A 57,671-nucleotide genomic window follows, 5' to 3' on the forward strand; every position below is an offset into this window, starting at 1 on the left:
TCCCCAACCCCTATGTTCTATGTTCTTTGCTCTATGTTCTTACTTCATTGCTCTGCGCCTCTGCGTTAAATTTTGACTTTTGATTTCTGACTTTTGCCTTCATCCTTCATCCCTCATCCTTCATCCTTTACTTCTCCCCCATTGCGCTGAGTACTGGTTGGCGAGGGTGGACTAGCGATTGATTGAATTGGGCAAGGCTTGCCAGCATACTTGAGTGCTAGAATGATTGATAGTGTTGATTCAGTGGGGATCAAGCTGTGCAACGCAAGCTTGGGGTTGGGCTTTTGGGCATTTTGCTGTGGCTGGGTGGTTTGGCGCTGTTGGGCGGCCTTTTTGGCTGGAATTTGGATTGGCTCAAGGAATGGCAATGGCTGGCTGAGCAAACTGGCTGGCGTTTTTGGCTTGCCCAAGTGGTTTTTCGTGTGCTCTTGTTTTTGCCATTGCTGCTAGGCTTGCTGTTATTGCTGCATCCTTTATGGCTTGGGCGACGCTTGCTGCCAACATCGAAGGCTAATTCAAGCCTGAGCGCTGTTCCGTTGGCCCATGAAACGCTCAATCGACGACGTTTTGTGATCGAGGCGGGCTTGCTTGGTGGCTTGGTTGGCTATAGCAGCCTGATCGAGCCATTTAACCCTGAAATTGTAGAGCTTGAGTTGCCTATCGCCAATTTGCCAAGCCGCTTCGAGGGCTTTAAGATTGTGCAATTGAGCGATTTGCATGTGTGTGCTTTCACTCCCGCCGATGATGTGGCCCGCGCTGTGGCATTGATTAATCGGCTTGATGCAGATATTGTGACGATTACTGGTGATTTTGTTGATCGTCATGCGAAATTTGCCGATGATGCGACGATTCCGTTGCGCCAATTACAAGCTCGCGAAGGCATTTTTTCGGTGCTTGGCAACCACGATTATTATACTGGCGATATTGAGCGCATGATTTGGGCGATTAAACGGGCCGATTTGGGATTGTTAATCAATCAGCAAACCGTTATTCGGCGTGGAGCTGAGCGCTTAAATTTGGTTGGCTTGGACGACCCCAAGCATAATGCTGGCAATGGTTGGAGCCATGCCAATATTGATTTGGCGCGGGCGTTTGCCAACCTACGTGCTAGCGATCCATGCATCACATTGTTGCATAATCCGATTTTTGCGCCGAGCGTGATTAGTGGCTATGCGCCGCAACTCGTGCTTTCGGGCCACACCCATGGCGGCCAGATTTGGGTGCCGATTTTGACCGAAAGTGCGGTGCGTTCGCGCGATCGCTTTGTGGAAGGCCGCTATCAACTTGCCACCAGCCAGATCTATGTTAATCGTGGTTGGGGCTTTACCGGCCCGCCGCTGCGCTTTGCCAAACGCCCAGAAATTAGTGTGATTCGGTTAGTTGGTAGTCGGGGATCGGGGGTTGGGGATCGGGGATAGTTTCAGGATTAGATTGGATAGTGTAGATCTATGTTGTTGGGATTTAAGCTGATGCGCCAAGTTGGGCGCTGGACAAGTTTGGCCTTGGCAATTGGGCTTGCTGCTGGTTTGGCAAGTGCGCTTTTTTTAGTTAGTTTAGCTTGGGTAACAAGTCTACAGACGAACAATTGGTGGCTTTTGCTCAGTTTGCCGTTGCTTGGTGGCTTGGTGGCCTGGCTTTATCAGCGTTTTGGCCAGAGCGTGGCGGCGGGCAATAACCTGATCATCGAACAATTGCATAACCCAGATTCAGTGGGAATTCCCTTGCGCATGGCTCCGTTGGTATTGCTTGGAACCTTGCTGACCCATCTTGGCGGTGGCTCTGCTGGCCGTGAAGGCACGGCGGTGCAAATGGGCGCAAGTTTGGCGGCCCAGCTTGGCCGCTGCTGGCGCTTGCCACAGCGCGAATGGCGAATTGTTGTGCTGATGGGGATGAGTGCTGGATTTGGGAGTGTGTTTGGAACCCCGATTGCGGGCACGATCTTCGCGATGGAAGTGCTGGCATTTGGGGTTTTGCGCTATGAAGCCTTATTGCCATGTTTGGTAGCGGCCTTAGTTGGCGATGCGGTGGTGCGTTGGCTGAATATTGCGCATAGCCATTATCAGGTTGTCAGCGTGCCCGATATAAGCTCGATTTGGACTTGGTTGATTGGGGCGGGAATCTGCTTTGGGCTTGCCAGCAGGGCTTTTGTAATTTGGACTGAATTGGTGCAGAGCCGCTCGCGGCGTTGGCTGCCAAACCCAATTCTGCGGGCTTTTGCTGGTGGCTTGGTGATTGTGATTATGAGCTGCTTGTTGAATACCCGTGATTACAATGGGCTAAGTTTGCCTTTGCTCGCCCAAGCATTTGAGCCACAAGGCGTTGTGCCATGGGCTTTTGCGCTCAAATTGTTGTTAACTGGTTTGACGTTGGGTGTAGGCTTCAAGGGTGGTGAAGTAACCCCATTGTTTGTGATTGGCGCGACGCTTGGTTCGGCTTTGGCGCAAATCTTTGGCCTGCCGAGCGATCTACTGGCGGCGTTGGGCTTGATTGCGGTGTTTGCTGGGGCAGCGAATACGCCGTTGTCCTGTGTATTGATGGGTATTGAATTATTTGGCTCGCCCTTGCTAGTGCCATTAATGCTGACAACGCTGATTGCCTACACTATTTCGGGCCATGGCGGGATCTATGCGGCGCAACGGGTTGGCTTGGCGAAACGCCACGATTTGGCGCAGCATACTGGCAAACGGCTTGATCGGTTGGATGCTGATTAAATGCGAGAGGCCCGAACTCTAGCCTAGTGTCGGGCCTCATTGTTGCTATTGATTTGCACACATCAATACGTTTAAACTACCACGTCAGTCCTAAAAGCGCTGGGTTTTTCCATTAAACTACGGCCCCAAAGGTTGGCGGAGCTGGCTAGATTCGAACTAGCATCCAGCGGTATATGCATGATAGTGCTTGACTTGATGTTCAACAGCGAATACTGAATCTAGAGCGATAATCTGAATTTGAGTGGCTGTGTCAGCGCCTCTGCCAATTGGGCTACCCAGCCAAAGTTGGTGGCTGGGGGAGGATTCGAACCTCCACTTTCTAACACGGGTTGTGCCGATTCAGCTTGAGCTTTAGCCTCAGCTTGCGCTCTTGCGCAGCAGTATTGTAGGCTAGGTTGGGCGTTTGGGCAATCGTGCTTTAGGCTGATTCACGAAGCGCACGAAGGTTTTTTTAGCCACAGATTGTCACAGATTTATGTGATTATTCCACAGTGCCAATAAACTGTTCTTTTTTTAGCCACGAATTGCACGAATTGCACGAATTATCCATTTCATTTCTTTACGAAGGGGCTGAAACCGCGAAGCTCACGAAGAGCACGAAGCTGGGCTATGGGCTATTGGCTTCATCCCTCATAATTCATCCTTACGTCGTTCTCTGCGCCTCTGCGTTAAATAATTGATCCACGAAGTGCACGAAGGACACGAAGGAGAATTGGCTATGGGCTGTTGGCACAGGATGACCAACCGATCCCCAGCCCCCGACCCCTGATCCCTATTTTTTGATTTTTGCCTTCTGACTTTTGCATTTTGTTGGATATGTTCTATGCTCTATGTTCTATGTTCTTTTCCATACAGCTCAAAGGTGCGTTGTAGCATCGTTTGTAATTCAAATTGCTGCTGAATGCGTTGGCGGGCAGCTTGGCGACAGGCGTTGTTTAATGATTGATCGCTCAGCATGCGCCCGATGGCTTGAGCCAGCGCACTACTTTGGCCAGGCTCAACCAACAAACCTTGCTGACCATCGCTAATTGCCTCGCGCGTGCCATCTGTGCTGCTGGCCACAATCGCCTGCCCACTGGCCATGGCTTCGAGTAAGGCAAACGATAAGCCTTCGTAGAGCGAGGGCAAGACGAAAACATCGAGGGCTGCTAATGCTGCGGGCATAGCACGCTGTTGGCCCACAAAATGAACCTGATCTGGCTTGGGTAAATGCTGGGCAGCTTGCCGTAATTCGCCCTCTAAATCGCCTTCGCCAATCAAGGCTACATGCACATTTGGCTGTTGTTGCCAAATTGCTGGCAAGGCCTCGAACAAAGTTTGGTGGCCTTTTTGGCGACTCAAGCGGCCAACTACGCCTAAAAGTGGCACATCGTGGGGAATTTGCCAAGCCTCACGGGTTGCTGGTTTGCGCGGTTGTGGCTGCCAGCGCTGGCTATCGACAGCATTATAAATTGTGTGCAAGCGCCGTTTGGCAAAGCCAAATTGCTCAAGTAACAGTTGGGCATTGCCTTGAGAAACCGCGATCCCAGCGTGCAAGGTGGCATATTGCCAACGCCGATTGAGCAAACGCAAATGGTGCGAGAGCCAATTAAAGCGTGGAATTGGCGTAACCAATTGGAAGGTGATAATGCGGCGTGGCACGCGGGCCAAGGCTGCACCCAGCACCAATTCTGCGGCCCGACGTGGCGATGGCACGACAAAATGCACAATATCAGGCCGTAATTGGCGAAATAGCTGCGCCGCTTGGTTGACTGCTTTAAACGATAAACCATGCTCATGCACCGCATCTAAGGTGGCGATGCTTGCGCCGTGAGCTTTGGCCCGATCGATCAATGGTTGGGTGGCTGCACGCGGCGGCATCAACAACCCCAGCTCAAAACGCTGTTGATCGGCATGCAGCAACAGCGTTTCTAAATAGCCTTCAGCGCCGCCAAGGCCGGTGCTATCGGTAACAAACCAGAGCCGTTGTTTCACGCAGGCACTCGGTAGATTGCTAAACGGGTTTGTTGAATGCGATAGATTGGCAAGCGATCGGCGAGTTCGTTGACACAGCGGGTTACGCCAACACACTCAGGATGCGCATCGACCCAAGTATAATCATCCCACACGACCACACCGCCAGGTCGCACCAATTTGAGCGCCACTTCGGTATCGGCCTTCACAAAGGGATACGAGTGATCAGCATCAACCAACACCAGATCCATTTGGCCATAATAGGGGCTAAAATCAAATGGCTCTAAACCAAGCCAAAGTTGGCTGATTTTGCTGGCTTCAGGGGTATTGTGAAAATGCTGGCCTGGCGTGAAGGTCAATTCAAACTGATAGCCGTTGCGCCGCAAATATTCGTTGCGGGTCTTAATCTCAAGATCAAGGGTGTAGATTTTGGTTTCGGGGCTGCTATGTTGGGCCATCATGCGCGTGGTTGCGCCCATGTAGGTGCCAAATTCAAAAATCGTTTTGGGTTGGCTAATTTGGGTCACGCCTGCCAGCGACAACAATTCGGCCAAGGGCATTTCCATGGTATCGTCGCGCACAATCGAGGCGACTGGCACTTCGATGCTCGCTTGGCGACCTTCGGGAAACAGCTCAGGCAACGAGCGTTGGGTCAGAGTATATTCGGCATAACGACCATATTGCTCAAACAGGCGTTGGCGCACGGTTTTTTGGTTGCTGGCAACCCGCCAAGCAATGTAGCGCTGCATAATTGGCTTGGGAATAAATGGCCGCACTCGGCTTTTCCACGACATAGCGATTCCTTTTATACTGAATAGAGGCTGGTAATTGCTTGTGATAATTCGGTCAGATCAACGGTAGCCGTGCCAACTTTGCCGACCACAATGCCTGCCGCAATATTGGCCAATTGCATGGCTTGCTCCAAACTGCTGCCACTGGCTAAAGCCAAGGCCAAAATTGCCACAACCGTGTCGCCCGCTCCAGTCACATCGTAGACGTTGCGGGCATGGGTTGGCAAAAAGACTGGCGCATGCTGGTTGCGATACAGCGCCATGCCATCAGCGCTGCGAGTGATAATTAGCGCCGCGTCTTGTAGCAAATCCAATAATTGATCGGCGGCAATTTGCAGTTGTTCAAGGCTTTGTAAGCTGAGGCCAGTCACCACTTGGGTTTCTTGTAAATTGGGCGTAATCACGCTGGCTTGGGCATAGCGTTGATAATTAATCCCCTTGGGATCAACCACCACCGGAATATTATAACGCCGTGCTTGTTGAATCACATATTGACAAACCCGCTCTGTGAGCACGCCCTTGGCATAATCGGAGAGAATGCAGACCTGACAATCAGCGATATGCCGATCAACCCATGCACACAGCGCAGTTTCGCTGGCCGAATCGAGCGCCGTATTGACCTCGCTATCATAACGCAACATCTGTTGGTTATGCGCGATAATCCGCGTTTTGAGCGTGGTTGGACGTTGGGCCTTGATCAAGCCACTGCTTTCGCCAACACCCGCCTGTTCGAGCGCCAATTTGAGCTGTTGCGCTGCAAGATCGTCGCCAATTACGCCACCAAGCAGCACTTCGGCGTTGAGCGCGGCAATGCTGGCGGCCACGTTGCTGGCTCCACCAGGTCGATAGCTGCGCGAACGCACATTGACAATTGGCACTGGCGCTTCAGGCGAAATCCGCGTAACATCGCCCCAAATATATTCATCGAGCATCACATCGCCAACAATTAAGACCCGTTGTTGGCTTAATTTGGCCAGCGTGGCGGTTAATTCATGCACGATGAATCTCCAATTCGATCAACTCATGGGCGGGCCGCGGCTTGATATAATCGACGTTTAAAGGCTGGCCAACCAAGGCCAATTGCGCTTCGACCGCAGCTAGCACTTGTTCTGGCGTAATTTCCTGCATACATTGGCGCTCGATCGGGCAATTCTCCCACAGCCAGCAGGGCGCACAATTTAATGGCGTGTACAAATTGCTGTTGCAGCTATAGCCCGATTGAAATGGTGCTTCACGACCGCCAAAAATAATCACCGAACGGCAATCGACAGCGCGTGCCAAGTGCATTTGAAAGCCGACAAAGCCAATAAATAATTGCGCTGCCTGCAAAATTGCTGCCGATTCGCGAATGCTGGCTTTACCGCGCAGATCAAGCACATGCTCAAGTTTGGGGTCGCTAGGCATACCAAGTTGAACGATGGTAAAGCGTTTGGCTAATTCATTAACCACAATTTGCATGCGGTCTGGATACCATTCTTTGGTAGCGATTGGATAGCGAGCAGCTAGAATTGAGCTTTGCACAGCAATATACGGCTTAGAAATGATGTGTTGTGACCGTTCAGCCTCAGTTAAATGCAGATAAGGCCGCACACCAACTGGATAATCAATTCCTAAAACTGAAGCCATATTAGTAATTAAATGTTGCTGTGGTGGTAAATCACGGCCTTGCTCTTTAATATGGGTTGTATAATTCAGCCGCTTAAACGCCATATTATGCTGTTCAATAATTTTGAAATAGTATGGCATAACTGGAATAATGCCAGCAATATCAGGATTATGGGCGAATAATTCGGGATTATTGGTTTGCATCCACAAGTCAGCTTCGCCATGTTCGCGTAACGCTCGAAAAATCGCCGTACACAACAATTGATCGCCGAGGCCGCCACCAAAACCTAGCACGCGATTAATTGTGGGCTTTTGTAAGTGCAAATTTAAATGCCACCAGCGTGGTGCGAATTTACTTTGCCAATCGTAGCGCAAACGGCGCTGAACCCGCGCTAAAAATGAAATTTGGTTTGGATCTGCCACAACTAGGCCTCAATTTTCTCGCACACCAATTCCCACGAATAAATATCGACATCGGGATTTTCGTGAATAAATTTGGTTTGGCCTAGTTCACGCAACAAGCCTTTGACAAACTCCAGCGAGAAATGGGCATGCTTGTGATGCGGATTGTAGGGTTGGCCTGTTTTTTGGCAATGGACGCGAAAGCGTTGCTCGTCGGGACAGAAAATAACTAAACGCCCGCCGACTTTTAATACCCGCAACCATTCTTTTAATGCAGCTTTGGTGTCATCGAAATCTTCGAGCAAGTGTGACGAATAAATGTAATCGATCACATTATCGGCAAACCAATACAGATTATCTGCATCGCCACCCAATTGCACGGGATATTGACCGACAGCTGTATAGGGTTGGGGCAAATCGACCCGCACGGCACGAGGATTAATTGGGTCGCCGCCAAAACCTAAGTCTAAGCCATAGCCAACACAGAACGGGTCGAGTCGTGCGCGACATTTCGAGGTTTCGCTGGCCCAAGCCCATTTGGTGGTGCGTTTGGCCTGAATTTTGGGCAAAATTGTGTTCATCGCCGAACGCGCAACCTTTTCGACACCCAAGGCGCGGCTGACAGTTTTGAGTGCTGGCAAAGCCCGCAGATAATTTTTCCAAACAATTTGGCGTGTGCGAGCAATATATTTAGTCATGGCGCGAATCCTTGTTACAGGCAGCGTATAGTGCTGCTTCAACCCGATCGATCATAGTGGTCATGCGAAATTCGCGATCAACAATCGCGGTCGCTTGCTGGCGCAGTTTGGCGGCCAAGGCTGGTTGCTGGAATAAGCTGGCGATATGGGCGGCGCAACCAGCTGCATCGTCGCGAGCAAAGACCATACCAGTTTCTTCGTGCTTGATAATTTCAGTCGTGCCGCCAGTATCCGAGCCAACCACGACCAATCCCATGGCCAAGGCCTCGACTACGGTGATGCTAAATGGCTCGTCCCAACGCGATGGGAAAATCAGAATATCGTGGCTGGCGTAAATATCGGGTAGATCTTGGCGCGGTAATTTGCCGCGCCAATCGACGCTTTGGCTGATGCCTAGTTTTTCGGCGTAGCATTGCATCTCGCTGGTATATTCGGCGGAAAGCCCAGCGCCAACAATCGAGAGCGTCGCTTGTTTGAAGCCATGCTTTTGTTGTACCAAGGCAAAGGCTTCGAGCAAGGTTTCCATGCCTTTGTGGCCTGAAATTTGGCCGACGAATAACAGGCGCTGGCCCAGCGGTGCAGAGCGTTCGCGGCGCACAAATAAATCGTAATCAACACCCCAGCGAATCACATTGGTGTTAGGCATGGGGCCGATTGGTTGGGTTTGCTTGAGCAAAAAGTCGCTGGCAAAAATCGCATTGGCATAACTAATTGGCAAATTATTGCGAAAGCCAGTTTTGCGCCCAAGCTTCCAGCCAAGCAGTTTGCGCCCTAGCCAACGCAAGGGATGGCGCGGCATATAGTGCCATGGATCGAAAATGCCAATTCGAATTGGCCAGTGATCGGAGATGAAAAAGACGGTGCGATAGCCCTGATCTTGCAGCATCCGCACTGCCGACATCGAGGCTTGATAGAAGCTCCACACAAACACAATATCGGGTTTTAGCGCTTTGGCAAGGTCTAAAATACGTGGCTGATTGTGCATTTCGCGTTCGTACAAACGGCGTTGGTGGGCTAAAGTGGTTTGGGCCACGGGGTGAATATCAATCGTCAGCGAGCGCTCGACAAAACCTTCGCGCACTTCGCGATCCACGCCGTAGGTGCTGGTGAGCACGGTTACATCGTGGCCTTTGGCGCGCAATCCGGCAACCACATCGCCACAACCAACCTCATAGCCGCCGATATAGTGTGGCGGAAACAAGCTGGTCAATACCAGAATCTTTAATGGTTGCATTAATCGCGATCCTCTTGGGCCGTCTCAGGCCACTGCCAATGTCCGCTCAGCCGTACATTGCCTGCATAATCGAGCCGACTCATTGATGGCGGCGTACTGGGGCCGGGCAAGATTTCGACTTGGGCGCAACCAGGCAGATAATCCAGTGCACTCCCATCACCAGAACGCACCCCAACATCAAGCAAATAGATGCCTGGCTGCAGATTGAGCGTGTCGATGGTGCTGGTGAGTTGGCCATGCTGGCCGCGCTTGATTTGGTAGCGGGGAGCGTTCAAATCGCTATCGACCGTCATCAGGCGTGTGCCTTCGAGCGAGGAAAAGCCGTAGCCAAACGATACGCCATAGACATCTGCATAGGCTTCGTAGTTGAAACTGACGTTGAGCGCTTCGCCATGCAAAATTGGCTCGCCATGATTGAAGGTCAAATCGTTGATTTTGAAGCGTTTGCCATAATCGTAATGGCGCACGGCTTCGCGCAAATCGACGCGCGAGCTACTTGAGGTGACAGTTTCCATCAAATATTCGTTGACGATCGATGCCGATGGGCCATCTTTGAGCACTGTACCTTTATTGAGCCAAATAACGCGTTGACATAAGCTGCGAATTGCTGCCATATTGTGGCTAACAAACAGCACCGTGCGGCCATTCTGGGCAACTTCGCCCATTTTGCCCAAACATTTCTTTTGGAATTGAGCATCACCAACCGCCAACACCTCATCGACGATCAGAATTTCTGGCTCAAGGTGCGCGGCAACCGCAAAAGCTAAGCGCAAATACATGCCGCTGGAATAATGCTTAACCATCGTATCGATAAATTGCTCAACTTCAGCAAACGCCACAATTTCATCGAATTTGCGGTTAATTTCGGCGCGGCTCATGCCCAAAATTGCGCCATTGAGGTACATATTTTCGCGGCCTGTGAGGTCGGGATGAAAGCCCGTGCCAACTTCGAGCAACGTGCCAACTCGCCCACGAATCATGGCTGAGCCAGAGGTTGGCTCGGTGATGCGCGACAGCACTTTTAACAAGGTGCTTTTGCCAGCGCCGTTATGCCCAATAATCCCCACAACCTCGCCTTGATTGACATCAAACGAGACATCGCGCAACGCCCAAAACTCTTTGGTTGCGGTTTGGGTTCCTTGGCCACGCAGTGCCGAACGCAAACGCCGCGCTGGCGCAAGCATGGCATCGGACACAGTTTCGCGAAAGGTTTTCTGAAACGAATTCGCCCCGATGCGAAATTGCTTACTTAAATGCTCGACCTGAATCGCAATCTCGCTCATTGTTACACCATATCTGCAAATTGTTTTTCAACGCGGCGGAAATATAACGCTCCGGTGATCAGCAGGAAAAGGGCAATGCCAACTGATGGCAGCATCGTTGACCAAGTGATTTGGCCAGTGCCAAGCAGCGACCAACGAAAGCCATCGATCACGCCAGCCATGGGATTCAGCCCATACAACCAGCGCCATTCGTTGGGAATTAAGCTGCTGGAGTAGGCCACCGGGCTGCCATATTGCCAAAGCTGAGCCATAAACGGAATGACATAGCGAATATCACGAAACTGCACATTTAATGCAGATAACCATAAACTGACACCTAAACCCGTGATAATCACCAAGAGAATGAAGAGTGGTAGCGCCAGCATGCGGATGGTTGGCGTAATATCAAACCACAGCAGCATGCCAAACATCACCACAAAAGCAATGGCAAAATCGACTAGGCCACCGAGGACGGTCGAAATTGGCACGGTTAAGCGTGGAAAATAGACCTTTTTAATCAGGTTTGCGTTGCCGACCAAGCTATTTGAGCCTTGGCTGAGGGCGTTGGCAAATAGCGCCCACGGCACGAGCGCCGTAATCGAAAAGGCTTCGTAGGCGATGCCATCGGAGGGCAATTTGGCCAGTCTGCCGAAAATCAGCGTAAAGACAATCATCGAAAACACTGGCTGGATAATTGCCCATGCTGCGCCAAGCACTGTCTGTTTATAACGGACTTTGACATCGCGCCAAATCAGAAAAAACAGTAATTCACGGTAGGCCCAAAGTTCGCGCAATTGCAACGAAACCCAGCCATTCGATGCTTCTATGCGCGTGATGGGGGTTGTTTGTAACGTCGTGGAGGCTCTTTGCACTGTTTTTCTCACCACACAATGTTTGTTAACAGACGAAGCCATTATAGCATATCACGCTTGGCTTGGCAGTTTGTTCGGAGTGGGGAACGGTCGTTGGGGGTCGGGGATCGGTTTTGATCCACAAAGCGCACGAAGGAATGGAACCGCGAAGAGCGCGAAGGACGCGAAGGTTCAGTTTTTAGCCACAGATTGCCCAGATTGGTTGGATTAGGTTCCCAATAGCCTAGCGCCCATAGCCAAAAGCCACGCTTCCTCTGCGCCGCTGCGTTAAATAAATTGATCCACGAAGGAACGGAACCGCGAAGCACGTGAAGGACGCGAAGATTGATTTTTGCCACAGATTGCCCAGATTGGTTGGATTAGGTTCCCAATAGCCTAGCGCCCATAGCCAAAAGCCATGGTTTAAACCAAGCCTCTGAATCCTGCCCCTATGTTCTTTATTCTTTGCTCTATGATCTTTGCTCCGCTATGCTAAACTAGGTTTTTTATGCATGAGGTGATTATGAGTTCGATAACATTGCTCAATCCTGCTGGAATGCCAGCTGCCAATGGCTATTCACATGTGGCCGAAGTTCGGGGTGGGCGAACGATTTATTTGGCTGGTCAAGTGGCTTTGAATGTGCAAGGCGAAGTTGTTGGTTTGAACGATCTGGAAGCGCAAACCCGCCAGGTTTTTGCCAATTTGCAGGCTGGTTTGGCAGCGGTTGGCGCAACGTTCGAGCATGTGGTTAAACTTAATTATTATCTGTTGGATATTAGCCAGATTGCAGTTGTGCGGACGATTCGTGATCTGTATGTGAATGTTTCCCAGCCACCAACCAGCACTGCAGTTGAGGTGCGACGGTTTGTACGCGATGAATTTTTGATCGAGATTGATGCAATTGCCGTGATTGACTAGAGAATTGGTTTTGATCCACGAAGGACATGAAGGAAATGAGGCTCTAGGCTTTTGGCTATGGGCTTTTGGAACAATGGTTGTAATTTCAATCAGATTGCCACCCGTCATCAGCCAAAAGCCATACATCCTCTGCGTCGCTGCGTTAAATAAATTGATCCACGAAGGAACGGAACCGCGAAGAGCGCAAAGGACGCGAAGGTTCAGTTTTTAGCCACAGATTGCCCAGATTTGTTGGATTATCGGTCCAATAGCCTAGCGCTCATAGCCAAAAGCCATACATCCTCTGCGTTAGCTGTCGATCCACAAAGAACACGAAGATCGAGAAGGAAATGAGGCTCTAGGCTTTGGATCATGTCAATTCCAATGATGTCCGCAAGCCCATAGCCTAGAGCCTCTGACCACTAACCCCTGACCCACACTGTAACTCAGCTGTAACTACTTGCTGCTATGCTTAAAATCCTTCCTGCCCCATTGCCCACAGTGCAACCCCTAGCGTCAATCAAAGGAGATTGCTCATGAAACGAGGATGGCTGATCGGTTTGCTCTTGCTTGGTCTTTTGGCTGGTTTTTGGAGTCCGCAGGCGGCCAGTGCTGGCCAATGGGTTACAGGTTCGGTTAACACTAGCGCTGGCTCGCGCAACTATAAACTTTGGGTTCCAACCAATTATTCAGCTTCAACGCCAACTGCCTTGGTGGTGATGTTGCATGGTTGTACCCAAACTCCCGATGATTTTGCCCGTGGCACAGAAATGAACAATTTGGCCGATGCTCAGACATTTTTGGTGCTTTACCCCGAGCAACCAACCAGCAGCAATGCCAATCGGTGCTGGCAATGGTGGGACGCGCAGCATCAGGCGCGTGGCGCTGGCGAGCCAAGTCTGATCGCTGCCATGGTTACGACGGTTCAATCAAGCTACAACGTTGATCCAAATCGGCGCTATGTGGCAGGTATTTCCGCTGGCGCTGGTATGAGTGTGATTATGGGCGCAACCTACCCCGATATGTTTTCTGCAATCGGCGTGGTTGGTGGCTTAGAATATAAAGCTGCAACCAGTGTGCTGAATGTTTCGATGGCGATGCAAACTGGTGGGCCGAATCCCGAAGCGCAAGGCTTGGCTGCTTATCAATCGATTGGCACGCGGGCGAATGTGGTGCGCGTAATGGTCGTTCATGGCAGCACCGATGCGGTAGTTGCTCCGATTAATGGCCAGCAAGTGGTGCAACAATGGCTCACGACCAATGATTATCTTGATGATAGCCAGCGCAACAATTCAGTTGATGCCAATGTTGATCAAACTATTGCAGATACCGTGCCCAATGGCCGCAGCTACACCCGTACAATCTATAACAATGCAGCCAATCAGCCAATTATTGAGCATTGGGCGGTCAATGGCATGGGCCATGCATGGTCTGGTGGTAGCACTGCTGGCTCCTATACCGATCCCCAAGGGCCAAAGGCAAGCAATGAATTTTGGCGTTTCTTTAGCCAAACTACGGCTAATCCAACCCCTAGCAATCCGACCGCAACTCCGAACAATCCGACCGCAACTCCAAGTTTGCCAAGCCCAACTCCTGGCACTGGTCAAAGCTTGCAATTTCCATCGTGGGGTTTAGAAGATGGTTTGGTCGCTCAAACCACATTGAGCGGCTATGTGTTAATTCCAAGTATGTATGTTGGCGATAGCGGTAGCACCAGCCTGCGCGGAATCCTCTCGTTTGATACTTCGGCAATTCCCGATGGGGCGACAATTACTGGGGTTAATGTGACCTTGGCCTATGATCAAAGCGCGGTTGGCACGCCGTGGACTGGCCTCGGCGCGTTGGTTGGCGATCTTAATCAAGGTTGTTTGAGTTTTACCTGCTACCTTGAATTAGGTGATTTTGCTGCCACAGCGAGCGCAAGCGGTGCGCTGAGCTTTCAGCAAACCCCCAATGGCTTAAATGGCACAGCCAATGCAGCTGGATTAGCGCCATCAACAAGCAAGGGCGCACGCAAATTCGCTTGCGTTTTGAAAACCTGACCAATGGCAATCCAGGCGCTGATTATTTGCGGATTGCTGGCGGCGAGGCAATGCAGGTCAGCGCTCGGCCTGTGCTAACGGTAACCTTTCAGCCCTAAACCTTATGGGCTGCATCCAAAATTAAGCTAATGTGTGACCCTGCGCCCGATTTCAAGGCGAGGGTCACACGCTGGCATTGGCAATAATTCTATTCGTGCTCAGGTTTGGTACCGGTCGCTTCAACATAGGCATGAATCCGTGGATAGATATAACTATCCGATTCGCTGATATAAATCGTGCGCAAACCATAGACTAAATTATCGGTTTGAATTTGGTTTGCCATCTCTTGGGCTTTGATGGTTGGGTCGATGCTCTGCCAAATGCGCTCGAAATCGGGGAATTGCTTCAAACTCGCAATCTTGGTTTGATACCACGGCTCAAATTGACATGTGCGATTGGCCTGTTGAAAACTATAGACATAGCTGCGCGCGACCCGCTCCCATTGCAAGCCACCTTTATTCAAGAGTTTACGGGCTGAATAATGCTCGTGATCAAACATGAGATGCAAGATATTGCGATGCTGCTCTGGGATACGATCAAAACGTAGCCCCAAAAAGTGCTGAAAAACTGGCTCCATCTGCTGATTAATCGCTAGAACATCCCAAACTTGATTGACCAAAAATGCTGGATAGACCAAAATATCGAGCAAGCTTTGATATTGGGCAATTTGGGCATCAAGTGCAACTCCGCTGAGAATATCGGGATCTTCTGCATAGCCTGCGCTGCGTAACAGATGATTGCGCTCATGGGTCGGGCATTCCAACAAACTGGCAATCCCACGCACAACATGTTCTGCTACCTGATTTTTGGCGCGTTGCTCGAGCAGCCGTTTATAGGTTGGATATTCGGCCCAAATTGCTTGTTGGCTAAAAGGATTGGCCTGTTTTTTTTGTTTATTGTGCCAAAGCTGATCTTCAAAGGCACGCTTGCGTTGAATCCGAATCGTTTCGGCGGCTGCAATAAAGGCTGCGTTGATTTGTCCCGCTCGATCATTGATTTTTGTCATTGCTTCTTTGCCTTTTTCAAGGAGAAAACCCCTTTTTTGATGCTACCAAGCCTTTGAATCGATGTCAAGCTAGCTTGATTTAGCGGAATAAACCCCTAGACAAATATCTAGCCAAATAGTTGCGAAGCCGCTATGCTTGTTAGTAGAAGGTCGCCATATGCATCAGTTTGTGGGAGAGTTGGGCAGATACAGCAGGGTTGGCATATTGGGGTATGCCAACCCTGCTGCTATTTAAGCTAGCTTAATCGCGCCAAGCAGCGTAAGATTGTTGCTACTCACTGCTCATTTGGTACAACTCCTACTTTAATATTCAAAACCCGAATTTCAGCCCTTGAATGCTTGGGTGCTAGGCAAAGTATGCATGAGGTGGCTATGAACGACCATTTTCAGCGGCAGTTTGTTGGCTTTCGTCGGGTGCGAAGTGCATGCTCATTGATGCTTCTTATGGGTTTGCTTTGGCTTAATCCACCTGGTAGTGACTTGGTGAAGCAAGGGTTTGCCCAAAACAACCCTAACTCGCCGCTTTGTAACAATCCGGCGATCGTTAGCAATGCCAATGATTCTGGAGTTGGCTCGTTACGTCAGGCAATTATTGATGTTTGTATTAATGGCAGAATTACATTTGCCAATAATTACCAGATTTATTTGAATACGGCATTACAACTTAGCAAAGACATGACCATCGATGCTGCTGGGCGCTCGATTATTGTAAGTGGTGATAGCAATAACGATGGCTCAGCCAATGTGCGAATTTTTGATATTACTGTAACAACCAGCATCACAATAACCCACATGACGCTTGAACATGGTGTTGGCGGTGATGGTGGTGCTATTCGGAATCGCGGCAATTTGACGATTCGCGATAGCGTATTTCGCAACAATAGAGCTGGCAGTTCTGGTGGGGCAATCTATGCAGATACAGGTACCATCACAATTGAACAATCGACCTTTGATTCAAATACTGCTGGGATTAATGGCGGCGCAATTTGGATCGAACATAACACGACAAACCTGATTAATAGCACAATTGTGAATAATACTGCACCCAATGGCGGCGGCTTTGCCGCTTTTATTGCTACAGCAAATCTAGTCCATACGACATTTTCTGCTAATAGCGGCACGAATGGAGCCGATTTGCGGATCATAAGTAGTAGCGTGAATAGCTCCAATACGATTTTGGCCAATAGTCGTAGCGGCCCAAATTGCGCTGGCGGGTTGGCAATTAATATCAATACCCTGATTGAAGATGGTTCTTGTGGGGCCACGATCACTGGCGACCCGCTGCTGGCAAGCTTGGCAGATTATACTGGTTCAACCCCAACCATGGCCCTGTTGCCCGGTAGCCCAGCGATCGATGCAGGCGATAGTGCTGTTTGTGCGCTAACTGATCAACGCGGAATTGCCCGACCCCACGGTGTGGGCTGCGATCTTGGTGCATTCGAATCGCAGGGTTTTAGCTTAAGTATTCTGGCTGGCAACCATCAAGTGGCCGATTTGGCGAGTGCTTTGCCCTTGGCGTTGCGCATCCAAGCAGTTGCTAATGCTGCCAACGAGCCAGTTGGCGGTGGTGGAGTATTGACCTTGAGCGCGCCATCGAGCGGTGCAAGCCTCAACACGCCGACCCTCACGACAACCTTAGCAATCAACGCTCAAGCAAGCATTCTGCCAATTGCCAACACAATGAGTGGCAGCTATAGCGTTACCGCCAGCCTGCAAGGTGTGGCAAATCCAATTGCATTCAGCTTAAGCAACTGTTTTCCCAATCGCGTGGTAAGCACCAATCATGATGCTGGAGTTGGCTCATTGCGTGAAGCATTGGCCCAAACATGCACTGCTGGAACGGTGAGCTTTGCTGAAAGCATGGTGATTACGCCAAGCAGTCGGTTAGAAATCTTCAAAGGCTTTACGCTTGATACAGAGGATAGATCGATTACGCTTGATGGCTCGCTGCATAGCAATGGCATTTTCTATATCAACGCGACCAAACCTACTATGCTCAAAGGCTTAACCCTGATCAATGGTTCAGGCCAGCGTGGCGCAGCCATTTACAACGAAACCGATTTGTATGTTGATACAAGCGTAATTCAGGCCAATCTTGGGGCTGGCACAAATTCAAACGGAGCTGGAATTTTCAATAATGGGGTTTTAACCGTTACCAACAGTTTGTTGACCGGCAATCGAGCTTCGTCGGGAGCGGCAATTTATACTAATGGTAGTGGCAATCGCACCAATGTCAGCAATAGCACAATTATCAGTAATACTGCTAGTTTTGGGGCTGGGTTTGAATTAAACAATGGGATGCTGATTATTAACAATAGCAGCATTATTGGGAATCAAGCTCTAGAAGGTAGCGGTATTGATACGCTTGCTGGGACGTTAGTAGTTGCAAATAGCACAATTGCCCATAATCAAGCAACCACGCGCGGCGGTGGGGTGTATATTTTCGGCAGCTCAACCAATGCGCGCCTAACCAACACAACGATTGTCTCGAACAGTTCGCCAAGCATTGGTGGCTTGCGCAGCCAAGGTCAATTGCATTTGGTCAATAATTTGATCAGTGACAATGCTGGTGGCGATTGTTTGGCGACGACACTTGGAACCAATAACAATAACTTTGTCGCCGATGCGAGTTGCGCTGCGAGCTTGAGTGGCGAGGCCTATCTGAGCAGGCTGGGCGATTATGGTGGTTCAACTGCAACGATTGCGCTGTTGCCTAGCAGTCCAGCGATTGATGCAGGCGACAGTAGTGCCTGTGCTAGCACGCCAGTTGTAGCCCACGATCAACGGGGTGTTGTGCGCGAGGCTGCCTGCGATCTTGGCGCATTTGAATCGCAAGGTTTTACGCTGGAGTTGGTTCGTGGCGATCAACAAACAACTGTCGTAAATCAGCCATTTGCTCAAGCCTTGACGGTGCAAGTTCAGGCTAATAATCCCAATGAACCGATTCTGGCTGGTGCAATTAGCTTTGTCGCACCATTGAGCGGGGCCAGCACGATTCCAACCCAAACCACACGGTTAATTGATCAGACGGGCTTGGTTAGCGCGACGCTCAACGCGAATGCACTTACTGGCGACTATGTGGTTGCGGCATCAGCGCTTGGGGTTGCCAATCAATTAAGCTTTCATTTGAACAATTGTGCTGGAATGAACATGACCGTAACCAGCACTGCTGATGCTGGCCCAGGCTCGTTGCGCCAAGCACTTGAGGATGTCTGCGATGCTGGCTTGATTCACTTTGATAGCGATACAACCATTCATTTGGCTAGCCCTTTAAGTTTAAACCAACGCGTAACCATTGCTGGTGCTGAACATAATGTTGTAATTAGCGGTGATAGTGACCAGAATGGAACTGCTGATGTGCAACCATTTTTGATTGCCAGCACTGCTAGCGTGACCATTAGCAACCTCATGATTGTTGATGGCACGGCAACCAGCGGTGGCGCGATTCAAAATCAAGGCCAGCTTTGGCTCGAAACTGTACGCTTAGTCGATAATCATTCAAGTGCTATGGTTAATGGTCAAGGTGGTGGTGGCCTCTACAACACTGGTTGGGCCAGCTTACGCAATTGTGTTATCGAGCAGAATACAGCGGCCCGTGGCGCTGGAATTATGGTTGCCAATGGCGGCCATATTCACATCGAGGATTGTATTATTCGCACGAACACTGCCACAACTGCTGGCGGTGGCTTGCTCAATGCCTTGGGTGGCACGATTGAGATTATTGATACAGCAATTTTGAGCAACACCGCCTCAATTGGCGGCGGTTTACGCAACACTGGCGCAACCACAACCATGCAGAATGTGCTGTTGCAAGCCAATCAGGCAACTAATGCTGGTGGCGCAATTCATAGCAACGGCGTATTAACAATTACCCAAAGTTTGCTCTTGGGCAATATTGTTGATGGGGTGCAAGGGCTTGGCGCTGGCGGCGCGATTCAATTAGAGGTTGCGAGCAGCCGAACCACATTAATCAATGTGACCCTCAGCGCCAACCAAGCTAATGGTGGCAGCGATGCTGGTGGCGGGGCAATTATGCACTACGATGGCACGCTCAACCTGATCAACAGCACAATTGCCGATAATCAAACAATTGGTTTGAATGGCGCAGGCATTCGGCAGGTTGCTGGCACGGTCACGCTCGTCAATTCGTTGATTAGCAATAATCGTAGAAATGGCTTAGCCAACGATTTGGCGGGCAACTTCGTTTCTGGCGATTACAATTTGATTGGCGATTTGAGCGCTGCAAGTTTAAGCGGCTCCACTACCAACACATTAACTAACACAGCACCACTGCTCGCTCCATTGGCCAATTATGGCGGCTCGAACGCCAGCTACGCGTTACTGCCCGGTAGTCCTGCAATCGATGCAGCTGGTGCTGCGCAATGCCCGAGCAGCGATCAACGTGGGATTGCGCGCGCTGCAAGCTGCGATATTGGCGCGTTTGAATCACGTGGATTTCAGCTCCATCTGGTGAGTGGCGACCAACAAACGACCCTGACCAACATGCCATTTGCTGCGCCGCTGGTTTTTTCGATCACGGCGAATGCTGCCGAAGAGCCAGTTGGCCCTGGTGGTTTGATTCACTTAACTGCGCCAAACACTGGGGCTAGCATTTCCCCAGCTACGTTAACTATCCCAACCACCAGCAATGGCCTGCAAAGCGTGATGCTCACTGCCAACGCTGTAGCGGGAAGTTATCAAGTTTTGGTTAGTGCGCGCGGCGTAATCAGCCCATTAATTGTTAATTTGAGCCAACGCCAGCAAAGCTATGTTGTTTTGTTGCCGTTTGTGGTTCGTCAATAAGCCGCTGCTGATTGCTCTCAGCCAACGCCCCTCGCCTGCATACCGTGAGCGAGGGGTTTTTCCTGTGCTGAATTGTATGCTTGGTGAGCTATTGTTGCTGCTGACATCAGTTGGTAATCTGCGCAGATAGCATTTTGCTGCGCTGCAAGCTAGGCTTGTAGCAGTTTTTGTATGCAGCAGGAGTTTGGTCTATGGCTCGCCGTTCGTTTATTCCTCATCGACGATTGCAGCGCGCGTGGCGGTTTGATCGCGGCTTGCCCAAGCCGTTGATTGTGCTGTTGGTGCTCGATTTATGTTTGTTGTTGCCAGTGCCATTTTTGTTACCAGCGGTTTTTGGCGAGCGGCCCGTGGTTCAAACCGCGCCCCAAACCCACGTTGAAGCGCCGCAGGCAACGCCGCTTGCTCATGGCGCAGGCATTGGTAGTGCTGGCGAACAGCGCCAATTGCCATTATTAATTGACGCTGTGCGTTTGCAAGATGCGCGTTATGGCGATGCGCAAACAGTGGCGAGTCTGATTGCCACCTATCTGCCAGCATTGGCCGACCAAACCTTTGCGGTTGGCAATGGCATGCAGCAAGATGCTGCGAATATCATCACTGGCCAAGCGCTGCGCTGGAATATCAACCCGTTGATATTGGTCAGTTTGTTGAGCATCAATCACGATATAACGGACACATTTAATGTTGATTATGCGTTTGGCGGCCCTGAAGCTGGCTTTCCGCAACAAGTGCTGTGGGTCACGCTCAGCTTGCGCGAGGGTTTGAGCCAACCGTTAACCAACACCTTTCAACTTAACGATGGCACATGGTGGTCAACCGAGCAGCCCTTGGATTTGGCCAATGTCAGCTTGTTGCGGGTTTTGGCCAAAACGCACGATCAAGCGCAGTTTGAACGTTTGCTTGGGGCTGGCAACGCTGCTTGGGTAGCCAAAGTCACGCCAATTATGGGCGATCCACGCCAGCCAATCTACAATCCGGTTGCTGATCAACCATTTATGTTCACGCCGTTTAATGCAGCCAACCATCCAATTGCCCAATTTGACCATCAATATCCGTTGATCAAGGCCGATGGGACGATGCTGGGCAATGGTTTAAGCTTCGAATTGGGCTACGATGGCCATAATGGCTGGGATTATGATCTGCCTGCTGATAGCCTGATTTTGGCGGTAGCAGCGGGCAAAGTGCTGTTTGCTGGCTGGGTTGATAGCGGTTGTGCAACGCCCGCCGGAGTAGTTGTGATTCAACATCCCAACGGCTATCGCAGTTCGTATTGGCATCTGGCGCGAGTTGATGTGCAAGCAGGCAGCCAAATTGCGCAATCGGCGCTGATTGGCTTGGTGGGCCAAACTGGCTGTAGCGTTAATTATCATCTGCATTTGAGCATTCAGCGCTTGGGTCGCGATGTTGATCCTGCTGGCTGGTGTAGCAATTTGCCTGATCCATGGGCCGCGCATCCTGCTGGAGCGAGCAGCCGCTGGCTATGGCTTGATCAAGTTGATAGTTGCAATCAACCGGCGCTGAGCAGCTTGGCCGATGATAGCGATCCGGCGACCACAACCCGCTATGGCAGCCATTGGCAAGCGGATGCGGCTGGTAATTTCAATGGCTCGCATTGGACAAACAGCGGTGGTCAAAGCCTCTGGCGGCCATGGATTCCTCAAGCAGGCCGCTATCGGGTCTTGATTTTTATTCCGAATACAGCAACTAACGCAGGCACAGCCCATTATCGGGTGGCCCATAGCGATGGCATGAGCGAAATTGTGATTGATCAAGCGAAGCATGCTGGGAGTTGGCTGAGTTTGGGCGAGTTTTGGTTTGAGCCTGGGCAAATTGGCCGCATTGGCCTGAGTGCGATTCCTGGCACAGTCACTTGGGCCGATGCGGTGGCGATCCAGCCGCTTCAGCCCTAGCTAGAGTGGAGTTTCTTTACTCCTCGCCCGCCGTGTGGGAGCGGGGTTGGGGTGAGGAGATCGTTAAGCAACAGCCTTGGCCAAATCGGCTAAAAATGCTTCGGCAGCGTGGTCGCTAATCAAACGTGTATCATAGCTGAGGGTTGCGATTGCCTGTTGGCTGATTTGCAGGGCCTCGCCAACCAACACTTTGCGCACGCCACCAATGTGCAAGGTTGCCGATTGACCGTAGCGAATCGGCGCTGCACTCCACAGATTGACATCACTTTGAATAAAGCTAAACACACAAGGCTGTTGATCTGCGTTAGTGCTTAATGCTCGTTGCAAGCCGCGCAAATTGAGATCGGCGGCAAACGGAATGCTCGTGCTGCCCGCTGGATGCTCTGCAAGAATGTGCAAATTTGCGCGTTCCAGCCGATCTCCATCGACCCAAAGGCTGCGCAACAACGGATGTCGCTGCAACACATGGATTGTTGCCAACAACAGTTGGGCGGTTAGCTCGCTAGGTGCAAAGCGATCGACGCTGATTGGGTGTGAGCAATAGGCTTGAGGAATTGTAGCCGCAGCGATTTGGCGCAATTCAATCTGCTGTTGTTGCTCGTTTGTCCATGCTTGCAGGGTGCTTGGCTGCTGGGCTGATTGCTGGGTTGGTTGCTGGGTTGGTTGCTGAGTTGGTTGCTGGGCTGGTTGCTGGGTTGGTTGGCTTTTTGGCGCTGGAACAATAATTACCTGTTCTGATTGTGCAAACGCATTGCCCATTTGTTCGGCGACACAAAAGCCATCTGCTGGGGCTGCTAGTTGCTCGGTAGGATTGGGCGTGGTTGTAGCATGATCAGGCAAGTAGGCTAAAATATCGCGTTTGCCAACCCGACCATCGGCCAACGTGCCGCTGATCGTGCTTAAATCGAGCTTATGTTGTTCGGCGATCTTGCGCGCTACTGGGGTGACAGCAAGTTGGCGTTTTGACACCGTTTCAACAAATTGTAATAATGGAGTGGTTGCATCGAGGCTGGCTCCCTCATTTACCAATAATGCTGCAATCGTTCCAGCGTGGTTTGCTGGAATCGCCCATTCAGCGTGAGCATCAACAACCAAAGCCACAATTTGGCCTGCTGCAACCACAGCACCTGGTTGAATCAACCAACGAGCTAAGCGAGCACTAGATTGAAACGGTGGTAAGGCCACTGACGATGCCATGAACACTCCTTTGTGATCTACATAATGACAGTTGAGGCAGCCCATTGGCAGGAGCAATCACCAGAGATTCCAATGACTGCGCGCTGAGACGCAAGCTATTGTACCATGGGGATGAATGGTCAAAAACGTTAACGATCTTAACCGTAACGAATTGAGCATTCAGACGGTATACATTGAAAGGGGATGCTCGTTTTGCTCGAGTCTCTCAGCGATCAAGAAATTATCGAACGCGCCAAAGCCTACGATCATGCAGTGCTGCAACACCTTTACGAGGCCTACTCGCCAGCGTTGTTTCGTTATATTTATTATCGCATCGGCGACCATGAAACTGCTGAAGATATTCGCGCCGATGTATTTATCAAGATGCTCGAAGGCCTTGGTTCGTTCAATTATCAAGGTTGGAGCATCGCCTCATGGTTATATCGCATCGCCCATGATCGGGTCGTTGACCATTTACGGCGACAAGGGCGACGCAAACAGGAAACCTTGGTGGATACGGTGGTTGATCCTACCGACGGGCCTGATCAACAATCGTTAGCATCGTTGGATCATGCTGAACTCTATGCGGCGTTACAGCAACTCACCGATGAGCAAGCTGAAGTGATCATACTGCGATTTTTGCAAGATCGGAGTATTCGTGATGTTGCGCAAATCACTGGTCGTAGCGAAGGTGCTATCAAAGCATTACAGCATCGGGCACTTAACGCGCTAGGTCGATTACTTCGACCAGTGGGGGACTAATGAATGATAAGTTGAGCGAGCTGGTGATTGATGCTTGGCAGAATGGGGTTAGCCTCGAAACGCTCTGCCTGCAATATCCACACCATGCCGACGCTATTCGCCAATTGATTAATCCATTAATCAAACTTCAACAGGTCAAAGCGCCAACTCTGCCACCACGGGCGAGTCAAGCGCAGGCCGATTTTCTGCGTTTAGCCCAACACTATCGGGCACAGGCAACCGCAAAGCCAAAGCAACGCCGCTCGCTGCTGACCCAACGTTGGTTGTGGGCAACGGCCACGATCGTCGTCTTGCTCTGTTTGAGTGGCAATCTAGTTTTATCGGCCTCAGCTCGTGCGCTGCCGGGCGATAATCTGTATGGTGTGAAACGCTGGAGCGAATCGCTAAGCCTTGCTTTTACACCGAGCGATCAGCAGTTGTCCGTGCGGATTGAGTTGGTCAATGAACGCCAGCGCGAAATCGCCAGCTTGGTGGCGTTAAATAAGCCGGTGCCAAATGGCTTGCTTGATGAAGTGGTGAATGAAACCCAATCGATCGAGTTAGCACTTGCGCCAACCCATACCAATGATCCCCGCCGCGATCAGTTGCGCCAAGCTAATCAACAACTGCAAACAACGATTGCTATTATTCCAAGTGACAATCTTAGTGATGATCTTAAGCACCATGATTTGATTGAGACGCTTGATCAAAGTAGTCAGCGCATGGTTGCGAGTGCTTCGGTCACCCCAACCCAAATGGTCAAGGTTTTGCTTGAACCAACAATGAGTGCGCAACCAGTTACAGTATTTGAACCAACCGATGGGCCAAATATTGCCAACCCACGTGTGCCGCCCAAGCCCCAAACCCCGACGCTTGAGCCAACCGAGGTCGTTTTGCCAACCTCGACGAGCACCGCATTGCCAACCTTCAAACCAACTAAAGTTCCAGCAGCACCAGTAGTCAAGCCGATTGCGACGGCTACCATCGTGCCAACGATATTACCAACCAGCACAGCGTTGCCAACCGAGCTGCCAACGGCGACTGAGTTGCCACCAGCAACAGCCTTGCCAACCAGTGTGCCAACCAGCACGCCATTGGCAACCGAAATTCCTAGCATTGGGCTGCCTACTGCAACCACAGTTGTTGTGCGTAACCCAACCGTGGTAGTGCCAACCAAAATTCCCGATGAGATTAAGCCCACCGAGGTGCCAACGCCACAACCAACCTCCGCAGTGCCAACCAAAGAGCCGCCAGCCCCAGTGCCAACCAAAGAGCCTGAGGATAGCAAAGGCCAACCGCAACCAATTAGCCATAACTAAACCATCAGAGGTTAGCCTGCAGCGGTCAGGTATCAGCAATGCGTTGTTTGATACTTGGCCACTGTTGCACGAAGTAGAGCAAAGAGCAAAGAGCAAAGAGCATAGAACATAGAGCATAGAGCAAAGAGCATAGAACATAGAGCACGAAGGCTAGAAACCGCGAAGCACGCGAAGAGGAATGTGGCTATTGGCTAGAGGCTTTGGGCTATCGGAACAATGGTTGTTATTGCAATTAATCTCCGCTAGCCATCAGCCCAAAGCCCTTAATGCTCTGCACCGCTGCGTTAAACGCTGATTGCTGCTCCCTTATTTCATCCCTCATCTCTCATCCTTTTCGTTGGCCACAGATTGCACGGATTCCACGAATAATTATCCGATAGCCCAAAGCCCTTAATGCTCTGCACCGCTGCGTTAAACGCTGATTGCTGCTCCCTTATTTCATCCCTCATCCTTCATCCTTCATCCCTCATCCTTCATCCTTCCATGTGACGCACTGCATTCTAAGTCGGCTATAATAGCGCCAATAGATTGCTTGTTGTAGCACAAGGAGATGATCGATGGCGATCACAAAAGTCGGGGTACTTGGCTGTGGCTTGATGGGCGCGGGCATTGCCCAAGTTGCCGCCCAAGCAGGCTTCACGACGGTTGTGCGGGAAGTTAATCAAGCTGTGTTGGATAAAGGCTTGGCTCGCATCAACGCCATTTTGGAAAAGGATGTGAGCAAAGGTAAGCTCAGTGCCGCCGACCGCGATGCAAGTTTAGCCCGTTTGCATGGCACTACCAGCTTCGACGATTTGGCTGATTGTGATTTGATTATTGAGGCGATTGTTGAGCAGTTGCCAGCCAAACGCGAAGTCTTTACCGCACTTGATGCATTGTGCCCCCCCAGCACGATTTTTGTTTCCAATACTTCATCGTTGACAATTATGGAAATGGCAGCAGTCACCAAGCGCCCTGATCGCTTTGCTGGCTTGCACTTCTTCAATCCTGTGCCAGTTATGAAATTGGTCGAGATTGTGCGCGCGCTGACAACCTCCGATGAAACGATTGCTGCATTGCACGAATTTACCCGCGCCTTGGGCAAAACTCCAATCGATACCAGCGACACCACCGGATTTATTGTCAATCGCTTGCTGGTGCCGTTTTTGCTCGATGCAGTACGGCTGCTGGAAAGTGGCGTTGCTACCCGTGAAGATATTGATGAAGGCATGAAACTGGGCTGTGGCCATCCGATGGGGCCATTAACCTTGCTCGATTTTGTGGGCATTGATACGGTCTATTCGATTGCCAATATTATGTTTGATGAATTTCGCGAGCCACGCTTTGCCCCGCCACCATTGCTGCGGCGCATGATGCTAGCAGGCCACTTTGGGCGTAAATCGGGCCAAGGCTTTTATAAGTATGAAGGATGAATTATGAGGGATGAAATAGCTGATTGATCATGCATCTCTTGCAAAATATTTAATCCTTCACTCCCTTGTTCATCTTTGATCAAATAAATGATGCTGGTTGGATATTATTGTGGATAGTGTTTGATCGAAACTTCATCCCTCATCCTTAATCCTTCATAATTACAGACAGGAGATTTTTATGGCGTTTGAAAATATTGTACTTGAGATTAACGAGCAGGTTGCGGTTATTACGGTTAATAGGCCTAAGGCCTTGAATGCCTTAAATAGTGCAACCATCCGCGAATTGGGCCAAGCGGTCGATCAATTAGCCCAAGATACCAGCGTTCGCGCCTTGATTATTACTGGTGCTGGCGAAAAAGCCTTCGTTGCTGGCGCTGATATTAGCGAAGTCAACAGCATCGAAAGCTCATTGCAAGGCAGCCAAATGTCGGAAGCGTTGCACGATGTGTTGTGGAAACTTGGCGAATTGCCGCAAGTTACGATTGCCGCAATCAACGGTTTTGCGCTTGGTGGCGGTTTTGAGCTAGCCTTGGGCTGCGATATTCGGCTGGCCAGCGAACAAGCACAAGTTGGCTTGCCCGAAGTTGGTTTAGGCTTGGTGCCTGGCTGGGGTGGCGCATTGCGGGTGCAACGCTTGGCTGGCACTGGCGTGGCCAAATATTTGGTGCTGACTGGCGAGCGCATTCCAGCCAGCGAAGCCCAACGGCTTGGCTTGATTGAAAAAATTGTGCCAGCAGCAGAATTGCTCGACGAAGCCCATAAACTGGCGGCCAAGGTTGCCAAAAATGCGCCATTGGCCACGGCCTTAGCCAAACGCTTGATTAATCGTGGCGCTGAAATGAGCTTGCGCGATGCAATTGCCTACGAAAACGGCATTTTTGGTCAACTCTGCGTGACCGAAGATGTTAAAGAAGGCACAAGCGCATTCTTGGAAAAACGTGCTGCGAAATGGCAAGGCAAATAGCTCAAACTCCGCCAAAAGTTGTAGTCAATCAGCTGGCGATTTGGCTATAATGGCACAGACGTTCTGTTATGGGAGTGTGTATGCAAAACCCTACTGTTGAATCTATGATTGCGAAACTCGATGCTGATCGGGCGGCGAATCAAGCCAAATTTGGCGAGCTTGACCCAAATGCCTTGGTCTATGCTGATGGCCCTTGGACGGTCACCAATATCATTAGCCATCTGACGATTTGGGAAGAAGAGTTTTTGAAGGGGTTGCAGGCCCATCAAGCAGGCCAAAGCTACCTGACCGAAATGCCAGATTTGGAAGGTGAAGACGCAGGGCTAAACGCCTTTAATGCGCGCACGGTTGGCGAACGCAAGCAACTGAGCTACGAACAAGCGCTTGAGCAATGGGCCGCTGTGCGCCAGCAAATCAAGGCAACCTTGGCAAGCCTTACGCCTGAACAAATTGCTGCGCCAATGGTTGCGCCTTGGGGTGGCGATGCAGCTTCACCAGTGGCCCAAACTGGCGGCTGCCTCTGGCACGAAGGCCATCATCTTAAGGAAACCTTGGACGCTGTGAACGCTGATAGCGCCCAAGTCGGCTAAACATTGCAGCCCTGCTTCCTTGTACTTGGAAGCAGGGCTGTTTGAGCAATTTAGCCGCGGCGTTCGTAGTTTGGTGCTTCGTTGGTAATTGTCACATCGTGGGGGTGGCTTTCGGCCAAGCCTGCTGGCGAAATGCGTGAGAAGCGGGCGTTTTTGCGTAGCTCATCAACATTGTGCGCGCCAACGTAGCCCATACCTGAGCGCAAACCGCCAACCAATTGATAAACGGTATCGGCCAGTGCCCCTTTGTAAGGAACCATGCCCTCAATCCCTTCGGCAACCAATTTGCGGGCAGGCTGATTGCTTTGGAAATAGCGATCGCTGCTGCCTTGCTGCATTGCGCCAATCGAACCCATGCCGCGATAGGATTTGAACGAGCGCCCTTGGTAGAGAATCATCTCGCCTGGTGATTCGTCGGTTCCTGCCAACAAGCCACCGAGCATAACCGTGTGTGCGCCAGCAGCCAAGGCTTTGGCAACATCACCGCTATACTTGATACCACCGTCGGCGATGATGGGCACGCCTGCTTCTTCAGCTGCTTTCACGCACTCCATCACTGCCGTAACTTGCGCCATCCCCGCACCAGATACCACCCGAGTGGTACAAATGGACCCGGGCCCTTGTCCGACCTTCACCGCATCAGCACCGTGTTCAATTAGGGCGCGCGCACCTTCACCGGTGCTCACATTCCCGCCAATGATTTGCAGGTCGGGATATTGTTGTTTGATGCGAGCAATTGCATCGAGCACTGCTTTGGAATGGCCGTGGGCTGTATCGACCGCAATCACATCAACGCCTGCCTCGACCAACAACTTCACGCGCTCTAATTCGCTTGGTGAAGCACCAACCGCAGCGCCAACCCGTAAACGACCAAAGGCATCTTTGGTGGCGGCGGGATGTTCGATCTGCTTTTGAATATCCTTGACCGTGATTAAGCCAGTGAGTTTGCCATGTTCATCGACGACCAACACCTTTTCGATCCGATGTTGGTGCAAGGCTTGTTTGGCTTGGTCGAGGGTTGTGCCAACAGGCACAGTCACAAGTTCTTCGCTGGTCATCAATTCGCTGATTTTGCGCATGGGGTCGGTTTCAAAGCGCAAATCGCGGTTGGTAAGTATCCCAACCAATTCGCCAGCAGCACTGGTAATCGGCACCCCTGAAATATGGTAATCGCTCATCAGTTCCCAAGCCTCGCCGATGGTTTGCTCTGGGCGCAAGGTAATTGGGTCGGTAATCATGCCACTTTCTGAGCGCTTGACCCGCCGCACCAAATCTGCTTGTTGGGCGGGAGCCATATTTTTGTGAATAATGCCAAGGCCACCTTCGCGAGCAAGTGCAATCGCCATGCGATCTTCAGTCACCGTGTCCATCGCAGACGAGACAACTGGAATGTTCAAACGAATCTCGCGAGTTAGCCACGTGCTAACGTCGATTTGCGAAGGCAAGACATCAGAGTAGGCTGGAATCAGCAGCACATCATCATAGGTCAGCCCTTCAAACGCGAACTTAGCACTCCAATCGATTGGCATGGGGTTATCCTCCTTGGGATATATGAAAAGCTCACCGCAGCATGCAGTGAGCCATCCGACGCACAACGCTGCGTCATCCTTCAGTTGTCCGATTGCCGATACAATGGGCCTATTATAGCACCATCGTGGAGTCACTTTGCCAACGCCACTAATCCTAGGATAATGCACATCACGCTAGGGCTGGCTATGCTTGGGCTGAATTCATTAGCTAAACCAGCAAGGCGCAGGTTGCATGCCTGCGCCTTGCTGGTTTAAAAATTTAGGGCGTGCGCCAACTTTCGTCGTAATCGCGGCCAAGCAGCAGCACCAAGGCCGGATTGCCCTTGGGTTGTTCGGGGGCGGGGCTGGTTTTGCTAACCACAATAATGTTGCGGCTGTTGATGCCCAATTCAGCGGCCAGTTGCTCGCGCAGCTCTTTATGATTGCCAAAATCGATGATTTTGGTGGTGTCATAGACGGTTGAAGCCGTCGAAGAGGTGAGCAATTGATATTCGCGATTTTCAAGGTGGGTTGCAACATCGCCCGCCAAACCGCTAATTTGTGCTCCATTGATCACTTCAATGCTCAAATTATCGTCTGAAGGCGTGTTTGAGCTACCATCAACTGGGCTGTTGGTATCGGGAATTGGCGAGGTCAATAGTTCGTTGACGGTTGCATTGATGCTTGATTGATCCCAAATTGGCACATATTGAGCTGCATCAATATAGCCTGCGACGGCGCTGGTATCCCATTTGACGCTCTTGATGCGGCCATTGGCGATGTCGGTGCCCAGCCCGGCCAAGGCGCGCAAATTACCAAGATCGGTAATCGGCAGGTCGGTGTAGAACGAGCCTTTGAGTTGTTCGCTTAGGCTATTCAATGAATCAATTTGATCAAACAAGCCTTTATCTTTGAGGGTTTGCACGAACGCTCGAATCACATCTTGCTGGCGACGTGAGCGGCCATAATCTGCATCTTGATGGCGCGAGCGGGCATAGCGCAAGGCGGTTATGCCATCCATATGTTGCAAACCAGCAGGAATATACAGCCGAATAACGCCATAATCGTCGTCATCGGTTGGGTACGATGCATCCCAGAGCGGGCGTTGCACGTTGATTGTGATGCCACCAACTGCATCAACAATTTTGCGAAAGCCCTTGAAATCGACTTGAGCGACATAATCGATGTTCAGGTTGAGCATATTGGCGACAGTATCGCGGGTTAAGGCCATGCCTTCAGTTGAAGGGTTGGCCATTTTTTTCTCGATCCCGCGTTTATAGCCCAATTCATAGGCGGCATTGATGCGTTGCGAGCAAGTACCAGGCTCATCGTAGCCTGGAATTTCGGCGCAACTATCGCGGGGAATTGAAACCATGCTCGCCCATTTTTGGGCTGGATCAACATGCAGCACGATGATAGTATCGGTGCGGGCTTCAGTATCATTTTCGCGTAAATCGACCCCGATCAACAACAAGTTAAAGGGATCTTTGACAATATCGGGGGTAGCGAGCGGTTGGTTTGCTGGCGAATTTGGATTATTTGGATTCTCAACCACATTGCGCTCGGCAGTTGGAATGGTGACCAACATATCGCTAGTAGTATTTTTGAATTTAAAATAGCCCCAAAGCCCTGCGACACCGCCAACTAATACCACTGCCAACAAAATCCCAAGTGCGATCATGCCACAGCCAGCGCCGCGCGAGGTGGTTTTGACTGGTGGCTGTTTGGGGGGCAAAGGCCGCGAGGTCGGGCCTGCGCCAACTGCGCTTGAGACAGCTTTGGGTACGCGCACATAGGCCCCTTCGTGCTCGGCGCGCGGAACCGTGCGTGCTCGTGGGCGAGCAGTGGTTTGGTTATTCATCAGCAGTTCATTCATTAACGCTGCATCATTCGGGTTGGCATTGGCCTTGCTCTTGGGGCGCGAGCGCGTTGGCAAGGGCGTGGTAGCTTGACTACGAACATGCTCAGCATCGAGCGATAGATCATTGGCTGACCCGTTGGTCGATTCCTCAGGTGTATCGGTTTTTGCAGGCATGCAGCTAACTACTCCTTATGTGTTGATGATTGATAGTGAGCACGATGATGCAGCACGAAGTGTTCAACCGCATCTAAAACTGCTGGCGATTCGCCATCGCGGAGCATTTCGTGGCCGCTTTTATCGAACCATAGTAATTGTTTATCGACTGAGCCGACTTGGCGGTAGATGGCTTCGGCAGCAGCAGTTGGAATTGTACGATCTTGATGTGAATGAATGATTAAGATTGGCGCAGTAATTCGTGGCAATTGTTGTTCCACGACTTTGGCATAGCGCCATAATGAAACAAACGCCGGAGCAGGAAAGCGCCGATAATTGCCATGTTGGCGACCTGTTTCTTTATCGTACCAGCCAGCGCCCATATCGCGGTTTTCGTCGCCCCACATGCCCAGCATTGGCGCAACATAACGCGCCCTATCGGCGTGTTTGTAGTGAAAGCGCATGGCGGCGGCTACGCTGACCACGCCAAGCACCTCGTCGCGGTGGGCGGCGGCCAGATGGTTGGCAACCAAGCCGCCCATCGAAAGCCCAATCAAAATAACTTTATCGACCTCACGGCGTAAATCGCGAAAGGCAGCGTTGGCATCAGCATACCAATCGTGCCACGTCACGCCTTGCAAATCCTCGGGCAAGGTACCATGACCACGCAAATAGGGCATGCGATAGGGAATGTTATGGGGCGTTAAACGGCTTGGCACGCGATTGACTGAATCAGCGCATGAGGTAAAGCCGTGCAAAATTAAACAACCAACAGTTGACATGACTAGTATTCTTTCTTACACCGTGCTGCCAGTTTTGGTATAATGCGACAGCAGATCATTCAACGGAGAACCGTAATGGGCATTAAAGAGTTTTTTGTGGCATTTCGCGATGCCATCGATGGCGAATATGATCGGCGGGTTAAAGCCGCCAGTGAAGTCCGTGAATATACCATTGGTGGCCATGGCCATCATGATCATCATGATGCAGATCACGGCCATGAACATCACGATGCAACCAATCAAGATGCTCACGATACCGAAGTCGTTGTGGATAGCCACGCTGGGGAAGCTACTTCACAGCACTAAACGCACGACAGCACCCCAAAAACGGGGTGTTGTCGTTTTTATCCACTCGTATCATGCCATAGCCACGGCACAGCGTCAATCCAACGCAACTGACAGCTAGGTGAAATAGAACGTAGGAATCCATGTCACATCAATTGCCCGCAGGCTTTACGATTTTAGCGATTGAAACATCGTGCGATGAAACCGCTGCCGCAGTCATTCGCGATGGTCGCGAGATTGTGGCCAATAGCGTTGCTTCGCAGATCGATATTCATCAGCGGTATGGTGGTGTTGTGCCCGAAGTGGCCTCACGCCAGCATATTTTAACCATTACTCCAGTGATTAATACGGTGCTGGCCCAAGTGCCTGGTGGTTGGAGCGCAATCAACGCGATTGCCACAACCTATGGCCCAGGTTTGGCAGGAGCCTTATTAACTGGCATCAACACCGCCAAAGCAATTGCTTGGTCGCGGAATTTGCCATTTATTGGGGTCAATCACTTAGAAGGCCATATTTACGCTTCGTGGTTGCATACAGCCAAAGAATTAGCCTATCAAGCGCCCGAATTTCCGTGTGTTGCCTTGATTGTTTCTGGCGGCCACACAGCGCTCGTGCTACTCAACGATCATGGCGATTATCGTTTGCTCGGGCAAACCCGCGATGATGCAGTGGGCGAGGCCTTCGATAAAGTTGCCCGCATTATGGGCTTGGGCTATCCTGGTGGCCCGCAAATGGAGAAAGTTGCCCGTGGGGTCAACCCTGGCGCGCTCAAATTGCCGCGAGCATGGTTGCGCGGAACCTACGATTGGAGCTTTAGCGGCTTGAAAACCGCTGTGCTGAATGTGGTTAACGATCGTTTGGGCGAGCGCATGGAGAAAGTTAAACTGGCTGAGGTTGACCCTGCGTTTACCGCCCAACTTGCCGCTGCCTTCCAAGATTCGGCGGTTGATGTGTTGGTGCAAAAGACGGTTGCCGCTGCCCGCGAATACAAAGCCAAAACGATTATTTTGGCTGGTGGAGTTGCCGCCAATACCGCCTTGCGCGAACGGCTCAGCGCTACCGCAAAGCCGATTCCGGTGGCCTACCCGCCAATTTGGCTTTGTACTGATAACGCCGCCATGATCGGCGCTGCCGCCTATTATCGCTATCAGGCAGGCCTGCAACACGATTGGTCGCTCGATGCCACGCCAAGCCTCAAGCTAATTTAGCGGGGCCAGTTTTAACCACGAAGAACACGAATAATGGCTACAGGCTATTGGCTATGGGCTATGGGGATGGAAATACCAACTCATGTTCCGCTAGCCAATAGCCATCAGCCTATAGCCTCATGTTCTCTGCGCCTCTGCGTTGAACATAGCATTCTGTACTCGTTGCTTAAACCCTATGTTCTATGTTCTATGCTCTTTGTTCTTAAACTTGGCAAACCGGGCAAAGATGGGTAGAGCGTTGCCCGACGACGATGCGCTCGATCGGCGTGCCACAGCGGCGGCATGGCTCACCAGTGCGGCCATAGGCTTCAAGGTGATATTGGTTTTCGCCGCTTGCACCATAGGCATCGCGATAGTTGACCAAGGTTGTGCCACGATGCTCAATCGAGTTGCGCAGCACAGTTTTTATGGCCTCGAAGAGCGCCGCAACCTCTGCTGGATTGAGGCTTTTGGCTGCACGCAAGGGATGGATTTTGGCCAACCACAACGCTTCATCAGCATAGATATTGCCAACGCCAGCCAGCACGCTTTGATCAAGCAAGGTTGGCTTGATTTTGGTGGCTTTGCGTTGCAAGCGCTGGCTAAAATCGGCCAGTGTAAAATCGTCGCCCAATGGCTCTGGCCCCAAGCGTTGGTTCAGTTCGTCCACGCCACTGCGGTCAACTAAGCTCCAGCGGCCAAATTTGCGTGGGTCGTGGAAGCGTAACTCGCGGCCATTATCCAACTCGACCACCACATGGGTATGTTTGTCGGCAGGCTGATCGGCGGCGACAACCAACATTTGGCCAGTCATGCGGAGATGCACAATCAAGGTTTCGTGGTTATCAAGCTCGATTAGCAAATATTTGGCGCGGCGTAGCACCTGCTGAATTTGGCGTTGAGCAATGGCTTCTGCAAAAAGCTCAGGGCTGTGCGTATTGACAATTTTGGGCCAACCAAGGCTGCGTAAGGCGACAAAACGCCGCCCGACCAGCTCTTGCTCAAGCGAACGGCGAACAGTTTCGACTTCTGGTAATTCTGGCATAAGCGTTTGTTTCTAAAATAAATAACCGGACTGCATGCACAATCCGGTTGTTTGCTGGCTAACGTTCGGGCGTGCCAAGCGCGCTATGGCCACCGCCGCCGCTGGTATTGTCGATCAAAATTGTGCGTTCGGCCACGACTGGCAAATTCGAGGCAACCGTGATTGTGTGCGATTGCAAATTTGGGTCGATCGTATCGAGCAAAACCGAGATTCGACCTGTGCGCGGAATGGTGTATTCAACCACTTGGGTCGTGCCATCGTCCTTGCCAAGCGTCACGGTGACTTGAGCTGGGCGTTGATTTGGGTTGAGCACCAGCAAAAATTCGGTTGCTGGGTCGGCGGTGCGACCTTCGGCAAAGTGCCACACATAATCTGGCTCGGCAGCACCCATACTGTTGGTGGCGCTATTGCCGCCATTAAAATAGCTGGTGCGTTCGGCCACGATTGGCTGGCTTGAGGTCAACATAGTGCCAACTCCTTGCGGCGAGGGCACAATTTCGCGCATATCCACATCGAGCCGCGCCAAAGCTGGCACTTGATAGCGCCGCGTGAAGGTTGAGCCTTCCTCGGTCATAAAGGTGGTGGTAATTGCCGCCGAAACTGGATTTGGATTGAGCAAGGCCAAGGTGGTTACAAACGGATCAAGGGTTGCGCCTTCAGCAAAATACCAGGTATTTGATGGCGCAATCGCCCCTTTGGTCAAAAATCCACCGCCCTTGGTTGGCCCAACCAACACCGTGCGTTCAGCTGCAATCGGGGCAGTTGCCGCGACGCGCAAGCCAAAAGCTTTGGGATTGTTGTTGCTCAAATCGACTTGGGTGCGGGTAAATGGTGGCAACAACACTTGGCGTGTGCTGGTAATGCCATCGGTTGGCATAATCAGCAAATTCGCCACAACTTCGCTTGGCTGTGGATTGTAGAGCGACAGCAAGCTCGTGCGATCGTTGGTGCCATCGCCTTCAGCAAAATACCAGGTGCGGCTCCAACGGCTAATGCCCGATTCGCCGAGGGCATCGTTGGCAAACAACATGGTGCGATCGCCAACGATTGCTTGGTTTGAACTGACTTCGATTGGCAAATTGAAGGTATCGCTGAAAATTTCGTTGGCGATAATATTCACCCGTTGGCCTGGCTGAATTTCGTATTCGCGGCGTACAGCATTGGTTTGGCCGGGCAAGAAGGTGACGATGGTGCGCGCAACTTGGTTTGATGGATTGAACAGCATAATCCGCTCGTTGTAATCGCGGGTGTTGCTTTCAACAAAGGTCAAACGCTTGCGCACAGTCAGTTGATCGGCAGTGCGCCGAATCGATTCAGCTTGCTCAACATCCAAGCCGCCCAGCACGGTCAACGTTTGGGGCAAACGATAGGCTTCGCTAATCCAAGCGATAATTTGACCCAAGCCAGTGCGTGCTGCATCGGTTAATTCGCCAAGCAAGGCCAAGCGAATTGTGCCATTGCTGGCAGGAAATCCGTTGCGTCCAGCATAGACATTGCCAGCTTGATCGACCACAAATTGATAGGGCAGATCGGCTGCACCTTCTGCTTGAGCAGCTGCTTGCAAAGCCCGCAACATGGTCGGCGGATCAGCTTGGTTATTGAGTGGCAAACTAACTAATTCGATGCGGCGTGGGCGTGAGGGTAACAGATTGGGAATACCTGGCAATGCGCCCCAGCTGGTGCGACTAATTACTTGTGGCGGGCGGGTGAAGGTTGTGCCACCAAAGGCAGCAGGCGCACGATTGAGTTGGTCGGTCAGGTTCGGGCCATTGCTGGTGTCGATAAAGCGCCAAGCGATGGCTTGCAAACTTGGTGCAGCAGGTTGGCTTGTACTTGTAAAATCAACCTGATATTGCAGCCAGCGTGAACCGGCCTCGACCCCAATTGGCCCAAGCAATTGCTCGCCTTCGGCCAAAATTTGGGCTACATTCAGGGTTTGCCATTCGCGCCATTCGGTGCCATTGGCGCTGGTGCGCAGCTTGAGGCTGAGGCTGGTGCCAACCGGCAAATCAAAATTCCAATGCGCTGAAACTGCATTCCAAACAAATGGAACCTCATGGGCAACCGATGTGAAAGTACCCTGCGTTGCAGTTTGATCGAGCCGCAACTCGCCATCGCTATTATTGGTTACTAACAAGCCTTCGAGCGTGCCAGCCTGCCAATCGGCGACCGATGTTTGGGCAAAGGTGGCAGTTTGCACCTTGCTCGCGGGGCTGGTTTGGGCATTCGCCCGCCAAGCCACGCCGCTGAGCACCAGCGATAATCCAACTGCTGCCATGAAAAACGTACGGCGCATAGGTACCTCGTCGATACAGGAAAATTAAGGACTATAGGCTATAGGCACAGTTACAAGCTGCAACTGTGGCCTATAGCCCTTAATTTTTGATGATAGAGAACTTAATTAATCAAGCCACTCTGGGTCGTAATAGTTGGCAGCATTCCAGAGAATCCAACCATAGGTGCCTTCGACCTCGGCGACAGCTTGCATTTGAGCGCGAACTTCGGTGCGCCCATATTCAGTGACTGGGTTGAGCCAGGTTGCGGTAAAGGCTTGCAGCCAAGGCCGTTGGACTGCATATTTGCCTTCCATGCGCTTTTGGCCCTTCTCGATGCTATCTTTAACGATCTCGTAGGGGTGAGCATCGGCGTTATCGAAGCCCAACTCATTGCGATCGTAGTGCGAAGGATACACCATTGCACAGACATAATCGGTGTGATCGGCCATAATTTCAAGGCTTTGGCCAATTTCCCACATGTTGCGCCACGTTGCATAGCCAAACACGTCGATTGAGAAGAACGCGCCTGCGCCGTTGATGTCGCCGTGGGCACGCTTGAGCACATCGCCAATCGCTTCGTACATCACTTCAGGATTATTTTCTGGATCGATCGGTTGTGAGAACACCAAATTGCTGGTGCTGCCATCCGATGGGAAGCGAATATAATCGAATTGTACTTCATCAAAGCCATAATCGGCAATTTCTTTGGCAACGCCAACATTATACTCGGTGACGTTCTGGTTGAATGGATCGAGCCACTTCAGCCCGCCATCGTCTTCCCATACGTCGCCAGTGACGCGGCTTTGGGCAGCCCATTCAGGGTGGGCATCGGCTAAGCTATTATCGCGCATCACCGCCATACGGCCAATCATGTAGATATTGCGTTTGCGGGCTTCGGATACGATCCATTCCATATCCAAATAATCAACCGCAGTATCTGCTTCAATCACCAATGGATTTTTGGAAATATAGCCAACCATGCCAACTTCGCCAGCAATATCGAGCTTGATGTCAAGCACAATCGCATTAACTTCGGTTTGATCAACCAGATCAAACAATTCGGTTAATGCAGATTTCGATGAGCCAGTTGCGGCGGTAATATAAATTGCTTTGGCAACAAATTCTTCTGCTTCGAGATCAGCGGTGAATTTGCCATCGCTGAGCGCCGTCCATGCCTTGCGATAGCCAGGCGAGAGCACCTGAATTTGGGCATTTTCGGGAACGCCGGTTAATTCATAGGTTCCATCGGGCTTGAGCCGCGTCATAGTAACTGCCGTGCCAGTGTAGGGGTAGGTTTCGTCGGCCCCTTCAAATGGCTTGACCATTGCGATGACCGTGCCCTTGGTAAGCGGCTTGCCAGTTTCGCTATTGACGACCGAGCCGCGTACCGTCGAAGGTCGCAAGACAACATCCAACGAGGCTGCTTGCGGCAATTCCAAGGTTTGGCTGCTGTAATCGGTGGCGCTAAACACCACTGGCGCATTCAAATCGATATTGCGCACGGTGTAGCGGCCTTCTGCATCGCTTTGGGCCGTGGCATTGCCAACTTGCACGGTGGCTCCACTAACAGGTTTTTGGCTATATTTATCGCTGATAATGCCGGTTAGGCTGGTTGGGCGTAACGACACATCATAGCTGGTTTGTTTTTCGAGGGTGGCGGTGGCGCTGGTGTAATCGGTCGCCGCAATCACAACGTCGGCTTTTTCATCGACGTTGGTCAATTTGTAGCGGCCATCAGGGCCACTGGTGGCTTGGCTGCTACCAGCTTTGACCGTCACGCCAGCGACAGGTTGTTGTGAGTATTGATCGAGCACAACCCCGCTAATCGTATTGGGCCGAATCGTCAGATTGACTTCTACCGGCGTTTGCTCGTTGACTGGGGTTTTATCGGCCAAACTAAGCGTGGCTGAGCTATAATCGCTGGCTTGAACCAATAACGAATTGGTGGTTTCCCATTCATTAATCGTCCATTTGCCAGCATCATCAGTCGTCGCGCTTGCTTCGCCAACTTGAACGGTTACTCCAGCAACGGGCTTTTGGGTATAGCTATCTGTTACAATTCCCGTCAGTGGCGGATTGCTGCTGCCACAGGCGGCAAGGACCAACGCAACAGCGCCAAACAGACCTGCTGTTAGGCGGCGCTTGGTTTGACTCACAAAATACATCACTTCTGACCTTCCTAAGCTTGTGGTGGGTGTCGGTTTAGACGGCGGTAATCATACGTTGCCCATCATTGCCTGTCAAGAAAAAACGCCCGACTGTTGAGGCAGTTCGAGCGTTTTTTTGATTAAGAGTTGCTAAGTTTAACGTTCAAGATGATACGGCACGCTAATGACGATTTTATTGCGCCGGAATAACAGCGCGCCTTTCAAGAAGAAGGCTGTTTGATTATGCAAGGCATATTCCCAAATTCGCGCCGGAATAAATTCAGGCAAGATGATCGTCAGAATGTCATCATGGCGCTCAGCTTCAATGCGGTCAACGTAGCGTAAAATTGGGCGTAATAGTGAACGATATTTAGATATTTCCACATCTAAGGTCACATCTGGTTCCCAGTGCTGCCAACGCTCTTGCAAGCGGGCAGTTTTTTCGTGCTCATGCTCAAATTCAATATATAAGGCGCGAACTTTGCCTGGTGCAATCGATTTGGCATATTCGAGAGCTTTTACTGTACCGCGATGCAATGATGAAACCAGCACAATCACATTATTTTCTAAAGCAACTGGTTTGCTAAACCCTTCCAAGGAAAGTTGTTTTGCCACACCTTTATAGTGGCGATTGATTGCTTTAAAGAACAACACTAAGATCGGAATACAAAGTACAACCAGCCATGCGCCTTCTTTAAATTTGGTCGTGCCATTGATAATTAACACGATTCCCGTGGCGATTGCGCCAACAAAATTAACCACTAAATTAAGTTGCCAGCCTTTGCTCTTGATGCGCAGCCAGCGCAACACCATGCCCGATTGCGAGAGCGTGAACGAAAGGAACACCCCAACCGCATACAAGGGAATCAAATTGGTGACTGAGCCATCGAAGCCAATCACCAACAGCGCTGCCGCTACCGAAAGAAAAATAACCCCATTTGAAAAGACTAGGCGGTCGCCCAACGATGAGAATTGACGCGGCAAAAAGCCATCGCGGGCCAGCAACGACATCAAACGGGGAAAATCGGCGTAGCTCGTATTGGCGGCAACCAGCAAAATCGCTGCCGTCGAGATCTGCAGCATGCCATGCATGACCTTTGGAAAGCCCGTTTCTGTGCCAGTGGTGCGGCCCCAAATACCGCGCCCAATTTGCGAAATCACGGTTTCATTGAATTGTGGGCGTGCTCCATATTTATGCGCAAACCAGGTAATGCCAGCAAACATCACCAAGAGCAAACCAGCCATCCATACCATAGTAACGCGGGCATTGTGCGGTTCTGGCTTGCGAAAGGCTGGCACGCCATTCGAGATCGCCTCAACGCCAGTTAGGGCCGAGCAACCAGAGGCAAACGCGCCCATCAGCAAGAACGCGGTTATGCCTTCGTTGCCCAATGGCGAGAAGCTTTGTTCATGCGGCCCCATCAGGCTATCCGAAAGCATCAACGGCTGAATCGTGCCAGTCAGTTGTTTATAGAAGCCATAGCCAAGCGTCAACAGAATAATCGTGACAAAAAAGTAGGTTGGCAGCGAGAAAATCGCCCCCGATTCACGAATACCGCGCAAATTGGCCAGCGTCAGCAACACAATCCCAATGATACAAATTTCAATTCGATACTCGCGCAGTGGCTCAACCAACGAGATCAACTGCGAAACGCCAGATGAAATCGATACTGCGACGGTCAGAATATAATCAATTAATAATGCGCCACCAGCGATTAATCCCGCCAATGTGCCTAGATTATCCGACGCAACGATATACGAGCCGCCACCACTGGGATAGGCGGTGATGGTTTGGCGATAGGAAATGGTGACGATCATCAGCAAGACAGCGATGCCAATGCCCAACCACAGCGATGTGCTAAATGCAATCACGCCAGCTGGTACAAGGTGAACCAACATTTCTTCGGTGGCATAGGCCACCGATGAGAGCGCATCAGATGAAAAGACTGCCAGCGCGGTTTTTTTATCCAGCCGCTCATGCGATTGGGCAGCAGTTTCCAACGGATTCCCCACTAAAACCCGCTTTAATTGCGTCAACATGGAAAAACTCCTTGGCGTTTCCTCAACCTGAGGTTTGTTATTTCATTAAATATGAACAAATGTTCTATATCAAGGGTCGCAATTAAGCAGACTCAAGCAGGAGATCGATCAATCTAGCTTAAGGAAGCGCTTAGTTGGAGCGTGATTGTTGCAGGGTTGGTTTAGGCTTGTGGGGGAGAATGGGGTGAGTGCCGTGCTTGTTGTGAACAATACGGTAAGCCGACATTGGTTAAGTTGGTTTGGTGTAGCTGAAAACGCATACCCGTTTCCGTTTGCATAAAAAAACCGCCAAATACACTATAGCTATGTCGGCGGCGAACATAGGCTTGATTATAGTACGTTCGCGGTTTTTGTCAATGAGATTTGTTAACGAATATGAACTAGCAATAAGCGGGCTTGATTCAGTTCAAGCCCGCTTATTAAGCGTTATGCAGAATGTTTGACTACAATATCTTCAGGGCTACCAGGCAGCGCATGCAAGTGATATGGCACGCTAATCACCACCACATCTTCATATTTGCGCAATGCCAGCAACAGCATCACGGCTGTTTGGTTGTGCAGCGCCTTGGCAAGCGTCGAATCGGGCACAAACTCTGGAATAACCACCGTGATCAGATCGCTTGGAAACTCTTTGCTATTAACTTGGTCGACATAATCAACCAGTGGCGTGAGATAATCGCGGTAGTCGGTGTGCAAGAAGACCAATTTGGCCTTGCCTAACACCTCATCCCATTGTTCCCAGCGTTTGCGAGTTTTGGCTTCTTCTTCGTCGCTACCAACCACCTGCACCACCCGCACATCGTCGGTCAGTTTCAAAGCATATTTGATGGCGCGCAACGAGCCACGGTGAATGCTGCCAACTGGCACAATCGCCACATCAGCAGGCGAGCGCAAATCGCTTGGTTGCAGACCAGTCAAACTCAAATTGGTCGCAACATGGTCATAATGCTTCTTGATCGTGCGGAACAACAGCATAATCAAGGGCAAAGCCAAAATAATCAGCCATGCGCCTTCGGTAAATTTGGTGACGGTCAACACCACCAAAACCACTGCCGTCAAACCAACCCCAATCATACTTGGAATGCGTTTGAGCTTGTAGTTTGGCTCGTAGTGCAAGGTCGTGATGCCCGTATTCAGGCTTTCGCCTGGTTTGAGTTTGGCAACCTTGCGCCACATCACAATCATGCCTGCTTGCGAAAGCGTAAACGAGAGGAACACGCCGATTGCATACAATGGCAACAGATGATGTTCTTCGCCACCGAACACTGCCAGCAAGACCGACGACAGGAAGGCCAGCGCGATCACACCTGAGCTATAGACCAAGCGGCTGCCCAAGCGCGAAAGCCAGCGTGGTAAGAAGCCGTCATTCGATAAAAACGCGGCGATCCGTGGGAAGTCGGCATAGGCGGTGTTGGCTGCTAGGATCAAAATAAACATTGTAGTAAATTGAACCCAGTAGTAGAGAAAACCGCTGCCAACAACCGTACGAGTCATCTGCGAAAGCACGCTCTCGCCGCCTTCGTGCAAAATCGTAATTGGAATATGGGTGGCAATAAAGCTAATCCCGATGAACAAGGTCATGGCCATAATTGCCATCGCGCGCATCGTGATGATTGCATTTTTAGGGGCGGGATTTTTGAAAGCTTGCACCCCGTCGCTGATCGCTTCAATCCCAGTCAAGGCAGTACACCCGCCAGCAAAGGCCCGTAGCACCAGCCAAATAAAGCCGAAGTTATCGAGGCCTGAGCGTGCAGCTTCATCGGTGGCAACACTGCGTGGTGGCAATGGCTCGCCAAAAATGCCAAAGTAGCGTGCCATGCCAACCGCCAGCACCAGAAAGACCCCAATCACGAAGGCATAGGTGGGGATGGCAAAGATTGTGCCGCTTTCGCGCAAACCGCGCAAATTGAGCCATGTAATTAACAGAATAATCCCAATTCCAATTAACACGCGGTGTTCATGGAAAAAGGCAACATCGGGAAAGGCCGAAGAAATTGCTTTGACCCCTGCCGAAACCGAAACCGCCACTGTTAGCACATAATCACTAAGAATCGAAGCACCTGCCAACCATGAAGCTGTGCGACCGAGGTTATCCTTACTGACCATATATGCGCCACCGCCCATCGGGTAGTGGTGGATGGTTTGGTTGTAGCTCAGTACCACCAACAGCACCAAGGCTGCAATCCCGATCGCAATCGGTAAGGTATAACTCAAGGCAGCGGCGCTGATCAAAATCAACACCCGCATAATTGCTTCGGTGGCATAGGCATTGGAGCTAATTGGGTCGGATGCAAAGACTGCCAATCCGCGAATGTTGTCGAGCCGTTCGTGATGGGCACTACTGCTGGGGAACGGCTTCCCGATGAGTAGCTGTTTGATGTTCATGGTTGATGTCCTTTCAAAGTGGGTTGACAGCCCTACCACTTCGTTGATGTGCTCTAAAATGCGCCACTGGTTTTGCCAGTTGCGGCAAAACTGTGACGCATTCTTCTGTCAGCGTTAGACTATACGTTGGTTTTCGCGTAGGGTTGCTTAACCAGTTATCACGCGCACCAAAAAGATCGTAACCATTACGAGGCCAAGTGAAACCTGTATTGCAATGCTTACGAGCCAATTTTTGATGGTACGCCATGAAACATCAAGCACGAATTTACCATCGCGCCAGCGTTGCCACTCTGGCAATAATGCCCCTATGATCGAACCAATCAACATGCCTGGAATGTTCAGGATGAATAGGCCAATAATACCACCAATCATACTAAAGATGGTAGCCCAAATTGAGGCCCCGCCACGGCGCTGGCCGAGCGCTCCAACCCAAATATCACTGGTCATGGCAATCAGCGCAATTACGCCTAAAATAGCCAAGGTTCCCCAACCAACCACAACAAATTCGGTCATGGAAGCATAAAGCAACGCCCCCAGCCAAATTAGAGCTGCGCCCGGCAAGATTGGCAAAATAACTACGCTGACCAAGCCCAAAAACATAATCAACAATGCAAGTGCTAGTTCCAAATTTTAGCCCTCAAAACGTAAGTGCGTCTGCCCAACTTCGATCACATCGCCAGGCCGAACCAATTGGCGGCCTTGAACCGGAATGCCGTTGATTTTCGTGCCATGGCTGCTGCCAGCATCTTCAATTTCAATGCCACGCGGATCGCGATAGAGAATCGTATGGCGACGCGAAACTGTACTATCGCCACTAATTGCTATCGCTAAGCCAGCTTCGCGGCCAATAAACACTTGATTGTCGCGCAGCAAATAGAACTTGTTCAATTCGGCTCCCCGCACAACCGTCAATTTGCCCCATGCTGGCCCACCAGCGGCTGGTGCTGCGCTTGGCGGCGCATAGCTCTGGCTCAATGGTGGCGTTGATCCTACGATCGGTTGCGAGGCAAGGTTGCGTTGATCGTACATTGGTTGTTGCATTGCTTGATCATACTGAATTGGCGGCGGTGGCGCGAACCCGCCAGCAGGAATTGCTCTTGGGCGCGAGTTTTGCTTGCGACGGCGCACCAAGAACACCGTCAAGCCACCCAACACCACCAACATGACGGCGCTAAAACCAAGCAAGCGAATCAGGTTGGATTTGCCTTCGGGGCCACCAACTGCTGCAGCACTGCCCTTAATTGGCCCACCAAGCGCGTTACAAGCATTAATGCGGCCTGTACCAAGGTTGCTTGGCTCGAAATAGGTGACTGGGCCATAGCGCTTAATTGGATTTTGCGCTGAAATATCATCGGCGGTTTTTTCAATTTCGGCCCGCACTTGGTCGGCGTTCCAATCGGGGTGCTGAGCAAAGAGCAATGCAGCCAAACCTGCAACGACTGGCGTGGCCTGCGATGTGCCGCTCATTTGATCGTAGTTTTTGTTGAAGCGTTCTTCGGCGGGCAAATCTCTGGTCATGTAGACATCGTAGGTCGGCATGGTCGAGTAGATGCCTGCGCCTGGAGCAGAAACCGAAATCCAATTGCCATAATTCGAGAAATCGGTTTTGCGATCTTCGGGGTCGGTTGCGGCCACGACCATCGCAAATTCTTCGACTCCAAAGGCAAAGTTGGGCAATGGCACAAACGAATTCCCAGCAGCGATAATTACCAGCACGCCAGCAGCATCAGCTTCTTGGATGGCGGCAACAATATCTTCGCTATCGAGCGGCAACATCGAGCCAAGGCTCATATTGATAATCTGGACATTTTTGCTGACTGCATAGCGAATGCCAGCAATAATATCTTGATTGCTGCCAGAACCATCGGCGGCCATCACCCGAATTGGCAAAATGCGCGTGCCACCGCCAGCAACCCCAGCAATCCCTTTGCTGTTGTTGATTGTGGCGGCGATAATGCCTGAAACGTGGGTTCCGTGGCCATTTTCATCAGATGGATCGTCATCGCCATCGACCGCATCAAAGCCGTCGGTGCGCAAAATATCGACCAAATCTGGGTGATTCATATCAACGCCAGAGTCGATCACGGCCACAGTCACATCGGAACTGCCCGTCAGATGCTCCCATGCACAGGTTAGGCCAAGCTGGCGAATAACCCATTGTTTATTGGCATCGGGGTCGTTGGGTGGGCTTAGTAAGGGATTTTGGGCAGCGGCTGGGGTGCCGAACAGCAAAATCAAACAAAAAACAAGTGCAATGCGACGGCTCATGATATAATCGCCTCCTGACAAACACTCAGCACGCTGGAGGATTCCCCATGCGTTTCAAACAGTTGCTTATAGGCTGCCTTTTGCTAACACTCACAGCCTGTGGTGGCGATGATACCGCACCCGTCAACCAAGTCAAGGCATTTGTTGCAGCAACTGAAGAACGGAATGTTGATCGGATGGTCGCATTGATGGTGCCCGAGATGCGGCGTGATGCTGGTTGGCAGCTACGACAGGTCATGCCACGAATCAAATCAATCGATTATCAAAATGATCAATATACGCTCGAAAAGATCGAAGATGGCCGCGCCTATGTCCAAATTAATGGTACGTTGGTTGGGCAGATGGACGATGGTGCATCGATTAATTATCCCGCCAACCAATTGGTCGAGCTTGTTGAGCAAGATGATGGCACGTGGCTGGTCGCGAATAGTGGCTTTGAAGTGCCCAATCAACCCTAAATTGAAAACATAGCGAGCGCTGAAACTTCAGCGCTCGTTTGGTTTAGGCGTTTGGTTCAACAATTTCGAGCACCGCTTCGTTCAATGGCAAGGCATACACGCCTGCCGAGCGCCGTGGAAATTGGTGTTGGCTAACGGGCAAGAAACGCGCTGCATCTTCCAAATATAAATATTGGGTAATAACGGTGCGCATCTGCTCGATTTCTAGCACGTTGAAGGCGTTTTTACCGCGATACCAGCGCCGCCCGCGCCGCGATGTGGCTGTGCCTGCTTGCACAATCACCGTGCCTTGGCGCAAATCGGGATCGAATTCCAGCGTGTTGCCGATGTACGAGGCATGGGTATGGCCACATAACACCAGCTCAACATTGCTGCGATCAAAGGTTTTGAGCGCCGCCGCTGCGTTCTGAATCACATCGCGGGTTTCGCCTGGCGGCATAACCGGATGATGATGCATCACCACGATTTTACATAAGCTATCAGGGTAGCGCGCCAAGGTACGATCAAGCTCAATCAATTGTTGGTCGGTCAGCTTGCCACCATCGACTGTGAACGAGCGAGTGGTATTGACCCCAACTGCCACAAAATCCTCATTGCCCCAAACTGGCTCCAAAATTGGCGAGATATATTTTTTGTAGTAATAATTGGGCCGTAGCATGCGATAGAGTGCGTTATAGAGCGGCACATCGTGATTGCCCATCACCGCAATTGTTGGTTGGGGCAATTGAGCGATAAAATCGCGAACAGTCAGCCATTGGCTTTTAATATCGGCCCGTTGCACAAAATCGCCAGATAATACCGTTAACGTTGGCTTGATTTGCCAAGCAGCCTCAAGAATTTGTTTGGCTTTTTCGGGGTTGAACGGCGGGCCTGCGTGCAAATCGGAAAGGTGTAGAATGCGCGATGCCATTAAGCAGCTTCCTCGCCTTCGCTGACTGGTGTGGCTGCTGGTTTGGCTTGGGCCAAAGGCTTACCGCGTGCGGCCTGGGTTAATTGATAGGCTACCGCCACTACTCCTGCAAGCATTATCACGAGCATGGTTAATTTGATCAGCAAAAGCAGCATATCCACCTCAAGTTGTATAGAAAGAATTCGCGCTTATTGTACCATGGTGACGTTTCATTGCTACCTGTGGAGATAGCCCAATGCTGATTGCAACTGAACGTGGCGAGATAACCCTGCGCCCTGCCCAAACCGAGGATTGGCCAGAATTCAAGCGTTTGCGCTTGCTGGCACTGCAACAACACCCCAGCTTTTTTGGCTCGGATTACGCTGAAAGTGCTGCCCAGCCTGATAAACATTGGCAAAAACGCATTGCCAATCTGAACCCTGCTAGCCAGCAAATTTTTGTGGCGCTGCATGAAGCGCAGCTTGTGGCAACGGTTGGCATTCGGCGCGAGAGTGGAGTCAAATCGAGCCATCAAGCAACCATTTGGGGCGTGTATACCGACCCTGCGTGGCGTGGCTATGGCCTCAGCCGCCAGCTTTTTGCCATGGCCGAAGCTTGGGCTTGGCAACAATCAGTGGCAATTATTCGCCTGATGGTTCATGTGGCCAATACCAGCGCGATTCAGCTTTATACCCGCTGTGGCTATAGTGTCTATGGGGTCGAGGCAATGGCCATTTATTACGATGGCGTGTATCACGATGAGTTGTTGATGGCGAAGAAGCATGCAGAACATAGAGCATAAACTCAAAAGGCAAAAGTCAGAAGTCAAAAAGAACCGAGAGCAACGATCTAATGGTTCATTGGATTGGCAATGAGGAGCATGCCCTCACCCCAACCCCGCTCCCATCCGCTGGGAGAAGGGCTTTAACCCGCTGGTTCTTGCGTCATTTGTCGGTGAAAACGGTGCTCCCCCTCGCTCGCGTCCAGTGGGAGAGGGGGCTGGGGGGTGAGGGAACGCTCAACCTGTCGCTGAGCTTAACATCTTAGGTTGGGCGCTTTGCTTGACCTAATCGCTGCACGACGGCTGGATCACGGTGGTCAAAGAAACTGCTCGTTTTGGTATCCAATGTGCTAATCGCCGCCATTTCCTCGGGGCTAAGCGTAATATCAAAGACGTTGAAGTTTTCTGCGATGCGTTCTTTGCGCACCGACTTGGGAATCGCCACAACCCCACGCTGCGTCAACCAACGCAGAATCACTTGGGCAACGGTTTTTTGATGCGTAGCGGCAATGCCCGCGAGTAGCTCGTTCTCGAAAATAGCATGTTTACCTTCGGCAAATGGCCCCCACGATTCGATTTGTACGCCTTGCTCTTGTAAGAAATGCTGGGTATCGATTTGCTGTTGGAACGGATGGGTTTCAATCTGATTGACTGCGGGCGGAATCTGGTTATGAACGATCAAATCCATTACCCGATCGGGGTGGAAATTGCTGACCCCAATTGCGCGGATACGACCTGCCTGATGCAACTCTTCCATTGCCCGCCATGCCCCATAGATATCGCCATAAGGTTGGTGAATCAAGTATAGATCAAGATAATCTAGCCCTAAACGTTGTAGCGAGCGCTCAAAAGCGGCTTTGGTTTGCTCATAACCAGTATCCTGAATCCACAATTTTGTTGTTACGAACAGATCGTCGCGAGCCACCCCACTTCGGGCGATGGCAGCACCAACCGCTGCTTCATTGCCATAGGCGGCAGCGGTATCAATCAGCCGATAGCCGATCTGGATCGCGTCGCTGACCGCGCGTTCGCATTCTGCCGCGTCGGTAACCTGAAACACGCCAAACCCGATGATTGGCATGCTGATGCCTGCGTTTAAATGCACTGTTGGAACACTGTTCATAAGCATTACTCCTTGACTAGTGGTGAAATCTTAATCGCTCCTGCGTGTCCTATTCTTCAGAGCAACAGGTTGAATGGCTTGCTGCTGCTGCACTCCACAAGCAAGTATAGGTCTGTGTGGCCTGATATATTATGATGATTGTCCTCAATTATTGGATAATTCTCCAAAGTGGTGTTGGCGATCGATCTAAGCCAGCATTGATTCGCCAGCTTCAGCCCCATCCGTATCCCCGTTTGGTGATAGGCTTAAAACGCCAAACGACTCCATGATGCGAGCCGTTTAGTGCATAGATCTGGTTTTCCCTCGCGTGGAAGAGTGGAATTAAGAGTGAGCGAGCACTCAAACGAGTGGCAATTGCAATCCGCCATTGTGCGCTTTATCTTTGGAAAGTTGGTCGGCATAGCGCGTGGTTTCGGGTAAACGGTATTTGGTTGTGCAACGCAACACCACATCAACCGCCGTGGTAATGCTTACTCGGTGGCCTGGCGAGATGTAAAGTGGCTTGGTACCAGCCCGCGTGCGCACGACGGCCCCAATTTCTTCGCCAGCATCAAAGACGGGAACCCACGCCCCTTGTTCATCTGGCACTGGCGCGTGTTTGCCACACAAATAACTTTTGCCCACGCCAATTGTCGGCAGATCGGTCAAAATGCCTAAGTGGGCGGCAATGCCAAAGCGGCGGGGGTGCATAATGCCCATGCCATCACACAGCAGCATATCGGGCAAATCTTGCAATTGCTCCAAGGCCGCCAAAACGGCGGGAATTTCGCGAAACGAGAGCAAGCCTGGAATATAAGGAAAGCTGGTTGGGCGACGCACCAAGGTTTTTTCGATGGGCTGGAGCGCTGGAAAATTTAAAGTCACGATTGCTGCCCGGGTGGTTGCGCCATCATCTTCAAACGCTGCATCAACGCCGGCAACGGTTTGCAATGGCTGTGCAAAATCATCAACGATCCGCACTTGGTCACGCAGTTGCATTTGTAGATCAATCGCTTGCTCAGGAGTTAAATCCCAGCTATGGATTTGGCTATTTGGAAACCGCTGCATTATTCCTCCGCAACTCAGCCATTGATTGACCGCCGCTCAGCTGCTCGATCAGTCAATACATCGATCAATAATTCATCGTAATCGAGATGCTGGGCCAGCACAATCTGTGCATGGGCATGGCGTTCGCGGCCTGCCTGAATAAGTTCGGGCAAATCTTCGCGCACATGGCTGCCAAATTGAATAAAATAGGGCACGGCCACAATCTGCTCAAGCCCTTGCTCAATCAACGCATCAAGCGCATCAGGGATGCTCGGTTCGTTCAAATCCATAAAGCACACCTGCACTTTAGCCCAAGGCGTGGCCTGGCGCACGCGTTCGGCCACTGCCTGAATTGGCGCATTTGAGGCAGGCTGTGGGCTGCCATGGACTAAAATCAACAACCCTGCTTGATCGTATTCACGCGCTGGCCATGCTTGATCTGCACGTTTTTGCACTAATTGGGCCAAGGCTGGGTGCTCGCCAAACGCTGGAGCAAGATTAAACGCTACACTTGGATAGTGGCTGGCGATTTGCTCAACTTGTTGACGTAACGTGACCTGCACAAAATAGCCATCGATCAAAAAATAGGGTAGCACGCTAATTTCAGTTGCACCCTGCTCGACCAAACGAGCGGTCGCTTGAGCCAAATCCGGCTGGCTATAATTGAGAAAACCAGCCTCGGCTAAGGCGGCCACGCCCCGTTCGCGCAGCCGCGCCGCTAAACGCAACATGGTTGCACCAGAAGCTGCCAACAAGCTACCATGACCAATAATCAACAATCCATGCATTGCAGTGCTTTCATTAATGTTGCAAATAATCGATCATATTTTTGGCGTTTGCTCGCCAGGTAGGGCTTGGCTCACGCTCAATACAAGCCTGAAAATCGGCCAAGGCCTCGGCAGGCAAATCCAAATCCATGTAGGCTTCGGCACGATAGCAATAGGCCATATAGCGATCAGGATGATTTTTAATCACCGCGCTAAAGTCATCGATTGCTGCCTGAACCGCGTTGGCTCGCAGCGCTAAACTCCAGCGCAAATCAAAAGGCTCCTCGTATTCCACGCTCCAATCCATGGCGTTAACATAGGCGGCGCGGGCGGTATCCCACTTGCCGTTGAGCATGGCGTTATCAGCTTGATCAATATAGATGAGCGAAACAGCGGTGCGCCCAAAATAAAGAACTGGGTAACACAAGGCCACAATCAAAAAGCCAAGCACAATCACCCAGCCCAAGGGCAAGCGATGATACCAACGTTTGCGGCTAGCGGGCAATGGCGAAAGCAGGCGTGATGGCGTGGACATAGACATTCTCCTCAAGCGTGATCGATTATTCGTTTAAATTAACTTGGCTAATAAAATGTTCTAAGTTGCCAAGTTTCATATCGTTCAATAAGGCGCTTGGTAGCTCGATGACTCCAATTGCATGCTCATAGGCGGCGACATGCTTCAACAACATCAAGGCAAGCACCTTGGTATGTTGCGGACTCATCATTATGCGGGCTACTGGCTGCACGCTGGCCGTGTTATTGCGCACATCTTCGACACAGGCAAAATCGATGGTGAAATCGTAAGGGCTGCCGCTAATTTGCACCTGATTCGCATACGCAGCGCGTGAATGTTGATCGCTCATATACAATTCTCCTTAACATAACTATTCTAAAACGATAATATCGAAGCCGACTCGTTCAATGCTACAATAGCGCCAGCCTGTGTCAGCGAAAGAAGGAGCCGCTATGAGCGATTCAGAAGCGCAACAGCCGCACCGCCGCAACCAGTTAAACGATTTGCTGGGCCGCGAATGGCTGTATGCAACGCGATCGATTGCGCTTACTGGTACGCCGCCAACGCCACTCAATGATTTAACGCCTGAAGAGTGGGCGGCATGGTCGGGGCCAGTTTTAGCGAGTGCCTACCCAACCCGTGGCTCCGCCTCAGCCGCGCATCACATTCGCAAAGCGCATCCATCGCCCAAACCACCAGCCTTGCTAAGCGAAATTATTCGGTTTTTTACCAAACCGAACGGCTGGGTGCTCGACCCTTTTGCCGGCGTTGGTGGAACCTTACTCGCCTGCGCGCAAACCCAACGTCAAGCAATCGGCATCGAGTTATCGCAGCAGTATATTGAACTGTATGGCCAAGCAGCTGATGCCTTGAATTTGCCCCGCTTGCAAGTGTTGCAGGGCGATGCCCGCGAAGTGCTCAGCAACCCAAGCATCCAGCAACAGCAATTTGATTTGGTGTTGACCGACCCGCCCTATAGCTCGATGCTCAGTCGGGCGCGCACTGGTCAGCGCCGCAAACATGGCAATGCTGCTGCCACGCCCTTCACCGACGATCCCGCCGATTTGGGCAATGTGGATTACCCAACTTTTCTGCGCGAACTCACCAAAATTGTGGCGCAAAGCTTGCAACCATTGCGGGTTGGCGGCCATTTGGTCTTATTTGTCAAAGACCTGCAACCAACTCCTGAGCATCATAACATGCTCCATGCCGATATTGTGTCAGCGTTGTATCAGTTATCGCAACTGCGTTATCGCGGCTATCGCATTTGGTACGATCAAAGTGCAATGTTGTATCCGTTTGGCTATCCTTATAGTTTTGTTGCCAATCAGGTGCATCAATTTTTGTTGATTTTTCAGAAGCAGGCCGAGGAGAATCTATGAGCAATGGTTGGGCAATCGTCACTGGCGGCGCACGCCGCTTGGGCAAATCTATCGCCTTGGAATTAGCCAACGCAGGCTACGATTTAATTATTCACTACAATTCCTCGCACGCTGAGGCCGAGCAAACTTGTGCTGAAATTCGGGCGCTTGGGCGTGAAGCATGGGCCTATAGCGCCGATCTGCGCGATGTTGCAGCGATTGAAGCCATGTTTGCAGCAATTGAAACCCGTTGTGGTACGTTGGCCGTGTTGGTCAATAGTGCTGCCGATTTTCCGCGCACCCCCGTTGGCAACGTGAGTATCGAAGAATGGGATTCGTTGATAGCGATTAATCAGCGCGCGCCATTTTTCTGCGCCCAAGCAGCCGCCAAATTGATGCCAGCGCATGGCGTGATTGTGAGTATTACCGATGTTGGCGGCGAAGTGCCATGGCCCAGCTTTGTGCCGTATGGCATGACCAAAGCAGCGATTATTATGATGACGCGTGGATTGGCCTTGGCGCTGGCTCCCAAAATTCGGGTTGGCGCGGTCGGGCCGGGCGTGGCACTCTTGCCCGATGGTTGGCAAGAAGATAGCAATGCGCTTAACAAAATTCCACTTAAACGGCTTGGCGTGCCCGAAGATATTGCCAAAGCCGTGCGATTTATCGTTGAAGCGCCCTATTTTACTGGTGAAACGATCTTTGTTGATGGTGGTCGTCGGTGGGCCTAAGGAGTAACGGAGCAGTATGAGTCAATTTTCGCTAATCCACGAGGTGGCGAAGCCTCGTCAACCAATTGCTGATGGCAAGCCGCCGCTTTTGGTGATGTTGCATGGCGTAGGAGCCAACGAACGCGATTTGTTGCCATTGGCCCAATATCTTGACCCGCGTTTATGTGTGGTTGCTGCTCGCGCCCCGCATCGCTACCAATTTGGTGGTTTTTCGTGGTTCGATATTCATTGGCATGCCAAAGGTTTTAATATTGATACCAACCAAGCGCAACAAAGCTGGGAGACGGTGCAGCGCTTTTTGGGCGAAGCATGCAGCGCCTACGATTGCGATCCGCAGCGAATCTATTTGGGTGGCTTTTCGCAGGGCGCAATTATGAGCTTGGGTGCAACCCTGACCAAACCAGAACTGATTGCAGGCACTGTTTTGATGAGTGGCCGTTGGATGCCCGAAGTTGGCCCACAAACCGACCGCGAGCATATTGCCAACAAGCCAATTTTAGCCGTCCATGGCCTCTACGATGAGGTAATTCCAATTCAATATGGGCGCGCAATTCGCGATTTTCTGCAAACCTTGCCGGTGCAGTTGGAATACCATGAATTTGCCATGGGCCACGAAATTAATCTCGATAGTTTGCAAGTTGTGGTGAATTGGCTCAAACAGCAACTTGATTGAGTTTGGGTCGTTCCCCAACCCCAACCCTTCTCCCGTGTCGCGGGGCTTTCACCCCGTGGTTTTACTGTCATGTGTTGGTACGCAATCGTCGGCTCCCCCTCGCCCACGTTCAGTGGGCGAGGGGGTTGGGGGGTGAGGGAACCAAAATTAGCCTTTATAGCATTGATTTGCTTGCTCAATCACCCATTGCTCAAGCAGCGATGGATAAATTTGCTCGCTGAGCAAGGTGCCAAAGCGTTCGACCCGATCGCCGCGCTCAAACCAGCGGCTAATCATTTGCTCGCCATAGAAATAGCTGAAAATATAGGCCCGCCACAATGGAGCGCTGATAAAGCGCATGCGGTGTTGGGCACGCTCCTCACTGGTCAAGCCATAGCGTACCAAATAATCAACAACTTCATTGGCAGGCCGACCTTCGGCGTGCAATAACAAGGCTGCATTGCCAGCTACACCCGCCAAGGCCTTGAGCGCGACGTTAATTCGCAGTTCTTGGGCTGGGTCACCAGTGATGCCAACCTTGGGATAGAGGGTTTGGGCTTGCCAATCAACCAATTCTTTGGGCGTGAATAACACGCCTACAGCACTATTGGCGATGCCTTCGGCCATCACGCATTCTGGTGTGTTCAGCAAAAAGATCGAGTGCTCAGCCCAGCCTCGGCCTGCGTACAAATCGCGTTCTTTGATGCAATGTTCAGTGTGATGGCCAGGATAGGCTTCGTGAGCAACCAAGGTTGTCAAGCTGTTGAGCGCAACTGGCAAGTCGGTGTTAATATCAACCGCTGAATGATAGTTACCATAATACCAGTTATAACCGCTCCACGGCTGATTATTGACCAAGCGAAAATCGACTTTTTCGCTAGCAGGCAAGGGATACAAGGCCAACGTACGGCTGCGTAATTCTGTTTCGATCACATCGATCAATGGTCGTGCTTGCTCGCCGCTAATCTCAAATTGTCGTCGCCACGTTTGGGTGCGCTCAAGCACATCGCCTTGGCCTGGCAATAAGCTATCAAGCTCTTCGATTGCTTCTTCAAACAGCGCTTCATCGATCATTGCTGGCTCAATATCGAAACAGCGCCGCACTTCCTCGCGGTAATCAAAGCGTTCGCCTGCCAATTGGCGACAGGTTGTTGCCATTGCTACGACCTGCTTGCGCAAATAGGTGCGGCGGCGAATTGGCAAATCGCTGGTTTCAATCTGTTCAAGTAGTTGGTCGGCGGCCTGCACTAGTTGATTGGTTGGCCAAGCGGCGCTCTCCAACACTTGGTCGCGCAAATAATTTGGCCCAGAATAGGCATCAACATAGCCATCGATATGTTGGCTAATCCGAAAGGCTAGCTCGATATAGGCGAGGCCGATTGGTTCAAAAATAGGCATTGCTGAAGATCCTCACAACACAACATCGCAATTCATTGTACCCCAAAGCCTCGCCGTTAATGGTTGATCACAACTTATTCATCATTCTGGCAGATTATTCGATTGCCAGCGTGCTATGCTCAATTCAGCTCTATTTTTTGTTTGAGGAACGCTCATGCGCAGTCGAAAACAACGTATTTTGGCATCGCCATACTATCGCAATAACCAATTTCAAAATTTGTATCCAACCACTATGATGCAAGCTAATTCGATGTTTTCGACCTTGCAGCGCCAGTTTTTTGGCAAGGAACAACGGCGGCCAAGCAAGCCATTGCCAAGTGCATGGCCTGGCCAGAGCTTTCATCAAACCCCGCCAGCATCGGGCTTGCGAGTAACGTGGCTCGGCCATTCAACCTTATTAATCGAATTCGCCGGGATCACAATTTTGACCGATCCAGTTTGGGCCAAGCATTTATCGCCAGTCCAAGGCATCGGGCCGCAGCGTTTTCAACATGCGCCGATTGCGCTTGAGCAATTGCCTGCAATCGATTTAGTATTGCTTTCGCATGACCATTACGATCATCTCGATAAACAGACGATTCGCTGGCTGGCGCGCGGCACGATGCCATTTGTGACGGCGCTGGGAGTTGGTGATCATTTGGAGCATTGGGGCGTTGCCAGCAGCCGCATCCACGAGCTTGATTGGTGGGAAGAATTGCATTTGGCCGAATTTGATTTGACGATTGCTGCTGTGCCCGCCCAACACTTCTCAGGCCGTGGCCTCAAACGCAACAGCACGCTGTGGGCTTCGTGGGTCGTGATGAGTCCAAATTCACGGATCTACGTTGGTTGCGATAGCGGCATGTTTGCTGGCTTTCAGGATATTGGCCAACGCTATGGCCCATTCGACTTCGCCACGATCGAAATGGCCCAATACGATGTTGCTTGGCCGGGCGTGCATATGCAGCCAGAAGAAGCTTTGCAAGCAGCAGAAATGTTGCAAGCGCGCACGATGTTGCCAGTGCATTGGGGCGCGTATTGCCTCTCGCTGCACGCCTGGGATGAGCCGATTGAGCGCTTGCTCAAAGCCGCTGAGGGCAGTTCAATCGCCATTCTCACCCCGCAACTTGGTCAGCCAGTTGAGCCAAGCCAGCCCGCTGGCTTAACCACATGGTGGCGCGACTAGATGATGAAGAGCATAGAACAAAGAGCATAGAACATAGAACATAGGGTTCTAGGCTTTGGGCTATCAGAACAATAATCTGAATAATCTGTGCCAATCGGTGGCTAAAAACGTTTTAACGCAGAGGCACAGAGGAATCAGGGCTATCGGCTATGGGCTTTCGGGACATTGATTGAAATTTCCAACAATCTCCCAAAGCCAAAAGCCTGTAGCCTCATCTTCGTGTTCTTCGCGATCTTCGCGGTTTCGTCCTTCGTGCCCTTCGTGCGCTTCGTAAATCGGGTTTTACCGCAGCGATGCAGCTTTTAATCCGCTGCGCCGCTGCGTTAAAGCTATCTGATTAACCGTATTAGCGGGGATAGACGATCAATGGTACGACCTTGCCAAGTGCCAGTGGGATGGTTTGCTGGCCAGTCTCAAGATCGCAGAAAATCAACAATGCTTCGCCTTTAACATACGCAATCA

General features: G+C 51.1%; 48 protein-coding genes (1 of these 48 running past the window's edge). 19 read left to right on the top strand and 29 right to left on the bottom strand.

The window, feature by feature from the left end:
- Positions 1-257: 257 nt before the first annotated feature.
- Entirely contained in the window at positions 258-1,418 is a 1,161-nt protein-coding gene (locus C5S61_RS10885) for a metallophosphoesterase (RefSeq protein ID WP_110515083.1), read from the top strand.
- 30 nt (positions 1,419-1,448) lie between these two features.
- Entirely contained in the window at positions 1,449-2,711 is a 1,263-nt protein-coding gene (locus C5S61_RS10890) for a chloride channel protein (protein WP_110515084.1), read from the top strand.
- A gap of 828 nt (positions 2,712-3,539) precedes the next feature.
- Here the strand turns inward: C5S61_RS10890 and C5S61_RS10895 are convergent.
- Genes C5S61_RS10895 through C5S61_RS10930 form a run of 8 tightly spaced genes read right to left on the bottom strand, consistent with a single transcriptional unit; the run spans position 3,540 to position 11,528 of the window.
- Positions 3,540-4,685: a glycosyltransferase family 4 protein gene (locus C5S61_RS10895; RefSeq protein WP_164689364.1), complete on the bottom strand. Its 1,146-nt coding sequence runs from the start codon at positions 4,683-4,685 to the stop codon at positions 3,540-3,542.
- On the bottom strand, positions 4,682-5,458 hold the full coding sequence (locus C5S61_RS10900) for a class I SAM-dependent methyltransferase (RefSeq protein WP_110515086.1): 777 nt from the start codon (positions 5,456-5,458) through the stop codon (positions 4,682-4,684). Before C5S61_RS10900 ends, C5S61_RS10895 begins: the two co-directional genes overlap by 4 nt.
- Positions 5,459-5,469: 11 nt before the next feature.
- Positions 5,470-6,453: a D-glycero-beta-D-manno-heptose-7-phosphate kinase gene (rfaE1, locus tag C5S61_RS10905; RefSeq protein ID WP_110515087.1), complete on the bottom strand. Its 984-nt coding sequence runs from the start codon at positions 6,451-6,453 to the stop codon at positions 5,470-5,472.
- The gene (locus tag C5S61_RS10910) at positions 6,446-7,483 is read right to left on the bottom strand and encodes a glycosyltransferase family 9 protein (protein WP_110515088.1); all 1,038 of its coding nucleotides are present in this window, start codon (positions 7,481-7,483) and stop codon (positions 6,446-6,448) included. The genes rfaE1 and C5S61_RS10910 overlap by 8 nt, the downstream gene beginning before the upstream one ends.
- Before the next feature lie 2 nt (positions 7,484-7,485).
- The gene (locus C5S61_RS10915; RefSeq protein ID WP_205701384.1) at positions 7,486-8,160 is read right to left on the bottom strand and encodes a class I SAM-dependent methyltransferase; all 675 of its coding nucleotides are present in this window, start codon (positions 8,158-8,160) and stop codon (positions 7,486-7,488) included.
- Complete coding sequence (locus C5S61_RS10920; RefSeq protein ID WP_110515089.1) at positions 8,153-9,394, bottom strand: glycosyltransferase; 1,242 nt, start codon at positions 9,392-9,394, stop codon at positions 8,153-8,155. Before C5S61_RS10920 ends, C5S61_RS10915 begins: the two co-directional genes overlap by 8 nt.
- Positions 9,394-10,677 carry an ABC transporter ATP-binding protein gene (locus C5S61_RS10925; RefSeq protein WP_110515090.1) on the bottom strand — a complete coding sequence of 428 codons (1,284 nt, stop codon included), beginning with the start codon at positions 10,675-10,677 and terminating at the stop codon, positions 9,394-9,396. The genes C5S61_RS10920 and C5S61_RS10925 overlap by 1 nt, the downstream gene beginning before the upstream one ends.
- Before the next feature lie 2 nt (positions 10,678-10,679).
- Positions 10,680-11,528, bottom strand: coding sequence for an ABC transporter permease (locus C5S61_RS10930; protein ID WP_110515091.1), 849 nt, complete (start codon positions 11,526-11,528; stop codon positions 10,680-10,682).
- A gap of 502 nt (positions 11,529-12,030) precedes the next feature.
- Here C5S61_RS10930 and C5S61_RS10935 point away from each other — a divergent pair.
- On the top strand, positions 12,031-12,426 hold the full coding sequence (locus C5S61_RS10935; RefSeq protein ID WP_110515092.1) for a RidA family protein: 396 nt from the start codon (positions 12,031-12,033) through the stop codon (positions 12,424-12,426).
- Between the two features lie 515 nt (positions 12,427-12,941).
- Positions 12,942-14,447, top strand: a complete 1,506-nt coding sequence (locus C5S61_RS10940) for an extracellular catalytic domain type 1 short-chain-length polyhydroxyalkanoate depolymerase (protein WP_110515093.1) — start codon at positions 12,942-12,944, stop codon at positions 14,445-14,447.
- A gap of 187 nt (positions 14,448-14,634) precedes the next feature.
- Here the strand turns inward: C5S61_RS10940 and C5S61_RS10945 are convergent, their stop codons facing one another.
- Complete coding sequence (locus C5S61_RS10945; RefSeq protein WP_110515094.1) at positions 14,635-15,492, bottom strand: MmyB family transcriptional regulator; 858 nt, start codon at positions 15,490-15,492, stop codon at positions 14,635-14,637.
- Between the two features lie 372 nt (positions 15,493-15,864).
- On the opposite strand from C5S61_RS10945, the gene C5S61_RS10950 reads away from it, so the two are divergent.
- Both C5S61_RS10950 and C5S61_RS10955 read left to right on the top strand, forming a co-directional pair.
- Positions 15,865-20,295, top strand: a complete 4,431-nt coding sequence (locus C5S61_RS10950; protein ID WP_164689366.1) for a right-handed parallel beta-helix repeat-containing protein — start codon at positions 15,865-15,867, stop codon at positions 20,293-20,295.
- Positions 20,296-20,486: 191 nt separating this feature from the next.
- Entirely contained in the window at positions 20,487-22,205 is a 1,719-nt protein-coding gene (locus C5S61_RS10955; protein ID WP_110515096.1) for a peptidoglycan DD-metalloendopeptidase family protein, read from the top strand.
- 63 nt (positions 22,206-22,268) lie between these two features.
- Here C5S61_RS10955 and C5S61_RS27690 read toward each other — a convergent pair whose 3' ends face one another.
- A complete protein-coding gene (locus tag C5S61_RS27690) occupies positions 22,269-23,402 on the bottom strand; it encodes an E3 binding domain-containing protein (RefSeq protein ID WP_164689367.1) in 1,134 nt (377 codons plus the stop codon).
- A gap of 192 nt (positions 23,403-23,594) precedes the next feature.
- Between C5S61_RS27690 and C5S61_RS10965 the strand changes: the two genes are divergently transcribed.
- The 5 genes from C5S61_RS10965 to C5S61_RS10985 all read left to right on the top strand — a co-directional run bounded on the left by C5S61_RS10965 (position 23,595) and on the right by C5S61_RS10985 (position 28,407).
- Positions 23,595-24,143, top strand: a complete 549-nt coding sequence (locus tag C5S61_RS10965) for a sigma-70 family RNA polymerase sigma factor (RefSeq protein ID WP_164689369.1) — start codon at positions 23,595-23,597, stop codon at positions 24,141-24,143.
- On the top strand, positions 24,143-25,441 hold the full coding sequence (locus tag C5S61_RS10970) for a DUF5667 domain-containing protein (protein WP_110515099.1): 1,299 nt from the start codon (positions 24,143-24,145) through the stop codon (positions 25,439-25,441). Before C5S61_RS10965 ends, C5S61_RS10970 begins: the two co-directional genes overlap by 1 nt.
- A 557-nt stretch (positions 25,442-25,998) precedes the next feature.
- Positions 25,999-26,853, top strand: coding sequence for a 3-hydroxyacyl-CoA dehydrogenase family protein (locus C5S61_RS10975; protein WP_110515100.1), 855 nt, complete (start codon positions 25,999-26,001; stop codon positions 26,851-26,853).
- A gap of 178 nt (positions 26,854-27,031) precedes the next feature.
- Complete coding sequence (locus tag C5S61_RS10980; RefSeq protein ID WP_110515101.1) at positions 27,032-27,817, top strand: enoyl-CoA hydratase/isomerase family protein; 786 nt, start codon at positions 27,032-27,034, stop codon at positions 27,815-27,817.
- 80 nt (positions 27,818-27,897) lie between these two features.
- Complete coding sequence (locus C5S61_RS10985; protein ID WP_164689371.1) at positions 27,898-28,407, top strand: DinB family protein; 510 nt, start codon at positions 27,898-27,900, stop codon at positions 28,405-28,407.
- A gap of 50 nt (positions 28,408-28,457) precedes the next feature.
- On the opposite strand, the gene guaB is transcribed toward C5S61_RS10985, so the two are convergent.
- The 3 genes from guaB to C5S61_RS11000 all read right to left on the bottom strand — a co-directional run bounded on the left by guaB (position 28,458) and on the right by C5S61_RS11000 (position 32,711).
- The gene (gene guaB / locus C5S61_RS10990; RefSeq protein ID WP_110515103.1) at positions 28,458-29,936 is read right to left on the bottom strand and encodes an IMP dehydrogenase; all 1,479 of its coding nucleotides are present in this window, start codon (positions 29,934-29,936) and stop codon (positions 28,458-28,460) included.
- Between the two features lie 259 nt (positions 29,937-30,195).
- Entirely contained in the window at positions 30,196-31,950 is a 1,755-nt protein-coding gene (locus C5S61_RS10995) for an LCP family protein (protein ID WP_110515104.1), read from the bottom strand.
- A gap of 8 nt (positions 31,951-31,958) precedes the next feature.
- A complete protein-coding gene (locus tag C5S61_RS11000) occupies positions 31,959-32,711 on the bottom strand; it encodes an alpha/beta hydrolase (protein WP_110515105.1) in 753 nt (250 codons plus the stop codon).
- 75 nt (positions 32,712-32,786) lie between these two features.
- On the opposite strand from C5S61_RS11000, the gene C5S61_RS11005 reads away from it, so the two are divergent.
- Together C5S61_RS11005 and tsaD are read left to right on the top strand one after the other, a co-directional pair.
- Entirely contained in the window at positions 32,787-33,017 is a 231-nt protein-coding gene (locus C5S61_RS11005) for a hypothetical protein (protein ID WP_110515106.1), read from the top strand.
- Between the two features lie 122 nt (positions 33,018-33,139).
- Entirely contained in the window at positions 33,140-34,204 is a 1,065-nt protein-coding gene (gene tsaD, locus C5S61_RS11010) for a tRNA (adenosine(37)-N6)-threonylcarbamoyltransferase complex transferase subunit TsaD (RefSeq protein ID WP_110515107.1), read from the top strand.
- 202 nt (positions 34,205-34,406) lie between these two features.
- Here the strand turns inward: tsaD and mutM are convergent, their stop codons facing one another.
- From mutM to C5S61_RS11045, 7 genes are all read right to left on the bottom strand, one after another.
- A complete protein-coding gene (mutM, locus tag C5S61_RS11015; RefSeq protein WP_110515108.1) occupies positions 34,407-35,228 on the bottom strand; it encodes a bifunctional DNA-formamidopyrimidine glycosylase/DNA-(apurinic or apyrimidinic site) lyase in 822 nt (273 codons plus the stop codon).
- Between the two features lie 58 nt (positions 35,229-35,286).
- Positions 35,287-37,524 (bottom strand): DUF5719 family protein, encoded by a 2,238-nt coding sequence (locus tag C5S61_RS11020; RefSeq protein ID WP_110515109.1) that lies wholly within the window; start codon positions 37,522-37,524, stop codon positions 35,287-35,289.
- Positions 37,525-37,629: 105 nt separating this feature from the next.
- Positions 37,630-39,669, bottom strand: a complete 2,040-nt coding sequence (locus tag C5S61_RS11025; protein ID WP_110515110.1) for a putative glycoside hydrolase — start codon at positions 39,667-39,669, stop codon at positions 37,630-37,632.
- 138 nt (positions 39,670-39,807) lie between these two features.
- A complete protein-coding gene (locus C5S61_RS11030) occupies positions 39,808-41,691 on the bottom strand; it encodes an APC family permease (protein ID WP_110515111.1) in 1,884 nt (627 codons plus the stop codon).
- 426 nt (positions 41,692-42,117) lie between these two features.
- Entirely contained in the window at positions 42,118-44,076 is a 1,959-nt protein-coding gene (locus C5S61_RS11035) for an APC family permease (protein ID WP_110515112.1), read from the bottom strand.
- A gap of 147 nt (positions 44,077-44,223) precedes the next feature.
- Positions 44,224-44,703 (bottom strand): DUF456 domain-containing protein, encoded by a 480-nt coding sequence (locus C5S61_RS11040; RefSeq protein WP_110515113.1) that lies wholly within the window; start codon positions 44,701-44,703, stop codon positions 44,224-44,226.
- 3 nt (positions 44,704-44,706) lie between these two features.
- Positions 44,707-46,344, bottom strand: coding sequence for a S8 family serine peptidase (locus C5S61_RS11045; RefSeq protein WP_110515114.1), 1,638 nt, complete (start codon positions 46,342-46,344; stop codon positions 44,707-44,709).
- Between the two features lie 47 nt (positions 46,345-46,391).
- On the opposite strand from C5S61_RS11045, the gene C5S61_RS11050 reads away from it, so the two are divergent.
- Positions 46,392-46,802, top strand: coding sequence for a hypothetical protein (locus tag C5S61_RS11050; RefSeq protein WP_110515115.1), 411 nt, complete (start codon positions 46,392-46,394; stop codon positions 46,800-46,802).
- A 43-nt stretch (positions 46,803-46,845) separates the two neighbouring features.
- On the opposite strand, the gene C5S61_RS11055 is transcribed toward C5S61_RS11050, so the two are convergent.
- Positions 46,846-47,712 carry a metallophosphoesterase family protein gene (locus C5S61_RS11055; RefSeq protein ID WP_110515116.1) on the bottom strand — a complete coding sequence of 289 codons (867 nt, stop codon included), beginning with the start codon at positions 47,710-47,712 and terminating at the stop codon, positions 46,846-46,848.
- The gene (locus C5S61_RS26835; protein ID WP_164689372.1) at positions 47,712-47,867 is read right to left on the bottom strand and encodes a hypothetical protein; all 156 of its coding nucleotides are present in this window, start codon (positions 47,865-47,867) and stop codon (positions 47,712-47,714) included. The genes C5S61_RS11055 and C5S61_RS26835 overlap by 1 nt, the downstream gene beginning before the upstream one ends.
- Positions 47,868-47,947: 80 nt before the next feature.
- Between C5S61_RS26835 and C5S61_RS11060 the strand changes: the two genes are divergently transcribed.
- On the top strand, positions 47,948-48,493 hold the full coding sequence (locus C5S61_RS11060) for a GNAT family N-acetyltransferase (protein ID WP_110515117.1): 546 nt from the start codon (positions 47,948-47,950) through the stop codon (positions 48,491-48,493).
- Positions 48,494-48,734: 241 nt separating this feature from the next.
- Here the strand turns inward: C5S61_RS11060 and C5S61_RS11065 are convergent, their stop codons facing one another.
- From C5S61_RS11065 to C5S61_RS11085, 5 genes are all read right to left on the bottom strand, one after another.
- Entirely contained in the window at positions 48,735-49,595 is an 861-nt protein-coding gene (locus C5S61_RS11065) for an aldo/keto reductase (RefSeq protein ID WP_110515118.1), read from the bottom strand.
- 339 nt (positions 49,596-49,934) lie between these two features.
- Entirely contained in the window at positions 49,935-50,642 is a 708-nt protein-coding gene (gene nfi, locus C5S61_RS11070) for a deoxyribonuclease V (protein WP_110515119.1), read from the bottom strand.
- A gap of 14 nt (positions 50,643-50,656) precedes the next feature.
- On the bottom strand, positions 50,657-51,409 hold the full coding sequence (locus C5S61_RS11075) for a sirohydrochlorin chelatase (RefSeq protein ID WP_110515120.1): 753 nt from the start codon (positions 51,407-51,409) through the stop codon (positions 50,657-50,659).
- Positions 51,410-51,422: 13 nt separating this feature from the next.
- Complete coding sequence (locus tag C5S61_RS11080) at positions 51,423-51,923, bottom strand: tetratricopeptide repeat protein (RefSeq protein ID WP_110515121.1); 501 nt, start codon at positions 51,921-51,923, stop codon at positions 51,423-51,425.
- A gap of 25 nt (positions 51,924-51,948) precedes the next feature.
- Positions 51,949-52,251 carry a DUF3467 domain-containing protein gene (locus C5S61_RS11085; protein WP_110515122.1) on the bottom strand — a complete coding sequence of 101 codons (303 nt, stop codon included), beginning with the start codon at positions 52,249-52,251 and terminating at the stop codon, positions 51,949-51,951.
- A gap of 103 nt (positions 52,252-52,354) precedes the next feature.
- Between C5S61_RS11085 and C5S61_RS11090 the strand changes: the two genes are divergently transcribed.
- From C5S61_RS11090 to C5S61_RS11100, 3 genes are read left to right on the top strand one after another with little or no spacing between them, the layout of a single operon-like run.
- Positions 52,355-53,284 carry a DNA methyltransferase gene (locus C5S61_RS11090; RefSeq protein WP_110515123.1) on the top strand — a complete coding sequence of 310 codons (930 nt, stop codon included), beginning with the start codon at positions 52,355-52,357 and terminating at the stop codon, positions 53,282-53,284.
- Positions 53,281-53,994, top strand: coding sequence for an SDR family oxidoreductase (locus C5S61_RS11095; protein WP_110515124.1), 714 nt, complete (start codon positions 53,281-53,283; stop codon positions 53,992-53,994). Before C5S61_RS11090 ends, C5S61_RS11095 begins: the two co-directional genes overlap by 4 nt.
- Before the next feature lie 16 nt (positions 53,995-54,010).
- Positions 54,011-54,667: an alpha/beta hydrolase gene (locus tag C5S61_RS11100; protein ID WP_110515125.1), complete on the top strand. Its 657-nt coding sequence runs from the start codon at positions 54,011-54,013 to the stop codon at positions 54,665-54,667.
- A gap of 147 nt (positions 54,668-54,814) precedes the next feature.
- On the opposite strand, the gene C5S61_RS11105 is transcribed toward C5S61_RS11100, so the two are convergent.
- Positions 54,815-56,044: a DUF885 domain-containing protein gene (locus C5S61_RS11105; RefSeq protein WP_110515126.1), complete on the bottom strand. Its 1,230-nt coding sequence runs from the start codon at positions 56,042-56,044 to the stop codon at positions 54,815-54,817.
- Between the two features lie 154 nt (positions 56,045-56,198).
- On the opposite strand from C5S61_RS11105, the gene C5S61_RS11110 reads away from it, so the two are divergent.
- Positions 56,199-57,209 carry an MBL fold metallo-hydrolase gene (locus C5S61_RS11110; RefSeq protein WP_110515127.1) on the top strand — a complete coding sequence of 337 codons (1,011 nt, stop codon included), beginning with the start codon at positions 56,199-56,201 and terminating at the stop codon, positions 57,207-57,209.
- Positions 57,210-57,555: 346 nt separating this feature from the next.
- Here C5S61_RS11110 and C5S61_RS11115 read toward each other — a convergent pair whose 3' ends face one another.
- A protein-coding gene (locus C5S61_RS11115; protein ID WP_110515128.1) for a hypothetical protein crosses the window boundary here: on the bottom strand, positions 57,556-57,671 show its 3' portion. 1,303 nt of this gene lie beyond the right edge of the window; the window shows 116 of its 1,419 coding nt (coding positions 1,304-1,419); the start codon falls outside the window, past its right edge; the stop codon is at positions 57,556-57,558.

It is taken from the genome of Herpetosiphon llansteffanensis (assembly GCF_003205875.1).
Classification (GTDB): Bacteria; Chloroflexota; Chloroflexia; order Chloroflexales; family Herpetosiphonaceae; genus Herpetosiphon; species Herpetosiphon llansteffanensis.

What these genes read in the sequence shown, in the direction of transcription:
- nfi (WP_110515119.1), bottom strand. Translation starts at nt 50,642, where the DNA reads ATGCAGCGGTTTCCAAATAGCCAAATCCATAGCTGGGATTTAACTCCT.
- C5S61_RS11105 (WP_110515126.1), bottom strand. Translation starts at nt 56,044, where the DNA reads ATGCCTATTTTTGAACCAATCGGCCTCGCCTATATCGAGCTAGCCTTT.
- C5S61_RS11090 (WP_110515123.1), top strand. Translation starts at nt 52,355, where the DNA reads ATGAGCGATTCAGAAGCGCAACAGCCGCACCGCCGCAACCAGTTAAAC.
- C5S61_RS10890 (WP_110515084.1), top strand. Translation starts at nt 1,449, where the DNA reads ATGTTGTTGGGATTTAAGCTGATGCGCCAAGTTGGGCGCTGGACAAGT.
- C5S61_RS11050 (WP_110515115.1), top strand. Translation starts at nt 46,392, where the DNA reads ATGCGTTTCAAACAGTTGCTTATAGGCTGCCTTTTGCTAACACTCACA.
- C5S61_RS10970 (WP_110515099.1), top strand. Translation starts at nt 24,143, where the DNA reads ATGAATGATAAGTTGAGCGAGCTGGTGATTGATGCTTGGCAGAATGGG.
- C5S61_RS10975 (WP_110515100.1), top strand. Translation starts at nt 25,999, where the DNA reads ATGGCGATCACAAAAGTCGGGGTACTTGGCTGTGGCTTGATGGGCGCG.
- C5S61_RS11055 (WP_110515116.1), bottom strand. Translation starts at nt 47,712, where the DNA reads ATGGCATCGCGCATTCTACACCTTTCCGATTTGCACGCAGGCCCGCCG.
- C5S61_RS10950 (WP_164689366.1), top strand. Translation starts at nt 15,865, where the DNA reads ATGAACGACCATTTTCAGCGGCAGTTTGTTGGCTTTCGTCGGGTGCGA.
- C5S61_RS10935 (WP_110515092.1), top strand. Translation starts at nt 12,031, where the DNA reads ATGAGTTCGATAACATTGCTCAATCCTGCTGGAATGCCAGCTGCCAAT.
- C5S61_RS10940 (WP_110515093.1), top strand. Translation starts at nt 12,942, where the DNA reads ATGAAACGAGGATGGCTGATCGGTTTGCTCTTGCTTGGTCTTTTGGCT.
- C5S61_RS10980 (WP_110515101.1), top strand. Translation starts at nt 27,032, where the DNA reads ATGGCGTTTGAAAATATTGTACTTGAGATTAACGAGCAGGTTGCGGTT.
- mutM (WP_110515108.1), bottom strand. Translation starts at nt 35,228, where the DNA reads ATGCCAGAATTACCAGAAGTCGAAACTGTTCGCCGTTCGCTTGAGCAA.
- C5S61_RS11075 (WP_110515120.1), bottom strand. Translation starts at nt 51,409, where the DNA reads ATGCATGGATTGTTGATTATTGGTCATGGTAGCTTGTTGGCAGCTTCT.
- guaB (WP_110515103.1), bottom strand. Translation starts at nt 29,936, where the DNA reads ATGCCAATCGATTGGAGTGCTAAGTTCGCGTTTGAAGGGCTGACCTAT.
- C5S61_RS11065 (WP_110515118.1), bottom strand. Translation starts at nt 49,595, where the DNA reads ATGAACAGTGTTCCAACAGTGCATTTAAACGCAGGCATCAGCATGCCA.
- C5S61_RS10925 (WP_110515090.1), bottom strand. Translation starts at nt 10,677, where the DNA reads ATGAGCGAGATTGCGATTCAGGTCGAGCATTTAAGTAAGCAATTTCGC.
- C5S61_RS11000 (WP_110515105.1), bottom strand. Translation starts at nt 32,711, where the DNA reads ATGTCAACTGTTGGTTGTTTAATTTTGCACGGCTTTACCTCATGCGCT.
- C5S61_RS11005 (WP_110515106.1), top strand. Translation starts at nt 32,787, where the DNA reads ATGGGCATTAAAGAGTTTTTTGTGGCATTTCGCGATGCCATCGATGGC.
- C5S61_RS11020 (WP_110515109.1), bottom strand. Translation starts at nt 37,524, where the DNA reads ATGCGCCGTACGTTTTTCATGGCAGCAGTTGGATTATCGCTGGTGCTC.
- C5S61_RS11080 (WP_110515121.1), bottom strand. Translation starts at nt 51,923, where the DNA reads ATGTCCACGCCATCACGCCTGCTTTCGCCATTGCCCGCTAGCCGCAAA.
- C5S61_RS10900 (WP_110515086.1), bottom strand. Translation starts at nt 5,458, where the DNA reads ATGTCGTGGAAAAGCCGAGTGCGGCCATTTATTCCCAAGCCAATTATG.
- C5S61_RS10945 (WP_110515094.1), bottom strand. Translation starts at nt 15,492, where the DNA reads ATGACAAAAATCAATGATCGAGCGGGACAAATCAACGCAGCCTTTATT.
- C5S61_RS11100 (WP_110515125.1), top strand. Translation starts at nt 54,011, where the DNA reads ATGAGTCAATTTTCGCTAATCCACGAGGTGGCGAAGCCTCGTCAACCA.
- C5S61_RS10985 (WP_164689371.1), top strand. Translation starts at nt 27,898, where the DNA reads ATGCAAAACCCTACTGTTGAATCTATGATTGCGAAACTCGATGCTGAT.
- C5S61_RS26835 (WP_164689372.1), bottom strand. Translation starts at nt 47,867, where the DNA reads ATGCTGCTTTTGCTGATCAAATTAACCATGCTCGTGATAATGCTTGCA.
- C5S61_RS11085 (WP_110515122.1), bottom strand. Translation starts at nt 52,251, where the DNA reads ATGAGCGATCAACATTCACGCGCTGCGTATGCGAATCAGGTGCAAATT.
- C5S61_RS10955 (WP_110515096.1), top strand. Translation starts at nt 20,487, where the DNA reads ATGGCTCGCCGTTCGTTTATTCCTCATCGACGATTGCAGCGCGCGTGG.
- C5S61_RS27690 (WP_164689367.1), bottom strand. Translation starts at nt 23,402, where the DNA reads ATGGCATCGTCAGTGGCCTTACCACCGTTTCAATCTAGTGCTCGCTTA.
- C5S61_RS10920 (WP_110515089.1), bottom strand. Translation starts at nt 9,394, where the DNA reads ATGCAACCATTAAAGATTCTGGTATTGACCAGCTTGTTTCCGCCACAC.
- C5S61_RS11025 (WP_110515110.1), bottom strand. Translation starts at nt 39,669, where the DNA reads ATGTATTTTGTGAGTCAAACCAAGCGCCGCCTAACAGCAGGTCTGTTT.
- C5S61_RS10915 (WP_205701384.1), bottom strand. Translation starts at nt 8,160, where the DNA reads ATGACTAAATATATTGCTCGCACACGCCAAATTGTTTGGAAAAATTAT.
- C5S61_RS10995 (WP_110515104.1), bottom strand. Translation starts at nt 31,950, where the DNA reads ATGCCTGCAAAAACCGATACACCTGAGGAATCGACCAACGGGTCAGCC.
- C5S61_RS11045 (WP_110515114.1), bottom strand. Translation starts at nt 46,344, where the DNA reads ATGAGCCGTCGCATTGCACTTGTTTTTTGTTTGATTTTGCTGTTCGGC.
- tsaD (WP_110515107.1), top strand. Translation starts at nt 33,140, where the DNA reads ATGTCACATCAATTGCCCGCAGGCTTTACGATTTTAGCGATTGAAACA.
- C5S61_RS11095 (WP_110515124.1), top strand. Translation starts at nt 53,281, where the DNA reads ATGAGCAATGGTTGGGCAATCGTCACTGGCGGCGCACGCCGCTTGGGC.
- C5S61_RS11060 (WP_110515117.1), top strand. Translation starts at nt 47,948, where the DNA reads ATGCTGATTGCAACTGAACGTGGCGAGATAACCCTGCGCCCTGCCCAA.
- C5S61_RS11110 (WP_110515127.1), top strand. Translation starts at nt 56,199, where the DNA reads ATGCGCAGTCGAAAACAACGTATTTTGGCATCGCCATACTATCGCAAT.
- C5S61_RS11035 (WP_110515112.1), bottom strand. Translation starts at nt 44,076, where the DNA reads ATGAACATCAAACAGCTACTCATCGGGAAGCCGTTCCCCAGCAGTAGT.
- C5S61_RS11030 (WP_110515111.1), bottom strand. Translation starts at nt 41,691, where the DNA reads ATGTTGACGCAATTAAAGCGGGTTTTAGTGGGGAATCCGTTGGAAACT.